This is a genomic window from Pseudomonas sp. MYb2, assembly GCF_002979955.1.
In the GTDB taxonomy this organism is placed as follows: domain Bacteria; phylum Pseudomonadota; class Gammaproteobacteria; order Pseudomonadales; family Pseudomonadaceae; genus Aquipseudomonas.
The window spans coordinates 395,136-451,285 of record NZ_PCQC01000003.1 but is presented as its reverse complement, the minus strand read 5'-3'; the positions used below and the strand labels follow the sequence as shown (position 1 = coordinate 451,285).

The following is a 56,150-nucleotide window of genomic DNA, read 5'->3' as shown; positions in this document are numbered from 1 at the left end:
GCTCTCGTCACGAAAAATTGCCCACGCGGATGCGTCTGGCCTGGTATGCCGGGCCGCCGGTCAACAGCGGTGAGCGCTGGCGGCTGGCGGTCAAACTCAAGCGTGCGAATGGTTTGCTCAACCCGGATGCTTTCGATCATGAAGCGTGGCTGTTGGCGCAACGCATCGGTGCGACGGGCACGATCAAGGATGGGCAGCGCCTCAGCGAAGCCCGGTGGGCCTGGCGCGACGGCATTCGTCAGCGCTTGCTCGCGGTGGACGCGCACGGTCGGGCCGGTGCGCTGGCGGCGTTGGTGCTGGGCGATGGTTCAGCGCTCAGTCGTGAGGATTGGCAGATTCTGCAGGACACCGGCACCGTGCATTTGCTGGTGATTTCCGGTCAGCACATCGGGATGCTGGCGGCGGTGATGTATTTGCTGGTCGCCGGGCTCGCGCGGTACGGGCTGTGGCCGCTGCGTTGGCCATGGCTGCCGTGGGCTTGTGGACTGGCGTTTGCAGCAGCGCTCGGTTACGGCTTGCTCGCCGGTTTCGAGGTGCCCGTGCAGCGCGCCTGCGTGATGGTGGGATTGGTGTTGTTGTGGCGCCTGCGTTTTCGCCATCTGGGGGCATGGTGGCCGCTGTTGCTGGCCTTTAATGGTGTGCTGTTGCTCGATCCGCTCGCCAGTCTGCGTCCGGGTTTGTGGCTGTCGTTTGCAGCAGTGGCGGTGCTGATCTTCTCCTTCGGCGGTCGTTTGGGCGCGTGGCGCTGGTGGCAGGCCTGGACGCGCGCGCAGTGGTTGATCGCCATCGGTTTATGCCCGGTGCTGCTGGCGTTGAACCTGCCGATCAGTCTCAGTGGGCCGCTGGCAAATCTGTTGGCGGTGCCTTGGGTCAGTCTGCTGGTGCTGCCGCCGGCGCTGCTCGGGACTTTACTGCTGTCGGTGCCTTATGTCGGCGAAGGGCTGCTGTGGCTGGCCGGTGGTTTGATCAATTGGCTGTTTCGAGCGCTGGCGCTGATTGCCGGGCTATGGCCGGCATGGGTTGCGCCTTCGATACCCGTTTGGGTCTGGGCCATTGGCAGCCTCGGCGCGATGTTGTTGCTGTTGCCCCGTGGTGTGCCGATGCGGCTGCTGGGCTGGCCGTTGCTGCTGATTCTGGTGGTGCCGCCGCGCGAGCGCTTGAACGAGGGCCTGGCCGATGTCTGGCAACTGGATGTCGGCCAGGGTCTGGCGATCCTGATCAGAACCCGTCACCACACGCTGCTGTACGACGCTGGCCCACGTTTCGGTGATTTCGATCTCGGCGAACGTGTGGTGTTGCCGGCGCTGCGCAAACTCAACGTGGAGAAACTCGATCTGATGCTGCTCAGTCACGCCGATGCCGATCACGCGGGCGGTGCGCTGGCGATTACACGTGGCATGAAGGTCGTCCGGGTACTGAGCGGCGATCCGCCGGGGCTGCCCGCCGAATTGAGCGCTGAAGTCTGCAAAAGTGGCGCGCAATGGCAATGGGACGGCGTGCGCTTTCAGCTCTGGCAATGGGCGGATGCCCACGACAGCAATCAGCGCTCCTGCGTGTTGCAGATCGAAGCCAATGGTGAGCGAATCCTGCTGACCGGCGACATCGATACCCACGCGGAACAAAGCCTGCTCGACAGCCCGATGGCTGTGCCGACGCAATGGCTGCAATCACCCCATCATGGCAGCCGCAGCTCCTCATCCATGGCGCTGCTGCAAACGTTGCGGCCCGAGTCGGTGCTGATCTCCCGAGGCCATGGCAATTCCTTCGGCCATCCGCACCCGACCGTGCTGGCGCGCTATCGCAAACAGGGTTTGCGCATTTACGACAGTGCCGAACTAGGCGCCATTCATCTGCAACTGGGCCGCTTCAAACCGCCCTGGGCGATGCGTCAACAGCGGCGTTTCTGGCGGGATCCGCCGGCAGTCGCCCGTTGATCGGGGCGCAGGCGAACTCGACATTACGGTCGTCGGGGCGGCGGGTCTTAATCGCTGACCGGTATGGTAAAGTGGCGCACTTTTTCGAGGGGACTGTCACTGTGTGGGAATTGGTCAAATCCGGCGGCTGGATGATGTTGCCGATCATTTTGAGTTCCATCGCGGCCATGGCGATTGTCGCCGAGCGTCTGTGGACCCTGCGCGCCAGTCGCGTCACCCCCGAGCATCTGCTGGGTCAGGTCTGGGTCTGGATCAAGGACAAGCAGCTCAATAAAGAAAAACTCAAGGAATTGCGCGCCAATTCGCCGCTGGGGGAAATCCTCGCCGCCGGTCTGGCGAATTCCAAGCATGGTCGCGAGATCATGAAAGAGTGCATTGAAGAGGCCGCCGCCCGGGTCATTCACGAACTCGAGCGCTACGTCAATGCGCTGGGCACCATCGCTGCGATGTCGCCGTTGCTCGGTCTGCTGGGTACGGTGCTGGGCATGATCGATATCTTCAGCGCATTCACTGGCTCAGGCATGACCACCAACGCTTCGGTATTGGCCGGTGGTATTTCCAAAGCGCTGATCACCACTGCGGCAGGCCTGATGGTCGGTATTCCGGCGGTGTTCTTCCACCGGTTCCTGCAACGCCGTATCGATGAGCTGGTGGTGGGTATGGAACAGGAAGCGATCAAGCTGGTTGAAGTGGTGCAGGGCGACCGTGACGTCGATCTGGCCGAGGGCCGCGCGTGAAATTCCGTCGCAAGCCTCGGGAAACCATCGATATCAACCTCGCGTCGCTGATCGACGTGGTGTTCATTCTGCTGCTGTTTTTCGTCGTGACCACCACGTTTACCCGTGAAACCCAGTTGCGCGTCGATCTGCCGGAAGCGGTCAGCGGCTCGCCGGCCGAAGACCAGCAGCTCAAGCAACTGGATGTCGCCATCAGCGCCGAAGGCGTGTTTTCGGTGAACAACAAGATTCTGCCGAAAAACGATCTGGCGACGTTGATGGAAGCCATGCAGAAAGAATCCAACGGTGACACCAACATGCCGTTGTCGATCAGTGCCGACGGCAAGACTCAGCATCAATCAGTGATCACCGCCATGGACGCCGCCGGCAAGCTCGGTTTCAGCCATCTGCGCATGACCACGGTTGAGGCTGCGCCGAAATCCTGATGAGCCTGTCCGATCGTTTGCTCGCTGCGTGGTATCAGGGGCACCCGGCCCTGACGCTGCTGCGGCCGCTGGAAATGTTGTATCGCCGTGTGGTGGTGGGTAAACGCCAGCGCTTTCTCGACGGTGTAGGCGAGATCTACCAGCCACCCGTGCCGTTGATTGTGGTAGGTAACATCACCGTTGGCGGCACCGGCAAGACACCGATGATTCTCTGGCTGATCGAGCATTGCCGGCGCGGTGGTTTGCGCGTTGGCGTGGTCAGCCGTGGTTACGGCGCCAAGCCGCCGCAACTGCCGTGGCGCGTCGAGGCCGATCAAACTGCTGACGTCGCTGGCGACGAGCCATTGCTGATCGTCCAGCGCACCGGCGTGCCGCTGATGATCGACCCGGATCGCAGCGCTGCGGTCAAAGCCTTGCTCGCCAGTGAACCGCTGGATCTGATCCTCTCCGATGACGGCATGCAGCATTATCGTTTGGCGCGGGATCTGGAGCTGGTGCTGATCGATGCCGCCCGTGGTCTCGGCAATAAACGCTGCTTGCCGGCAGGCCCGCTGCGTGAACCGATCGAACGTCTGCAAAGCGTCGACGGCGTGCTGTTCAACGGCGCCACTGCAGATCGCGACGACGGATTTGCCTTCCATCTGCAGCCGACGGCGCTGGTCAACCTGCGCAGCGGCGAGCGCAAGCCGCTCGAACACTTTGCGCCCGGCCAGAGCGTGCACGCGGTCGCCGGGATCGGCAATCCGCAGCGTTTCTTCAATACCCTCGAAGCGCTAGACTGGCGAGCAGTCCCGCACGCGTTTGCCGATCACGCCGAATACAGCGTGCAGGCCTTGAATTTCACACCGTCATTGCCGTTGGTGATGACCGAAAAGGACGCGGTGAAGTGCCGTGCCTTCGCTGCTGCCGACTGGTGGTATCTGGCGGTCGATGCCGTGCCGTCGCCGGCCTTCGTGGCCTGGTTCGACACACAGCTGATGCGCCTGTTACCCGATCGGCTTTTGCCTTAATTCTTTTATCCAGGGAAAGTTCATGGACACCAAATTGCTCGACATCCTCGCGTGCCCGATCTGCAAAGGCCCGCTCAAGCTCAGTGCCGACAAGACCGAGCTGATCAGCAAGGGCGCCGGCCTGGCTTACCCGATCCGCGACGGCATCCCGGTGATGCTCGAAAGCGAAGCCCGCACCCTGACCACCGACGAGCGTCTGGATAAATGACCACCGCCTTCACCGTTGTCATCCCGTCGCGTTACGCCTCGACCCGCCTGCCGGGCAAGCCGCTGCTGGACATCGCCGGCAAGCCGATGATCCAGCACGTCTGGGAACAGGCGAGCAAAAGTAGCGCGACCCGCGTGGTCGTTGCCACTGACGATGCGCGCATCGTCGAGGCCTGCAAAGGCTTTGGCGCCGAAGTGGTGCTGACCCGTGAAGATCACAATTCCGGCACTGATCGTCTGGCCGAAGTCGCTGCGAAACTGGGCCTTGAGCCCGACGCGATCGTGGTCAACGTGCAGGGTGACGAGCCGCTGATCCCGCCAAGCGTGATCGATCAGGTCGCTGCCAACCTCGCTGCCCACACCGAAGCGCGCATGGCCACGCTGGCCGAGCCGATCGAGGACGTCGACACCCTGTTCAACCCGAACGTGGTCAAGGTCGTCAGCGACATCAACGGTCTGGCGCTGACCTTCAGCCGTGCGACGTTGCCTTGGGCGCGCGATGCGTTCGCCAAGAGCCGCGAGCAATTGCCGGTAGGCGTGCCGTACCGTCGCCACATCGGCATCTACGCCTATCGTGCCGGTTTTCTCCAGGATTTCGTGAGCTGGGGCCCGTGCTGGCTGGAAAACACCGAATCCCTCGAGCAATTGCGGGCCCTGTGGCACGGCGTGCGGATTCACGTCGCCGACGCGCTGATTGCGCCGCCAACCGGCGTCGACACCGTTGAAGACCTCGAGCGCGTTCGTCGCCTGCTGGGGGCCTGATGCGCGTTCTGTTTGTGTGCCTGGGCAACATTTGCCGTTCGCCCACGGCCGAGGGTGTGTTGCGCTATAAATTGCGTGAAGCCGGGCTGGCGGATCAGGTCGAAGTGGCCTCCGCCGGCACCGGTGACTGGCACGTCGGCAACCCGCCGGACAAACGCAGCCAGGCCGCCGCCAAGGTGCGCGGTTATGACCTGTCGGCGCAACGTGCGCAGCAGGTCAGCCGTGCTGATTTCGCCAGTTACGACCTGATTCTGGCCATGGACAACAGCAACCTGCGCAACCTCAAAGCCCTGCAACCGTCCACCGGCAAAGCCGAGCTGGATCTGTTCCTGCGCCGCTATGCCGGGTTGGTCGATGAAGTGCCGGACCCGTATTACGACGGCGATCAGGGTTTCGAGCAGGTGCTGGATCTGATTGAAGCGGCGTGTGACCAATTGTTGATCGAAGTGAAGGGCCGGTTATGAGTTTGCAGGTGCAACCGCAGGTTTCCCTGAAACCGTTCAACAGTTTTGGCGTCGATGTTCGCGCGCAACTGTTCGCCGAAGCCCGCAGCGACGCCGATGTCCGTGAGGCATTGGCTTATGCCACGGCGCACGACGTGCCATTGCTGGTGATCGGCGGTGGCAGCAACTTGCTGCTGACCGCAGATATCCCGGCGCTGGTCTTGCGCATGGCGACGCGTGGCATTCGCGTGATCAGCGATGACGGCAGCCGTGTGGTGATCGAAGCTGAAGCCGGCGAACCTTGGCATCCGTTTGTTCAGCACACGCTGGCGCTGGGTTTTTCCGGCCTGGAAAACCTCAGCCTGATCCCGGGCACCGTTGGCGCTGCGCCGATGCAGAACATTGGCGCTTACGGCGTCGAAATCAAGGATGTGTTTGCCGGGCTCACGGCGCTGGATCGCCAGACTGGCGAGCTACGTGATTTCACCCTGGAGGAATGCAACTTCGCCTACCGCGACAGCCTGTTCAAACAGCAACCGGGGCGTTGGCTGATTCTGCGGGTGCGCTTCACGCTCAATCGCGTCGCGCATCTGCATCTGGAATATGGCCCGGTGCGTCAGCGCCTGAGCGAGCAGGGCATCGAGCAACCGACGCCGTCTGACGTCAGCCGCGCCATCTGCAGCATCCGCAGTGAAAAACTGCCGGATCCGGCGGTGCTCGGCAATGCCGGCAGTTTCTTCAAAAATCCGCTGGTGTCGGCGGCCACTGTCGCGCAGATCAAAGCGCAGCACCCGGATGTGGTGGCTTACGCACAACCGGACGGGCAGATGAAGCTTGCGGCGGGTTGGCTGATCGAGCGCGCTGGCTGGAAGGGTTTCCGCGAAGCCGATGCTGGCGTGCATAAATTGCAGGCGCTGGTGCTGGTCAACTACGGCACGGCGACCGGTCTGCAATTGTTCGATCTGGCGCAACGCATTCAGAAAGACATTGCAGAACGTTTCAATGTCGAACTGGAAATGGAGCCCAACCGCTATTGAGGCTACGCTTTCCAGACGCCATCCAAAGCCCTGCACTGATGAAAAAGTGCAGGGCTTTTTTGTTAACGCTGGGTTAACTTAGCGAGCTAACGATAACCGTCATTTGCTCCACCAAAGGCCCGGTGCAGACGTTCGCGTCGGCATAAGAGAGCCTGATTAGCCTGAGTCGATCTGCGTGAACCACCGCCGATTAAACGGCGGCAGATTGCTCGACCCCATAACCATCATAAATATGCGGGCGTGCCCATGATTACCCTGAAACTCAACGGTCAAGACCATCCCCTCGATGTCACGGAAGACATGCCGCTGCTCTGGGCTATCCGCGACGTTGCCGGTTACAACGGCACCAAATTCGGCTGCGGCATGGGCCTGTGTGGCGCGTGTACCATCCACATTGACGGTTTGCCGGCGCGCAGTTGCATCACCCCGATCGGCTCGGTGATCGGCCAGAACGTCACCACCATCGACAACCTGCATGCCGACCCGGTCGGGCAGATCGTCCAGCAAGCCTGGCTCGACACAGCCGTCGCGCAGTGCGGTTTCTGTCAGGGTGGGCAGATCATGTCGGCCACCGCGTTGCTCAAGACCCATCCGAACCCAAGCGACGAGCAGATCGAAGAAGCGATGGTCGGCAACATTTGCCGCTGCGGCACCTACAACCGGATCAAAACCGCTATCCGTCAGGCGTCCACGCATTTGAAGGAGGCAAAAGCATGAGCCGTCTGCCGAATGATTTCGCCCTGAGCAATCTCAGCCGCCGGGGTTTTCTCAAAGGCGTCGGCGCCACCGGTGCGCTGGTGCTGGCGGCGAGTTGGGGCTGGCAGGATGCGTTGGCCGACGAGAAGGAAAAGAAGTTCGGCGCCGACGGCATGCCCAACGGCTGGATCGATGATCCGAAAGTCTATGTCAGCATTGCCGCTGACGGCACGGTGACGGTGGTGTGCAACCGCTCGGAGATGGGCCAGGGCGTACGCACCAGTCTGACCATGGTCGTTGCCGATGAACTGGACGCCGATTGGGCGCACGTCAAAGTGCAGCAGGCGCCGGGCGATGAAGTACGTTTCGGCAATCAGGACACCGACGGTTCGCGCAGCATGCGCCACTGGTATGAGCCGATGCGTCGTTGCGGCGCTGCGGCCCGTACAATGCTCGAGCAAGCGGCGGCTGCGCAGTGGAAAGTACCGGTCGGTGAATGTCATGCGCAGTTGCATAAAGTCATCCATAAACCGTCCGGTCGTGAACTGGGTTATGGCGAACTGGCCGCTGCCGCCAGTGCATTGGCGGTGCCCGCGCGTGACAGTCTGCGCCTCAAGCAGCCATCGGAATTCCGCTACATCGGCAAGGAAGGCACCAAAGCCATCGATGGCGACGACATCGTCAACGGTCGTGCGGTGTACGGCGCCGACGTGCATTTCGACGGCATGCTGTACGCGACCATCGCGCGCCCGGCAGTTTACGGCGGCAAGGTCAAATCGCTGGATGACAGCGCCGCGCTGAAAGTCCCCGGCGTGCTCAAAGTGATTCAGATTGAAGGTCGCCCACTGCCTTCGGAATTTCAGCCGTTGGGCGGCGTGGCCGTCGTGGCCAGCAATACCTGGGCCGCGATCAAGGGCCGCGAAGCGCTGAAAATCGAGTGGGACGATGGCCCGAATGCTAGTTACGACTCGATTGCCTATCGCAAGGAGCTGGAAGCCGCCGCGCTGAAACCCGGCAAAGTGGTGCGCAACACTGGCGATATCGACAAGGCGTTGAGTGGCGCGGCCAGCACCCTTGAAGCGTCTTACTATCTGCCGCATCTGGCGCAGGCGCCGATGGAACCGATGGTCGCCATCGCCCGTTACCAGGGCGGGGTTTGCGAGGCGTGGGCGCCTAGTCAGGCGCCGCAAGTCACCCGCGAGCGCATTGCCGAGCGTCTTGGGCTGCCGTTCGATAATGTCACGTTCAATGTCACCTTGCTTGGCGGTGGTTTCGGTCGCAAGTCGAAACCGGACTTTGTCGTTGAAGCAGCGATTCTCGCCAAAGAGTTTCCCGGCAAAGCCGTGCGCGTGCAGTGGACCCGTGAAGATGACATCCACAACTCGTATTTCCATACCGTGTCCGCCGAATACCTCAAGGCCGGCGTCGGCAAGGACGGCATGCCGTCCGGCTGGTTGCATCGCACCGTCGCGCCGAGCATCACCGCGCTGTTCGCGCCGGGCATGAACCATGAAGCAGCTTTCGAGCTGGGCATGGGTTTTACCAACATGGCTTACGCGATTCCCAATGTGCGTCTGGAAAACCCCGAAGCGACTGTGCATACGCGGGTTGGCTGGTATCGCTCGGTGTCGAACATCCCCCATGGTTTCGCCATCCAGAGTTTTGTCGATGAACTGGCGCACAAGGCCGGCGAGGATCCGCTCAAGTACCAGATCAAGCTGCTCGGCCCTGATCGGCAGATTGACCCGCGCACACTGAGCGAGGAGTGGAACTACGGCGAATCTCCCGAGCGTTATCCGATCGATACCGGACGCATGCGCACCGTGCTGGAAACGGCTGCGAAGGCTGCCGGTTGGGGACGCAAACTACCCAAGGGCCGTGGTCTGGGCCTCGCTGTGCATTACAGCTTCGTCACCTACGTGGCGGCGGTGATTGAAGTCGAAGTCAAGGACGACGGTTCGTTGATCGTGCACAAGGCTGATATTGCCGTGGATTGCGGGCCGCAGATCAACCCTGAGCGCATTCGTTCGCAGTTCGAAGGCGCCTGCGTCATGGGCCTTGGTAATGCGGTGCTGGGTGAAATCAGCTTCAAGGACGGCAAGGTCCAGCAGGACAACTTCCATATGTACGAAGTGGCGCGCATGTCGCTGGCACCGAAGGAAGTCGCGGTGCATCTGGTGACACCACCGGGCGACGCGCCGTTGGGCGGCGTCGGCGAGCCGGGCGTGCCGCCGATTGCGCCGGCGCTGTGTAACGCGATTTTCGCGGCCACCGGCCAGCGGATTCGCAATCTGCCGGTGCGCTATCAGTTGCAGGGCTGGCAGAAGGCAGGCGCCTGATGGACAGCGTCGACCTCAACGTCCTGCGCAGTGTCCTCGAGTGGCGCCGCGCCGGACAGCGAGTGGTGCTGTTCAGCGTGGTGCAGACCTGGGGCACGGCGCCGCGTGCTCCCGGTGCCATGCTCGCCTTGCGTGAGGATGGCGTGGTGATCGGTTCGGTATCGGGCGGGTGTGTCGAGGATGACTTGATTGCCCGCCTGCACGACGGACGAATCACCAGCGATGGGCCGCCGGTGCAGTTGATCACTTACGGCGTTACCCGTGAAGAAGCGGCGCGTTTCGGGTTGCCTTGCGGCGGCACATTACGGCTGACCGAGGAGCGGGTTGGCGATCCGGCATGGGTTGCCGAATTGCTCGCGCGTTGTGAAGCGCACGAGATCGTTGCCCGTGAGCTGAACATTGAAACCGGTGAAGTGCTGCTGTCGGCGGCGAGCAAGTCCGATTCGCTGGCCTTCGACGGCAAAACCCTGCGAGCTATCTACGGCCCGCGCTGGCGATTGTTGTTGATCGGCGCCGGACAGTTGTCGCGCTACGTCGCAGACATGGCGCGGCTGCTGGATTTCGAAGTGCTGATCTGCGATCCGCGCACCGAATTCGTCTACGGCTGGGAAGAGCATCACGGCCGTTTCGTCCCGGGCATGCCGGACGACGCAGTGTTGAGTATCCAGACCGACGAACGCACAGCGATTGTCGCGCTGACTCACGATCCACGTCTGGATGACATGGCACTGCTGACGGCGCTCGATTCGCCTGCCTTTTATGTTGGCGCGCTCGGTTCGCGGGTCAACAGTCAGAAGCGTCGCGAGAATCTGGCTCAGCTAGGCTTGTCGGTACAGGCGATTGATCGCTTGCACGGGCCGATCGGTTTGCACATCGGCAGTCATTCGCCGGCGGAAATCGCCTTGTCGTTGTTGGCGGAGATCGTCGCGATCAAGAACGGTGTCGAGTTGAAGCAGAAAAAAACACTGGAGGGCGCATGAGTCGATCCATTGCAGTGATTGTGCTGGCGGCGGGTGAGGGCAGCCGCTTTCGCCAGGTGGCGGGTGCGGACAAGGACAAGTTGCTCGCCGATTGCGCTGGGCTGGATGGCGCGGTGCGTTCGGTGATCGAGCAGGTGTTGGTGAATTTGCCTTCGAGTCTTGAAAAGCGCGTGTTGGTCACGACCGAAGCACGGCCGCAGGCAATGCGTATGGCGCAGGCGTATGGCTGCGATATTGTTTCGATTGAATCGACCGGGATGGGCGACAGCATTGCCGCCGGCGTTGCGGCTTGCCCAGATGCCGATGGCTGGTTGATTGTGCTGGGGGATATGCCGTTTATCTTGCCGTCGAGTATCGAGCGGGTGGTCGAGGCGATTGCTGATGATGCGGTGAGCGTGCCGGTGCAGGAGGGCGAGTTTGGTCATCCTGTGGGGTTTGGGCGTTCGTTTGGCGCGGGGTTGCAGGCGTTGAGCGGTGATCGTGGGGCGAGGCCATTGTTCAAGCAGGGCAGGGTGGTGGAGATTGCCGTCGATGATCCAGGAGTGCTGTGGGATATCGATGTGCCGGAATCTCTGGTATTTCCTCAACCCCCTGACCCATGCATAGATCCCCTGTAGAAGTGAGCCTGCTCGCGATAGCGGTGGTTCAGATAAATGTGTGTCAACTGACACACCGCTATCGCGAGCAGGCTCACTCCTACAGGGGATAGCGCTAAGGCCTAAATTGCAGGCATAAAAAAAGCCCCGCCTGAATAATCAGGCGGGGCTTTTTAACGGCTTCGGGAATTACACGAGTGGTTTAGGCTCGTGTTCTTTTTCCTCGGCCTCCTGGTGTTGCTCGACCGCGTCCTGAACGGAGCGTGGTGCTTCAGCGATCACCGCGTCAACCACCGCTTCTTCAGCGACCGGGGCAGGAGCTGCCTCGACCACTTCGGCGACCGGAGCAGCAGCGGCAGCCAGTTCGGCTTCCTTCTGCAGACGCTCTTCTTCACGCTTGCGACGACGCACTTCACGCGGATCGTTTGGCGCGCGGCCGCTAGGGGTCAGGGCGCTGACCGGAGCCGGTGCTTCAACCACTGGAGCTGGCGCTTCGGCAACGACAGGTGCTTCGACAACCGGCGCTGGTTCAGCAACGACCACTGGCTCGGCAACTTTGGTCTCTTCAACCACAGGAGCTTCAACCGCAGGCGCTTCAAACACAGGCTTTTCAACAGCCGGTGCTTCAACCACTGGCGCTGGTGTTTCAGCGACAGCCGGCTCGGCAACCCAGTTGAAAGCAGTCTGCTCTTCGCGAACTTCACGCACGGTTTCGGTTACGGTTTCAGCGACGGTTTCAATCACCGGCTCGGCAACCACAACTGGCGCTGGCTCTACCTGAGGCAGGGTTTCCTGAACCGGTGCCACTTCGACTTCTGGAGCAGCAACCACTTCGACTGGAGTCGTCGCTTCAACAACCGGCGCTTCTACTGCAGCAGTTTCCTCAACGGCCGCGGTGGCGCGTTCGGCTTGCTCGTGGGCTTGGGCTTCGGCCGGAGCGCTGATCACGGTGCTGGCAACGGCTGCGGTAACAGCGAGGCCAGCGGCCAGATCGGCAGTGCTAGGCTCTTCAGCGTTTTCGCCGGCTTCGGATTCTTCCGAACCTTCGATCACGTTGCCGTTGGCATCACGCTGACGCTCACGACGGTTGCTGCGACGACGCTGACCGCGCGAACGACGACGTGGGCGATCGCCTTCGGCGTTCTCCGAACCGTCTTCCGGCAGTTGCTCTTCGTTCACGTTCACTTCTTCTTCAGCGACGGCAGCAGCGGCCTGCTCGGCACGCGGTTGACGCTCTTCACGCGGCGGACGCGGTGCGCGCTCTTCGCGTGGCTGACGCGCCGGACGCTCTTCAGCGGTCACGGCAACGGCGGCTGCAGCAGCTGGAACGGCGTCCAGTGGCTCGCGCAGTTCACGCACACGCTCTTCACGCTCGCCGCGAGGCTTGCGATCTTCACGCGGCGCACGTGGTGCACGTTCTTCACGAGGGGCGCGTGGTGCGCGTTCTTCGCGGGCTGCTGGCGCTTCGGTACGAGCTTCGCGTGGCTCACGGGCTTCACGTGGTGCGCGCTCTTCGCGCGGCTCGCGTGGGGCACGTTCTTCACGAGGTGCACGTTCTTCGCGCGGCTTGCGCTCTTCATCGCGGCGACCGTTACGGTTGCGGCTCTGCTGACGACCGTTGCGACGCTCTTCGTTACGGGCCGGACGCTCGGCCGGTTTTTCAACCACGGCCGGGGCAACTGGCTCTTCTTTGGTGGCGAACAGGCTGACCAGCGATTTCACCAGGCCTTTGAACAGGCTCGGTTCTGGCACGGCAACCGGAGCCGGTGCAGCAGCGACTGGTGCGGCGGCTTCGGTCGGCACCGGAGCGTTGGCACGAGCCGGCGCAGTCTTGACTGCAGCTTCCTGGCGAACCAGGGTGCGGGTCGCAGCGGCTGGCTGGACTTCTTCGACTTCGGCAGCGGCAGCAGCGATTTCGTAGCTGGACTGGTTGGTCGCGGCTTCCGGGCTGTCGTCACGCAGACGCTGAACTTCGAAGTGCGGCGTTTCGAGGTGATCGTTCGGCAGAATGACGATACGGGCACGGGTGCGCAGTTCGATCTTGGTGATCGAGTTGCGTTTTTCGTTGAGCAGGAACGCAGCGACCGGGATCGGCACCTGAGCGCGTACTTCGGCAGTGCGGTCTTTCAGGGCTTCTTCTTCGATCAGGCGCAGGATCGCCAGCGACAGCGATTCAACGTCACGGATGATGCCGGTGCCGTTGCAACGCGGGCAGACGATGCCGCTGCTTTCGCCCAGGGATGGACGCAGGCGCTGACGGGACATTTCCAGCAGGCCGAAGCGCGAGATGCGGCCGATCTGCACGCGAGCGCGGTCGGCTTCCAGGCATTCGCGGACTTTCTCTTCCACGGCGCGCTGGTTCTTGGCAGGGGTCATGTCGATGAAGTCGATGACGATCAGGCCGCCGATGTCGCGCAGGCGCAACTGACGGGCGATTTCTTCAGCCGCTTCAAGGTTGGTCTGCAGCGCGGTTTCTTCGATGTCGCTGCCTTTGGTGGCGCGCGCCGAGTTGATGTCGATGGACACCAGGGCTTCGGTCGGATCGATAACGATGGAACCGCCGGAAGGCAGTTCAACGACGCGCTGGAAAGCGGTCTCGATCTGGCTTTCGATCTGGAAACGGTTGAACAGCGGAACGCTGTCTTCGTACAGCTTGATCTTGCTGGCGTACTGCGGCATCACCTGGCGGATGAAGGTCAGGGCTTCGTCCTGGGCTTCAACGCTGTCGATCAGCACTTCGCCGATGTCCTGGCGCAGGTAATCGCGGATGGCGCGGATGATCACGTTGCTTTCCTGGTAGATCAGGAAAGGCGCGGAGCGATCCAGCGAGGCTTCTTTGATGGCGGTCCACAGTTGCAGCAGGTAGTCGAGGTCCCACTGCATTTCTTCGCTGCTGCGGCCCAGGCCGGCAGTGCGCACGATCAGACCCATGTCGGCTGGCGCAACCAGACCGTTCAGCGCTTCACGCAGTTCGTTGCGCTCTTCGCCTTCGATGCGACGGGAGATACCGCCGGCACGCGGGTTGTTCGGCATCAGCACGAGGTAACGACCGGCCAGGCTGATGAAAGTGGTCAGGGCAGCGCCCTTGTTGCCACGTTCTTCTTTTTCGACCTGAACGATGACTTCCTGGCCTTCGCTCAGGACGTCCTTGATGTTGACGCGGCCTTCAGGGGCTTTCTTGAAGTACTCGCGGGAGATTTCTTTGAGGGGCAGGAAGCCGTGGCGCTCGGAGCCGAAATCGACAAAGGCAGCCTCAAGGCTTGGTTCGATGCGAGTGATACGGCCTTTATAGATGTTGGCCTTCTTCTGCTCGCGTGCACCGGATTCGATGTCCAGGTCGTAGAGGCGTTGGCCATCTACCAGTGCAACACGCAACTCTTCGGGTTGAGTTGCGTTAATCAGCATTCTTTTCATGTAGTACCGTCGGTTTCCGGGCTGCCGGAAACGGCGTTCGGCACACACGACTTCTCACGGTCGGTGTCAGGTGCGTCGGGAGTGGTTGGCCATTCCCGTGTCCAGCGATATGCGGCCAATTGGGCCGATATAGCGACGTACGCGTCCTGCTTGCTGTGGCTACTTAAGCACTCAGTCAGGAGGAGGAATCAACCAGCGGCTGTGGACGAGATGAAGCGTCTTGATAAAGCCTATTGCTACACAGTCCGGCGGTTGTGCATCTCCACCCTACACGTATCCCTGATAATTCGGGTGCTGCCGCGCGCAGAATCCGCAGCGGGTTGGCATTTACCGTGAGCTCCGAAAGGGGAAGTCACGCATCATGGCTAATTCAGGCGTTGTTTCCGAAGCATTCGCTCGGGGTCATCTGCAGCTGACTGCACTTTGTGAACTGGCCTTGAATGTGTGCCTGCCAGGCGAGTAAAAACTCTGCTCGGCGGTGTAATTCAGGCCTCATGTCACCTGCGCTTGTTACAACTGCAAACTCCACCGTTACGTAGCGAAAGCCCCGTAGGACGGCCTCGCGTCCTGGTGAATTGCGTTGGTCAGGGCCGGTTTTTGACCGTGGTTCCGCTGTCCAGGCCGCTTTTGGCGGCGTTCGCGACTATAGCAGCAATGATTAAGTGCTTCAATTCCATAAAAATTGTTATCATCCGCGGCATGACAACTACTGCCCCTTCGACTCCAGGCGTTCAATTGCTTGAAGTCTCGCCGGAGTATGCCGGCCAACGAATCGACAACTTTCTCCTCGCCCGGCTCAAAGGCGTGCCCAAGACCTTGATTTACCGCATTTTGCGCAAAGGCGAAGTGCGCGTGAACAAAGGTCGGATCAAGCCCGAATACAAGCTGCAGGCCGGTGATATCGTGCGCGTGCCGCCGGTTCGCGTGCCTGAGCGTGACGAGCCGGTGCCACTGGCTCAAGGCCTGTTGCAGCGCCTGGAAGCCTCGATTGTTTTCGAAGACAAAGCCCTGATCGTGATCAACAAGCCCGCCGGCATTGCGGTTCACGGTGGCAGCGGCCTGAATTTCGGCGTGATCGAAGCCTTTCGTCAGTTGCGTCCCGATACCAAAGAGCTGGAGCTGGTGCACCGTCTCGACCGCGACACCTCCGGCCTGCTGATGATCGCCAAAAAGCGCAGCATGCTGCGCCACTTGCACGAGCAATTGCGCGGCGATGGCGTCGACAAGCGCTACATGGCGCTGGTTCGCGGCAACTGGGCGACTTCGATCAAGAAAGTCAGCGCGCCATTGCTCAAGAGCAATCTGCGTTCCGGCGAGCGCATGGTTGAAGTCAACGAAGAAGGCAAAGAAGCCTTGACCCTGTTCAAAGTGCTGCGCCGCTTCGGCGATTTTGCCACCATGGTCGAGGCTAAACCGGTGACCGGTCGTACCCACCAGATTCGCGTGCACACCTTGCATGCTGGTCATTGCATTGCTGGCGACAGCAAGTACGGCGATGAGGATTTCACCAAGGAAATCCGCGATCTGGGCGGCAAGCGCCTGTTCCTGCACGCTTACATGCTGACCGTGCCGCTGCCCGATGGCGGCAAGCTGACCTTGCAGGCGCCGGTCGATGAAATGTGGGCCAAGACCGTGGAGCGATTGAGTGCGCCCATCTGATTACAAGCTGCTGATTTTCGATTGGGACGGCACGCTGGCTGACTCCATTCACCGGATCGTCGAGGCGATGCACTCGGCGTCCGGGCGTTCCGGTTTCGAGTTGCGCGATGATTTTGCCGTCAAGGGCATCATCGGCCTCGGCTTGCCCGAGGCGATTCGCACGCTGTATCCCGAAATCAGCGACGCCGAAATGACCTTGTTTCGCGAGTATTACGCTGATCACTATATCGCCGCTGAGGCCGTGCCTTCGCCGTTGTTCGAAGGCGTAGTCGAGTCGATGGCGTCGTTTCGTGAGCAGGGCTATCACCTGGCTGTCGCCACCGGCAAGAATCGTCGCGGCCTGGATCGGGTGCTCAAGGCCAATGGCTGGGAAGATTATTTCGATATCACTCGCGCCGCCGATGAAACTGCCAGCAAGCCGCACCCTCTGATGCTTGAGCAGATCCTTGCGCATTGCGGCGTGCGCGCCGAGCAGGCGCTGATGGTTGGCGATTCGTCCTTTGATCTGCTGATGGCGCGTAACGCGGGGATGGATTCGGTGGCGGTCAGTTATGGCGCGCAATCGATCGAATCCCTGCAACAGTTCGAGCCGCGCCTGTCGATCGACCGTTTTTCCGAATTGCATGCCTGGCTGGGGCAGCAGGCTTAATACGTTTTTGCTGGGGTGGATGGCATGACCGACGAATGGAAAGCACCGGCCAAGGCAAGTGCCGAGGGCGGTGACGAGAAAAGCTGGAAGCTATTGGAAAAGACCCTCCTCGCGGGCGTCCAGGAGCAGCGTCGTTCGCGGCGTTGGGGGATTTTCTTCAAGCTCTTGACCTTTGTTTATCTGTTCGTGGCATTGATCCTGTTTACGCCGCTGATGGACATGGAAAAGAGCGCCACGCGCGGTCCGAACTACACCGCGCTGATCGACGTCACCGGCATGATCGCCGACAAAGAGCCGGCCAGCGCCGACAACATTGTTGGTAGCTTGCGGGCGGCGTTCGAGGACAAGAAGGTCAAGGGCGTCATTCTGCGCATCAACAGCCCTGGCGGCAGTCCGGTGCAGTCGGGTTACGTCTACGACGAGATCAAGCGCCTGCGCGGCCTGCACCCCGAGATCAAGCTGTATGCGGTGATTTCCGATCTCGGCGCCTCCGGTGCCTATTACATCGCCAGTGCGGCGGACCAGATCTACGCCGACAAGGCGAGTCTGGTCGGTTCGATTGGTGTGACGGCGGCCGGATACGGCTTTGTTGGCACCATGGAGAAGCTGGGTGTTGAGCGCCGCACCTACACCTCGGGCGAGCACAAGTCGTTCCTCGATCCGTTCCAGCCGCAGAAGCCTGAAGAAACGGCGTTCTGGCAGGGCGTGCTCGACACGACGCACAAGCAGTTCATCAACAGCGTCAAGCAGGGGCGTGGCGATCGTCTGAAGGACAAGGATCATCCGGAACTGTTCTCTGGATTGGTCTGGTCGGGCGAGCAGGCGCTGCCGCTGGGCTTGATCGATGGTCTGGGCAATGCCAGTTCGGTCGCGCGTGATGTGATTGGCGAGAAAGAACTGGTCGACTTCACTGTGCAGGAGTCACCGTTCGATCGCTTCTCGAAGAAGCTGGGTGCCAGCGTGGCTGAGCAATTGGCGATGTGGATGGGTTTCCACGGGCCTTCGTTGCGCTGATTCGTTGTAAAGATCAAAAGATCGCAGCCTGCGGCAGCTCCTACACGTTTCATGTCCGATCGCGTTTTTGTGATGACATGAATCCTGTAGGAGCTGCCGAAGGCTGCGATCTTTTGCTTTTAAGGAATCTGCACGCCTTCCACCAACAGCATGTCAATCAGCCGAATCAATGGCAGGCCGATCAGGCTGGTCGCGTCCGGCCCTTCAGTAGACTGAAACAAGCTTACCCCCAACCCTTCGGCCTTGAAGCTGCCAGCACAGTCATATGGCTGCTCGATGCGCAGATAGCGCTCGATGCGCGCCTGGTCGAGCTGGCGCATGTGCACGGTGAACGGCACGCAATCGACCTGGCATTCGCCGGTCTGGCTGTTGAGCAGCGCCAGACCGGTCAGGAATGTCACGCTGGCGCCACTGGCGGCCATCAGTTGTTCGCGAGCCTTCTCGAAGGTATGCGGCTTGCCGATAATCTGTTCGCCGAGGACGGCTACCTGATCCGAGCCGATAATCAGATGAGCGGGATGGCTGTCGGCCAGTGCCCGGGCTTTTTGCTCGGCGAGGCGCTTGACCAGTTCGCTGGCTGACTCGCCCGGGCGATGACTTTCATCGATATCCGGCGAGCTGCAGACGAACGGCAGGTGCAGGCGGGCGAGCAATTCCCGACGATAGGTCGAGCTTGAAGCGAGTAATAAAGGCAGCATTCGCATCTCCTGAGGCAGGTGCGAATTCTAGCGGAGGCACGCAAGTGACGGACAGGGCACAATTTCCTTTGACATGGGTGGGTGCATCCCTATAATGCTGCGCCTATGTTGAATGACCCGATTCCACCTCACGTTGACCCGCGCAAATTGGCTGATCGTGGCACCACCCTTCAAGGTGAATTGCTGCTAGCCGATTTGAAGAGACTCTGCGACCCGCTTTCCGACGATGTCGGTACGGTGCAGGCGAAATTCGTTTTTGAACGAGATGAACGTAAATCTGTGGTAATCCACAGCTTTATCGACACCGAAGTCAAAATGGTTTGCCAGCGTTGTCTTGAGCTGGTCACCCTGCCGATCCACAGCGAATGCAGTTATGCTGTGGTGAAAGAGGGTGCGAATACCCAGTCGTTGCCGAAAGGTTATGACGTGCTGGAACTGGGCGAAGATCCATTGGATCTGCAGTCACTGATCGAGGAGGAGCTTTTGCTCGCCTTGCCCATTGTGCCTGCTCATCATCCGGAAGAATGCCAGCAGCCGGCGGGTCTCGATGAGCCCGAACCGAGCGAGGACGAGTCAACGCGGTCCAACCCGTTCAGTGTATTGGCGCAGTTAAAGCGTGACCCAAACGTTTAGGAGTTAATCAATTATGGCTGTTCAGCAGAACAAAAAATCCCGCTCTGCCCGTGACATGCGCCGTTCGCACGACGCTCTCGAGGCTAGCACCCTGTCTGTAGAAAAAACCACTGGTGAAGTTCACCTGCGTCACCACGTATCGCCAGAAGGCGTATACCGTGGCCGTAAAGTGATCGACAAGGGCGCTGACGAGTAATCACTTGTCCGCTCAAGTCATCGCGATTGACGCAATGGGCGGGGACTTCGGTCCCCGCAGCATTGTTCAGGCGAGCCTCGCTTGTCTGTCTGCTACACCCTCGCTGCACCTGACCCTCGTCGGTCAACCCTCCCTTCTTGAAGATCTGATCCACGGCCAGTCGGCTGCCGATCGCGCGCGCCTGACGATTGTTGCGGCCAGCGAAGTCATCACCATGGACGAAAAGCCGACCCAGGCCTTGCGTGGCAAGCCGGACTCGTCGATGCGTGTCGCCCTGGAACTGGTGCGTGATGGCAAGGCTCAGGCCTGTGTCAGCGCCGGTAATACCGGTGCGTTGATGGCGCTGTCGCGATTTGTCCTGAAGACGCTGCCGGGCATTGATCGCCCAGCGATGGTGGCTGCGATTCCGACGCAGAAAGGTTTTTGCCAGTTGCTCGATCTGGGCGCCAATGTCGATTGCAGCGCCGAACACTTGCTGCAATTTGCGGTGATGGGCTCGGTGGCAGCGCAGACGCTGGGGATCAATCGTCCGCGCGTGGCGCTGCTGAACATCGGCACCGAAGATATCAAGGGCAATCAGCAGGTCAAACTCGCGGCGACGTTGTTACAGGCTGCTCGCGGTATCAATTACATCGGCTTCATTGAAGGTGATGGCTTGTATCGTGGTGAGGCGGATGTCGTGGTTTGCGACGGTTTTGTCGGCAACATCCTGCTCAAGTCCAGCGAAGGTCTGGCGACGATGATTGCGGCGCGCATCGAGGCCTTGTTCAAAAAGAATTTTGCCTCACGTGCGGTCGGGGCCTTGGCGTTGCCGCTGATGAAGCGCCTGCAAGCTGACCTGGCGCCGGCGCGACATAATGGCGCAAGCTTTCTCGGGTTGCAGGGCATCGTTGTGAAAAGTCACGGTTCGGCCGGGGTTCAGGGCTTTCAGAGCGCGATTCAGCGCGCGCTGATCGAGATCCAGGAGAACTTGCCCGAGCGCCTTCACGGTCGTCTGGAGGATCTGTTGTCTTAGGCGTTTTCGTCGGACAATGCTTAAATGTGACCGCCCGGTTCAAAGGGCCATCCAACTGTCAGTTTCTTGCGTCCCCAAGCGGGGGCGTCATTTTCCGACGACAAGATCATTAGGGGCTTGTTACATGTCTGCTTCCCTCGCATTCGTCTTTCCAGGACAGGGTTCGCAGTCCCTCGGCATGCTGGCCGAGCTGGGCGCGGAATATCCGTTGATCCTCGAAACTTTCAAAGAAGCCTCTGCGGCTCTGGGCTATGACCTGTGGGCATTGACCCAGCAGGGCCCGGAAGAGCTGCTCAATCAAACCGATAAAACCCAACCGGCCATTCTGACCGCATCGATCGCCCTGTGGCGTCTGTGGCTGGCGGAAGGTGGTGCGCGTCCGGCATTCGTTGCCGGTCACAGCCTGGGTGAATACAGCGCACTGGTCGCGGCTGGCAGCCTGACACTGGCTGACGCGGTCAAGCTCGTTGAGCGCCGTGGTCAACTGATGCAGGAAGCGGTTCCGGCCGGGCAGGGCGGCATGGCTGCCATTCTCGGTCTTGAAGATGCTGACGTGCTGGCAGCCTGCGCGGAAGCTGCGCAAGGCGAAGTGGTCAGCGCGGTCAACTTCAACTCGCCGGGCCAAGTGGTCATTGCCGGTGCCAAGGCAGCCGTTGAGCGTGCCATCGAAGGCTGCAAGGCGCGCGGTGCCAAGCGCGCCATGCCGTTGCCAGTGAGCGTGCCGTCGCACTGCGAGCTGATGCGTCCGGCTGCCGAGCGTTTTGCCGAATCCATCGCGGCCATCGACTGGCAGGCGCCGCAGATCCCGGTGGTACAGAACGTCAGCGCACAAGTGCCGGCCGATCTGGAAACCCTCAAGCGTGATCTGCTCGAACAACTGTACAAGCCAGTGCGCTGGGTCGAGTCGGTACAGACTCTGGCCGCCAAAGGCGCGACCAGTCTGGTCGAATGCGGCCCGGGCAAAGTCCTGGCCGGTCTGAACAAACGTTGCGCCGAAGGCGTGGCGACTTCCAACCTCAATACCCCAGACGCTTTCGCTGCCGCTCGTGCAGCGCAAGCCTGAATCAGGAGAAACTTGCATGAGTCTGCAAGGTAAAGTTGCACTGGTCACCGGTGCAAGCCGCGGCATTGGCCAGGCCATCGCACTGGAGCTGGGTCGTCAGGGCGCCATCGTTATCGGCACCGCGACTTCCGCTTCGGGCGCTGAGCGCATTGCTGCGACCCTGAAGGAAAATGGTATTCAGGGCGCAGGTTTCGAACTCAACGTCACCAGCGATGAATCGGTCAGCGCCGTGCTGGCAGGCATCCAGGAGCAGTTTGGTGCGCCAGTGGCGATTCTGGTCAATAATGCCGGCATTACCCGCGACAACCTGATGATGCGCATGAAAGACGACGAGTGGTACGACGTGATCGATACCAACCTGAACAGTCTGTATCGCCTGTCCAAGGGCGTTCTACGTGGCATGACCAAGGCGCGTTGGGGCCGAATTATCAGTATTGGCTCGGTGGTGGGTGCCATGGGCAACGCTGGCCAAGTAAACTATGCAGCCGCCAAGGCCGGTCTGGAAGGTTTCAGCCGTGCAATGGCGCGTGAAGTCGGTTCGCGTTCGATTACGGTCAACTCGGTAACCCCAGGGTTTATCGACACCGATATGACGCGCGAGCTGCCTGAAGCACAGCGTGAAGCCTTGCAGACGCAGATTCCGCTGGGTCGTCTGGGACAAGCTCAAGAGATCGCGTCTGTGGTCGCTTTTCTTGCATCCGACGGTGCGGCATACGTCACTGGGGCTACAATCCCGGTGAACGGTGGGATGTACATGTAAGTAAAATGTGACGGATTGCTTCAAAAAAATGTCATACGAGCTGTCTAAAATCCGTTATAAAGCTGCAATCTATTTATAGGCAGAGGGCCGCAGGGTTTGAGGAGTGAAGCTTTCAGTTGAAAAGCTGAAAAGTCTTTCTATACACTTACCCACTGGCCAGCTGCCTGAATTTGTCCATTAGGAGTGAAAACAAGGTATGAGCACCATCGAAGAGCGCGTCAAGAAAATCGTTGCCGAGCAACTGGGTGTTAAAGAAGAAGAAGTGGTCAACACTGCTTCCTTCGTAGAAGACCTGGGTGCCGACTCCCTTGACACCGTTGAGCTGGTGATGGCTCTGGAAGAGGAATTCGAGACCGAAATCCCTGACGAAGAAGCTGAGAAGATCACTACTGTACAAGCTGCAATCGACTACGTTACTAGCCACCAGGCGTAATAGTTTGTAATCGTTGTTTGCTGTCATGGAAAAACCGCACTGCCATCATGGCGTGCGGTTTTTTCTTTAGGCCTGATGCAAAGTCGTCGTCATTTGAAAAAGGAGAGTGCTGTGTCGCGTAGACGCGTCGTAGTCACCGGTATGGGTATGTTGTCGCCACTGGGCACGGATGTGCCGAGCAGTTGGCAGGGCATTCTGGCTGGCCGCAGTGGCATTGGTCTGATCGAACACACCGACCTTTCTGCCTATTCCACCCGCTTTGGCGGCTCGGTAAAGGGCTTCAATGTCGAGGAATACCTGTCGGTCAAGGAAGCGCGCAAGCTCGACCTGTTCATTCAGTACGGTCTCGCTGCCGGCTTTCAAGCCGTGCGCAATGCAGGGCTCGAAGTAACCGACGCCAACCGTGAACGCATTGGCGTGGCCATGGGTTCGGGTATCGGCGGTCTGACCAACATCGAAGAAACCAGCCGTACTCTGCATGAGACGGGCCCGCGTCGAATCTCTCCATTCTTCGTGCCAGGCTCGATCATCAATATGATTTCCGGTTTCCTGTCCATCCATCTGGGCGCACAGGGACCTAACTACGCCATCGCCACTGCATGCACCACCGGTACGCACTGCATCGGCATGGCGGCGCGCAACATCATGTACGACGAAGCCGACGTGATGATTGCCGGTGGTGCTGAAATGGCCGCGTGCGGTCTGGGCATGGGCGGCTTCGGCGCGTCCCGTGCGCTGTCGACGCGCAACGATGAGCCGACTCGCGCCAGTCGTCCATGGGACAAGGGCCGTGACGGTTTCGTGCTGTCCGACGGTGCCGGTGCACTGGTTCTTGAAGAACTGGAACATGCCAAGGCACGCGGTGCGACCATTTATGCCGAACTGATCGGTTTCGGCACCAGCGGCGATGCGTTCCACATGACCTCGCCACCGGCCGACGGCGCCGGTGCAGCGCGCTGCATCACCAACGCGCTGCGCGACGCGAAGATCAACGTCGATCAAGTGCAGTACATCAATGCCCACGGTACCTCGACCCCGGCCGGCGACCTTGCCGAAGCCAATGCGATCAAGTCGGTGTTCGGTGAACACGCCTACAAACTGGCAGTCAGCTCGACCAAGTCGATGACCGGTCACCTGCTGGGCGCGGCGGGCGCGGTGGAAGCAATCTTCAGCGTGCTGGCGATCAACAGCCAGGTGGCGCCACCGACCATCAACCTCGAAGAGCCGGACGAAGGCTGCGATCTCGATTTTGTGCCGCACACCGCGCGCAACATGGACATCGATGTCGTGCTGTCCAACTCCTTCGGTTTTGGCGGCACCAACGGCACCCTGGCGTTCCGTCGGTTCGCAGGCTGATGGACTGCTGGGTCGACGGTCAACCGGCTGACAGTCTGTCGCTGAAAGATCGCGGCCTGGCTTACGGCGATGGTCTGTTCGAGACCATCGCTGTGCGCAATGGTCAGCCGATCCTGCTGGATCGACACCTGAGGCGATTGGCCGATGGTTGTTCACGTCTGGCCATCGCGGCCGATATCGAGCTGATTCGCCAAGAGCTGCTGAGTTATGCGGCAGCGATGGGCGAGGGCGTGCTCAAGCTTATCCTCACCCGTGGCGACGGCTTGCGCGGTTATGCGCCCGACCCTGCCGCACCGGGTCGACGCATTCTGCAAGGCAATCCTCCTGCTGCTTATCCTGCTGTTCATGCCGAGCAGGGCGTGCGCCTGTTCCCGTGCAGCACGCGCCTGGCCAAACAGCCGTTACTCGCCGGACTCAAACACCTCAATCGCCTTGAACAGGTGCTCGCCCGCGCCGAATGGCAGGACAGCGAGCACGCCGAAGGCTTGATGCTTGATCAGGCCGGTCGAGTCATCGAAGGAGTGTTCAGCAATGTGTTTCTGGTGCGCGACGGTGTGTTGATCACGCCGGACTTGAAGCGCTGCGGCGTTGCCGGCGTGATGCGTGCCGAAATATTGTTTCAGGCCGAGTCTTTGGCCATCCCCATACAAATCGCCGACATCAGCCTCGAACAGCTGCAATGGGCCGATGAAGTGTTTCTCTGCAACAGCGTTTATGGCGTCTGGCCTGTACGCGCCTACGCTGCACTGAGCTGGCCGGTTGGCCCGCTCACCCGTAAACTGCAAACCATTGCCCGCGCCCTACTGGATGCCTGATTAGTGAGACGTAAACTTTTGCTGCTGCTGGAAACCGGACTGGTTCTGGCAGGGCTGTTGCTGGGCGCCAGCGCCTGGATGATTCACTCCGCGCTGGAACAGCCCCTGAACATCACGCAGGAAGAACTGCTGGACGTGCCGAAAGGCTCGACACCGACCCGTACTTTTCTTGGACTCGAAACCGATGGCGTCATCAAGGACGCGTTCTGGTTGCGGGTCTATTGGCGCTTCAATCTCGCGGGTACACCGATCCACAGCGGCGAATACCGCATGCAGCCGGGCATGACCGTCAACGGTCTGATCGACTCGTGGAAACGTGGCGACGTGGTTCAGTACAGCCTGACCCTGGTGGAAGGCTGGAACTTCCATCAAGTGCGCGCCGCATTGGCCAAGGACGAGAAAATCGAACAGACCCTGAACGGTTTGAGCGACAGCGACGTCATGGCGAAGATTGGCCATAAAGGTCTGTTCCCGGAAGGCCGTTTCTTCCCCGATACCTACCGCTTCGTGCGTGGCATGTCTGATGCCGAGTTGCTGAAGAAAGCCTTTGATCGCCTCGACGAAGTCCTGGCGAAAGAGTGGGCAAGCCGTTCTGCCGATGTGCCGTACACCGAGCCTTATCAAGCGCTGATCATGGCCTCGCTGGTCGAGAAAGAGACCGGCGTACCCCAGGAGCGCGGGCAGATTGCTGGCGTCTTCGTGCGTCGAATGGCCTTGGGCATGCAGTTGCAGACCGATCCGACAGTCATCTATGGCCTGGGCGATCGCTACACCGGCAAGTTGACCCGTGCGCACTTGAAAGAGCCGACGGCGTATAACACATATGTGATTCCCGGCCTGCCGCCGACACCGATTGCGATGGTCGGGCGTGAAGCGATTCATGCGGCGCTGAATCCGGTCGAAGGTACCAGCCTGTATTTCGTTGCCCGTGGCGACGGCAGCCATGTCTTCTCTGACGATCTGGATGCGCATAACAATGCGGTGCGTGAGTATCAGCTCAAGCGCCGCGCGGATTATCGTTCCAGCCCGGCGCCTGCGGTGACGCCTGAAGCGGCCCCGGCGACGGAAGAAGCGCTTCCAGGTGCATCACCGGATACGGCGCCGGAAGCGTTGCCGCAGGTTCCAGCTCAGGAGCCTGCGCCGACCCCGGCACCGGAAGCCGCCGCCCCACAAAACACGCAATGACTTTGATTAAGGACTGCCTGTGACTGGCTTGTTTATTACGCTGGAAGGCCCGGAAGGCGCCGGCAAAAGCACCAACCGCGAATACCTCGCCGAGCGCCTGCGCGCCGCCGGTATCGAGGTGGTGTTGACCCGTGAGCCCGGCGGTACGCCACTGGCCGAGCGAATTCGCGAGGTGTTGTTGGCGCCAGCTGACGAAGTCATGACCCCGGATGCCGAATTGTTGCTGGTATTCGCCGCACGCGCCCAGCACCTGGCCGAGGTGATCCGCCCGGCACTGGTGCGTGGTGCCGTGGTGCTGTGCGATCGCTTCACCGATTCGACTTACGCCTATCAGGGCGGCGGTCGCGGCTTGTCGCTCGAGCGCATCGCCACGCTGGAAACCTTTGTGCAAGGCGATCTGCGCCCGGACCTGACGCTGATTTTCGATCTGCCGGTGGAAATCGGCCTGGCCCGCGCCAGTGCCCGTGGTCGTCTGGATCGTTTCGAGCTGGAAGGCCGGGCGTTTTTCGAGGCAGTGCGCAATGCGTTTCTCAAACGCGCTGAAGCCGATCCTGCGCGCTATGTGCGCATTGACGCCGGTCAGCCGTTGGCCAAGGTACAGCAATCGCTGGATACCCTGATTCCGAATCTGCTGGAGCTGGCCCGTGGCTGAGGCCTATCCATGGCAGGACAGTCTCTGGCAGCAACTGGCCGGGCGTAAGCAGCACGCGCACGCCTATCTGCTGCACGGCCCGGCAGGCATCGGCAAGCGTGCGCTGGCCGAACGTTTGATGGCGAGCCTGCTTTGCCAGCGGCCGACGCCGGAAGCCTGCGGCGAGTGCAAATCCTGCCTGCTGCTCAAGGCTGGCAGTCACCCTGACAATTACATCCTCGAACCGGAAGAAGCCGACAAGGCCATCAAGGTCGATCAGGTGCGTGATCTGGTCAGCTTCGTGGTGCAGACCGCGCAACTGGGCGGGCGCAAAGTGGTGCTGATCGAGCCGGTCGAGTCGATGAATATCAACGCCGCCAACGCCTTGCTGAAAAGCCTTGAAGAGCCGTCCGGCGATACGGTTTTGCTGTTGGTCAGCCATCAGACCAGCCGTTTGCTGCCGACGATCAAGAGCCGCTGCGTACAGCAGGCCTGTCCGTTGCCGGGCGAGGCGATGAGCTTGCAATGGCTGGCTCAGGCTTTGCCGGATTGCTCCGAAGACGAACGTGTCGAACTGCTGACGCTGGCCGCCGGATCGCCGCTGATGGCGGTCAGTCTGCAGTCGCAGGGTGTGCGCGAACAGCGCGCGCAAGTGGTCGAGGGCGTGAAGAAGTTGCTCAAGCAACAGCAATCGCCGACACAACTGGCCGAAGAATGGAAAAGCATTCCGATGCTGCGGCTGTTCGACTGGTTCTGTGATTGGTCGAGCCTGATCCTGCGCTATCAATTGACGCAGGATGAAGCGGGTCTCGGTCTGACCGATATGCGTAAAGTCGTGCAGTATCTGGCGCAGAAAAGCGCGCAGGGCAAAGTTCTCGAGATTCAGGACTGGATTCTCGCCCAGCGCCAGAAAGTCATGAGCAAGGCCAACCTCAATCCGGCACTGTTGCTTGAAGCATTGTTGGTGCAATGGGCGGGATTGCCTGGTCAAAGATAAGAATGTGTACCTAGACTCTGAGCATCAGCAGTGGAGGTCAACATGAATGAATCTGTCAGCCCGGGCCCGCGCAACGGCATTTTGTCTCTGACCATCAAGGACAAGTCGGTGCTTTACGCCGCTTACATGCCGTTCATCAAGAACGGTGGCTTGTTCATCCCGACCAACAAGAGCTACAGGTTGGGCGACGAGGTGTTCATGCTGCTCAATCTGATGGACGAGGCCGAGAAAATTCCGGTTGCCGGCAAAGTCACCTGGATCACTCCCAAAGGTGCACAAGGTAACCGCGCCGCCGGTGTCGGCGTGCAGTTCAACGATGGCGACAATACCGCGCGCAGTCGCATCGAAACCCATCTGGCCGGAGCGCTTAAATCCGACCGTCCCACTCATACGATGTAAGTAGCCGTCCTTTTTATGCTCGTAGATTCCCATTGTCACCTTGATCGCCTCGACCTCGCTGCCCATGACGGCTCGCTGGATGCCGCACTTGATGCGGCACGCGAGCGCGGAGTAGGGCACTTTCTGTGCATCGGTGTGAGTGCCGATAACGCCGCCGACGTCAAAGCGCTGGCTGAGCGTTACGACGACGTTGATTGTTCGGTTGGCGTGCATCCGCTGGATGTACAGCCGGGCGCGGCGCCTGCGCTGGACTGGTTGCTGCACGAACTTAATCACCCGAAAGTGGTGGCGATCGGCGAAACCGGTCTGGACTATCACTACGAGCCGGAAGCCGCCGAATTGCAGCAGGAGTCTTTCCGCCTGCACCTGCAAGCCGCGCAGCAGACCGGCAAACCGGTGATCATCCATACCCGTGGCGCTCGCGCCGATACCCTTGAACTGCTGCGCGAAGCGGCGTTGCCCCAGGCCGGTGTGCTGCATTGCTTCACCGAAGACTGGGACATGGCCAAGGCTGCGCTGGACATGGGTTATTACATTTCCTTGTCGGGTATCGTCACGTTCCGCAATGCCGATGCGTTGCGTGATGTCGCGAGCAAAGTCCCGGCGGATCGCCTGCTGGTGGAAACCGACTCGCCGTATCTGGCGCCGATCCCTTATCGCGGCAAGCCGAATCTGCCGCAATACGTGCGTGAAGTGGCGGAATTCCTGGCGATGTTGCGCGGTGAGAACTACGAGCGGTTTGCCGAACAGACCACCGAGAACTTCAAGCGCCTGTTTCCGCTGGCCGCCGTTAAATCGGCCGTGTAGGAGCTGCCGAAGGCTGCGATCTTTTGATCTTGATTTTGACAGGCAAAGGCCACAGATCGAAGCCTGCGGCAGCCCTTACAGTTGTGATGTGCAGGTAGCTGGGCCACGCGTTAAATCGCAGGCAAAAAAAACCCGGGTTCTGGGGGGTGAATCCGGGTTAAGACCATTAGGAGTAAAACAAAGGCACGCGGTCCCTTGGTACCTTTATCGGCGCGACACTTGGGGGAGATGTCGCCCGACAGTTCAAGTATTGATCAGTCTGGCGCGCAGTCCAGTTAGCTGGTCGGGGTTTTTAAACAAATTTGGAATACGTTCGCTTCAGTTGAGTTCTCATTGCGCCCAAAACGTTCTCAAAACGAACAAGAAACACAGATATGGTCGGATGATCCGTGCATTTTTGCGCAAGTTAGGCATAATACGCGGCTTCGAATTTTGACCCTTCAGACCTTTTCTTATGCACAAAGAACCTCGTAAGGTCCGTGAGTTTCGTCGCCGCGAGCAAGAAATTCTCGATACCGCGCTCAAGCTGTTCCTCGATCAAGGTGAAGACAGTGTCACCGTCGAGATGATTGCTGATGCCGTGGGTATCGGCAAAGGCACGATCTACAAGCACTTCAAATCCAAGGCCGAGATCTATCTGCGCCTGATGCTCGACTACGAGCGTGATTTGAACGAGCTGCTGCATTCGGCTGATGTCGACAAGGACAAGGAAGCGCTGTCCCGCGCCTACTTCGAATTCCGCATGCGCGACCCGCAGCGCTATCGCCTGTTCGACCGCCTCGAAGAAAAGGTGGTCAAGGGCAATCAGGTGCCAGAAATGGTCGAGGAGCTGCACAAGATCCGTGCCTCGAACTTTGAACGCCTGACCCTGCTGATCAAGGGCCGCATCAGCGAAGGCAAGCTCGAAGACGTGCCGCCTTACTTCCACTACTGCGCGGCCTGGGCCCTGGTGCACGGCGCTGTCGCGCTGTATCACTCGCCGTTCTGGAGCAATGTGCTGGAAGATCAGGAAGGTTTCTTCCAGTTCCTGATGGACATCGGCGTGCGTATGGGCAACAAGCGCAAGCGCGATCCGGAAACCCCAAGCAGCTGAACCATTCAGTTGCCTTATTGCGCCATGATTTCGCTACATGACGCAGTACCGCAGGAATATACTCAGGCATAGGGCTTGCTAAAACTTGATTTGTGAGTCAAGTTTTAGCGGCTCGAAATTCTATCGCCGGAGTGATCATGATCGTTGACCGTCAAGGCAGGCGTTTTCGCAATTTGCGCATCAGCCTGACCTCAGCCTGCAATTACGCGTGTACCTATTGCGTGCCTAACGGCAAGCGGTTGGTAGCTGCGCAGGATGAACTGTCGGCCGAAGCCATGGCACGTGGCGTGGCGTATCTCATCGAAGCCGCTGGCATCGAGCGCTTGCGCATTACTGGCGGTGAGCCGCTGGTCAGCCCCAAACTCGAATCGTTCATGACGGCTGTCGGCAAGATGGGCCTGGACGACATCAGCCTGACGACCAACGGTCAACTCCTCGCGAAAAAACTCCCGCTGCTGGTGGATGCCGGTCTGCGTCGGATTAATGTGTCCCTCGATACTCTCGACGCCGGCGCGTTCCGCAGCATTGCCCGTGGCGGTGACCTGGCCACCGTGCTCGATGGCATGGATCAGGCGAGCGCCGCTGGGATGAAGATCAAGGTCAACATGGTGCCATTGCGCGGGCAGAACCTTGATCAGGTGATGCCGCTGCTCGATTACTGCCTGGCGCGCGGATACGAACTGCGTTTCATCGAGTTGATGCGCATGGGCCATCTGGCCAAGGACAACAATGCGTTCCTGCAACAGTTCGTCAGCCTGCAACAGTTGCTGGAGCTGATTGGCGAGCGCTACGAGTATGCGCAAACCGATGCGCCTGTGGACGCCACGGCCGTGCGTTATGCGATCCCTGGGCTGGGCAACTTTGGCGTGATCGCCAACGAAAGCGTGCCGTTCTGCCGGACCTGCTCGCGTTTGCGCCTGTCGTCGACCGGTTGGCTGCACGGTTGCCTGTCGTCGAGTAACCGCCACTATGTCGGCGATCTGCTCGACAAACCGCGTCATCAAGCCTTGCCGGCGCTGCAGCGTTTGCTGGTCAAAGCGTTGGGGGACAAGCAGGAAGTGGCGTTCTCTGGCGGCGCAACAGTCATGAAGATTATCGGCGGCTGATACCTCTTTTTCCCGAGCAGGCTCGCTCCCACAGCGTTTTTCGTAATCCTGTGGGAGCGAGCCTGCTCGCGAAAGCCATCCTTCATTCGACAAAGATCCCGAGCTGGCGCAAAAGCTGCATCCAACGGCCATTCGCCGGTTTTCCGTCACCGGCCTCTGGAGGAATAGGATGCGTAGCCTGGTTTTGCTGCTGGCCGTTTTGGCGCTTGGCGGCTGTATGACTGTCAGCGATATGGCCGAAGGCACTCGCTACCAGATGAGCGATGCAGGATTGCTGGACCACAGCGACAGCCGTCGGGTGAACAACTTCCGTATTCAACCGGACTCGTTCATCTACATCGCCCAAGGTGCGTTCGCCCCGCCGGGTGGTTCATATCCACGCCCCAATGTGGTGGCCGAAGAAGCCTTCAAGGGTTTCGTCGAATACTTCCCGATGGTTCGTCGCGCGCGTGCGCCGGAAGGCCTCGATCAGGCAATGGGCGAAGCTCGTGACGCTGGCGCGCATTATCTGCTGTACACGCGTTTTGCCAAGGCTGACGACCGCATCGGCAACTCTGACGAGTGGCTCGATCAGGAAGCCGTGGATCGTCTCGGCATTGACGGCGGCGTGATTCAGATCATGTTGATCGAGACCAGCACCCAGTATTTGATTGATACTGCACGGATCAAGAGTCGTGGCGGTTTACTGACGTTCCACGACAGCAAGCCCGAAGACCTGATCGGCCCGCCGCTGGCACAGTACGCGCGCAGTCTGTTGGGAGTCGGCGACCAATAATTCAAGGAGAACGCCATGAGTGGCCCGCAAAAAGCCAATGACCTGTTGGGACAGATCCCGAAAACCAAAGGCTTGCCGCCGGTGCACTTGTGGAACCCGGACTTTTGCGGCGACATCGATATGCGCATCGCCCGCGACGGCACCTGGTATTACCTGGGCACGCCGATCGGGCGCAAGCCGATGGTCAAGTTGTTCTCCACGATCATGCGCCGCGATGGTGATGATTATTTCCTGATCACGCCGGTCGAGAAGGTCGGGATCAAGGTCGACGATGCGCCGTTTGTGGCGATTGCGGTCGAGGTTGAGGGCGAAGGGGAGGCGCAATTGTTGCGCTTCACCACCAACGTTGAAGAAACCGCCGAGGCCGGGTCGGAGCATCCGATCCGCGTCGAGATCGATCCGACAACGCAAGAGCCGGCGCCTTACGTGCATGTGCGTACCAACCTTGAAGCGCTGATTCATCGCAATGTGTTCTACCAACTGGTGGAACTGGCAGTGAGTCGCGAAATCGACGGTCAGCGCTGGCTGGGTGTGTGGAGCTGCGGCGAGTTCTTCCGCATCGGCCTCGAACCTTAAAAGATCGCAGCCTTCGGCAGCTCCTACATGGCGTACACCTGTAGGAGCTGCCGAAGGCTGCGATCTTTTTTGTCGTTGACAGCTAATCATATGATGATTAGCTTGATCACCCATCGCGATCCGCTTTGAGGTGTTCATGTCCAGCAGCTATCACGCATCCACGGTCGACTGGCTGGGCAGTTGGATCGCCGCAGGTCAGGTCAAACCGGGGCAGACCATCAAGGTCGAGGCCGATCTGGGCGAACAGCTCGGGGTCAGCCGCACGGTAATTCGCGAAGCAATCAAAACCCTCGTCGCCAAAGGCATGCTCGAAGTCGGGCCGAAAGTCGGCACGCGCGTGCTGCCGGTGCGGCGCTGGAACCTGTTCGATCCGCAAGTGGTCGGTTGGCTGTCGCGCAACGGGCTGCCGGAAAACTTTGTCGATGACTTGCTCGACCTGCGCCGCACCATCGAACCGATGGCCGTGCGCTGGGCCTGTGAGCGCGCGACGCTTGAGCAGATCGAAGCGGTGCAACTGGCCTACAATGCCCTTGAGCGTGCGGTCGACAGCGGCACCGATTACAACCGCGCCGATCAGTCCTTCCACGAATGCATTCTTGCGGCGAGCCACAACCAATTCATCGAACAAATGGTCCCGGCGCTCGGCGCGTTGCTCGCGGTGTCATTTGAAGTTTCTGCGGCCGATCCGGATGAACTGCGCCGCACTTTGCCGATCCACAAGGACATGGCCGATGCCATCGCCGCCCGCGATTCTGCGCGCGGTGTGTGGGCGTGCATGACCCTGATTGATAACGCCGATCTGGCGATCAAACGTTTTTACCCGAAAGTCATGGCTGACAGAAAAGCGGGCTGACACAAAAATCCCCTGTAGGAGTGAGCCTGCTCGCGATAGCGTCGTATCAGGCAAAGTAGCTTCGACTGGTCTACCGCGATCGCGAGCAGGCTCACTCCTACAGTAAAAACAAGAACAATGGAGACCGTTATATGCCGTGGACCGCCCTGACCCAACACCGCGCCCAGCTCGGCGAAGGCCCATTCTGGGACGCACCGACGCAGGCGTTGTACTGGGTCGACATCGCTGGCAAACAGGCCCTGCGCCTAATTGGCCAGAACGTGCAGATCTGGCAAATGCCCGAACACGTTTCCGCGTTCATCCCCTGTGCCAGCGGCGATGCACTGGTGACCCTGAGCAGCGGCGTCTACCGTCTCGACCTCGATTCTCCCGGCCTCGAGCCACGCCTGACGTTGTTCTGCGTCGCCGATCCGCAGCCAGGCAATCGCCCCAACGAAGCGCGTTGCGATGGTCAAGGTCGCCTGTGGCTCGGCACCATGCAAAACAACATCGGCGAGCAGGGGGAAGATTTGCCGATCATTCGGCGCTCCGGAGGTTTGTTCCGCATCGATCCGGATAAACGCGTTACACCCTTACTGCGTAATCTGGGGATTCCCAACACGCTGCTGTGGAGCGATGACGGCACAACAGTGCTGTTCGGCGACAGCCTCGACAGCACGCTGCACCGCTATTTCATTCACACCGACGGCAACCTCGGTGCGGCTGAAACCTGGTACGGCCCTGACCAGCAGGGCGGGCCGGACGGTTCGGCGATGGACGCCGAAGGCTATGTATGGAATGCCCGCTGGGACGGCAGTTGCCTGCTGCGGCTGACACCGGATGGCAAAGTCGAGCGCAAAATCGACCTGCCGATCAGCCGCCCAACCAGTTGTGTGTTCGGCGGTGAAGACCTGAAAACCCTGTTCATCACCAGCGCCCAGAGTCCGCACAGCCATCCATTGGATGGCGCGGTGCTGTCGATGCGCGTTGATGTTGCAGGAAAACTCTGTACACGGTTTGCAAACTAAATCCCAAAATATGGGATGCAAAATTATATATTGAGATTATTTGGCAGTCGGGTTTATAGTCGGCTCCAGCAGTAACACGCACTCACACTTAAAAAGAACAAAACAGGTGAAGTGATGCAGCGAATGTCTATCGCACTCCCGTGTGGAGTCCGCGTCTCGCAACGGCTCGATGCCGTCAGCCGCGCCTGCCTGTTTCGTTCCAACCGCCTTCCAGACCGGACATCGGCAGATGCCCGGTTTTTTTGTGCTCGCGAAACAGGAGTCCTGTTCCATGGCTGAACCTCTTTCCCTGCCGCCGGTGCCCGCACCGCCGAAGGGCGAGCGTCTGAAAAACAAGGTCGTGCTGCTGACCGGTGCTGCGCAAGGCATCGGCGAAGCCATCGTCGCTGCGTTTGCCTCGCAGCAAGCGAAACTGCTGATCAGCGATATTCAGGCCGAAAAGGTCGAGCAGGTGGCCGCGCACTGGCGCGACCAGGGCTCTGATGTGCAGGCGCTGAAGGCGGATGTCTCGCGTCAGCACGATCTGCACGCCATGGCCAAACGCGCCGTTGAGTTGCACGGGCGCATCGACGTGCTGGTCAACTGCGCCGGGGTCAACGTCTTCCGTGATCCTTTGGAAATGACCGAAGAAGACTGGCATCGCTGCTTCGCCATCGACCTCGATGGCGCCTGGTTCGGTTGCAAAGCGGTGCTGCCGCAGATGATCGAGCAGGGCGTCGGCAGCATCATCAACATTGCCTCGACCCATTCCAGCCACATCATTCCCGGCTGCTTCCCGTACCCGGTGGCCAAACACGGTTTGCTCGGCCTGACCCGTGCCCTCGGCATCGAGTACGCCGCGAAGGGCATCCGCGTGAACGCCATCGCACCCGGCTATATCGAAACGCAACTGAACGTCGATTACTGGAACGGTTTCGCCGATCCGCACGCTGAACGTCAGCGCGCGTTTGATCTGCACCCGCCGAAACGTATCGGCCAGCCGCTTGAAGTGGCGATGACCGCGGTGTTCCTGGCCAGCGACGAAGCGCCGTTCATCAACGCGTCATGCATCACCATCGATGGTGGGCGCTCGGTGATGTACCACGACTGATTGATCGGGTTTTATGCGGATGAGTCCGCTTGAAATTCAATCATCATACGATATGACTATTTTCAACAGGCTTTGCAGGAACACGCTTTAACGCTTTTCAAAATTTGCTCAAAAAAATAACAAGGAGTCAGCTTATGAAACGTCGTTTCGGGATTCGTACCCTGTGCAGTACCGCCCTGGCGGTTACCGCGTTCAGCCTGAGCAGTGCGCTGCTCGCTGCCGACACCGTGAAAATCGGTTTCCTGGTCAAACAGGCGGAAGAACCATGGTTCCAGACCGAGTGGGCATTCGCCGAGAAAGCCGCCAAGGACAAGGGTTTTGAACTGATCAAGATCGCCGTGCCGGATGGCGAGAAAACCCTCTCGGCCATCGACAGCCTCGCCGCCAACGGCGCCAAGGGCTTTGTGATTTGCCCGCCGGATGTATCGCTCGGCCCGGCGATCATGGCCAAAGCCAAACTCAATGACCTGAAAGTGATTGCCGTCGACGACCGTTTCGTCGACGCCAACGGCAAGTTCATGGAAGACGTGCCGTACCTCGGCATGGCGGCATTCGAAGTCGGCCAGAAGCAGGGCAACGCGATGGTTGCCGAAGCGAAAAAACGCAACTGGGACTGGAAGGACACCTATGCGGTGGTCAACACCTACAACGAACTCGACACCGGCAAGAAGCGCACCGACGGTTCGGTGAAATCCCTTGAAGACGCTGGGATGCCGAAAGACCACATTCTGTTTGCCGCGCTGAAAACCCTCGATGTGCCGGGCAGTATGGACGCCACCAATTCGGCGCTGGTGAAACTGCCGAGCGCGGCGAAAAACCTGATCATCGGCGGCATGAACGACAACACTGTGCTCGGCGGCGTGCGCGCCACCGAAGCCGCCGGGTTTGCTGCGGCCAACGTGATCGGCATCGGCATCAACGGTACCGACGCCATCGGCGAACTGAAAAAGCCCAACAGTGGCTTCTTCGGTTCGATGCTGCCAAGCCCGCACATCGAAGGCTACAAAACCGCCGAGATGATGTACGAGTGGGTCACCACCGGTAAAGAGCCACCGAAGTACACCGCGATGGACGACGTCACCCTGATCACCCGCGAGAACTTCAAGCAAGAGCTGGAAAAAATCGGCTTGTGGAACTGACGTAGCGACGGCCCGGGCAGCCGGGCCGTTTTTCGGTGTGAAGAGGTGGCTTTATGCACGCGCAAGTACAGACACAAGCACAACACAGCGCCAGCGGCAGCCTGCGTTTCAGCGGGATCGGCAAAACCTTTCCCGGCGTGAAAGCGCTGGACGCTATCAGTTTCGTCGCGCATCCGGGGCAGGTTCATGCCTTGATGGGCGAGAACGGCGCCGGCAAATCGACCCTGCTGAAAATCCTCGGCGGCGCTTACATCCCGAGCAGCGGCGAGTTGCAGATCGGCGAACAGACCATGGCGTTCAAGTCGACCGCCGACAGCATCGGCAGTGGCGTCGCGGTGATTCACCAGGAATTGCATCTGGTGCCGGAAATGACTGTCGCCGAGAACCTGTTTCTTGGCCATCTTCCGGCCAGTTTCGGTTTGATCAATCGCGGCACGCTGCGCCAACAAGCCTTGAATTGCCTGAAAGGCCTGGCCGACGAAATCGATCCGCAGACCAAGGTCGGACGCCTGTCCCTCGGCCAGCGGCAATTGGTGGAAATCGCCAAAGCGTTGTCACGCGGCGCCCATGTGATTGCCTTCGACGAACCGACCAGCAGCCTCTCGGCCCGCGAGATCGACCGTTTGATGGCGATCATCGGCCGTCTGCGTGACGAGGGCAAAGTCGTGCTCTACGTCTCGCACCGCATGGAAGAAGTGTTCCGCATTTGCGACGCGGTGACGGTGTTCAAGGACGGTCGCTACGTGCGCACCTTCGACGACATGAGCCAGTTGAGCCACGATCAACTGGTGACCTGCATGGTCGGGCGCGACATTCAGGACATCTACGATTACCGCCATCGTCCGCGCGGCGCCGTCGCGCTGAAGGTCGACGGCTTGCTCGGCCCGGGCCTGCGCGAGCCGATCAGTTTCGACGCGCACAAAGGCGAAATTCTTGGCCTGTTCGGACTGGTCGGGGCAGGGCGCACCGAACTGTTCCGCCTGCTCAGTGGTCTTGAGCGCAACACCGCCGGACGCCTCGAACTGCGCGGTCACGAACTGAAGTTGCGCTCACCGCGTGATGCGATTGCGGCGGGCATTTTGCTCTGTCCGGAGGATCGCAAGAAGGAAGGCATCATCCCGCTGGCCAGCGTCGCCGAGAACATCAACATCAGCGCACGTGGTGCTCATTCGGGGCTCGGTTGCCTGATTCGCGGTCTGTGGGAAAAGGGCAATGCCGACAAACAGATCAAAGCCCTGAAAGTGAAAACCCCGCATGCCGGCCAGCAGATCAAATTCCTTTCCGGCGGCAATCAGCAGAAGGCCATTCTCGGTCGCTGGCTGTCGATGCCGATGAAGGTCTTGCTGCTCGACGAGCCGACGCGCGGTATCGACATCGGCGCCAAGGCCGAGATCTACCAGATCATCCATAACCTCGCCGCCGACGGCATTTCGGTGATCGTGGTGTCCAGCGATCTGATGGAAGTGATGGGCATTTCCGACCGCATTCTGGTGCTCTGCGAAGGCGCCCTGCGCGGCGAAATCAGCCGCGACCAGGCCAATGAATCCAACCTGCTGCAACTGGCTTTGCCGCGCCACCGCGCTGACGGCGTGGCGAACTGAGAGGTGACTATGATGACAACCCAAAACGAAACCCTGCCCAAAGAACGCAAACCTCTGGACATGCGTCGCTTCCTCGATGACTGGGTCATGCTGCTGGCGGCTGTGGGCATTTTCGTTGCCTGTACGCTGCTGATCGACAACTTCCTTTCGCCGCTGAACATGCGTGGTCTGGGTCTGGCGATTTCCACCACCGGGATTGCCGCGTGCACCATGTTGTACTGCCTGGCATCGGGGCACTTCGACTTGTCGGTGGGCTCGGTGATTGCCTGCGCCGGCGTGGTCGCGGCGGTGGTGATGCGTGACACCAACAGCGTGTTTCTCGGTGTCAGTGCAGCGTTGGTGATGGGCCTGATTGTCGGGCTGATCAACGGGATTGTGATTGCCAAGTTGCGCGTCAACGCGCTGATCACCACGTTGGCGACCATGCAGATTGTTCGCGGTCTGGCGTACATTTTTGCCAACGGCAAAGCGGTGGGCGTGTCGCAGGAATCGTTCTTCGTTTTCGGCAATGGCCAGTTGTTCGGCGTGCCGGTGCCGATTCTGATCACCATCGTCTGCTTTCTGTTTTTTGGCTGGCTGCTGAATTACACCACCTACGGGCGTAACACCATGGCCATCGGTGGCAACCAGGAAGCGGCGTTGCTCGCGGGCGTCAACGTTGACCGGACCAAGATCATTATCTTTGCCGTGCACGGTGTGATCGGTGCGCTGGCGGGGGTGATTCTGGCGTCGCGGATGACCTCCGGGCAGCCGATGATTGGTCAGGGTTTTGAACTGACGGTGATCTCGGCTTGCGTGCTGGGCGGGGTGTCGTTGAGCGGCGGGATCGGCATGATTCGGCATGTGATTGCCGGGGTGTTGATTTTGGCGATCATTGAGAATGCGATGAACCTGAAGAATATTGATACCTTCTACCAGTACGTGATTCGCGGGTCGATTCTGCTGCTGGCCGTCGTGATCGACCGTCTGAAACAACGCTGAGTCAAAGGCTACCCTCATCGGAACGCCGCCCGCCCAGCCCTCTCCCGGAGGGAGAGGGGGCCGACCAAGGTGTCTGGCGTGATACATCGACCTGAAAGATTGTGTCGATTATGGATTCAGCAAGGCACTTTCAGGTCGGCGAACCTCCTGAGCATCCCCCATTCAGTCCCCTCTCCCTCCGAGAGAGGGCTAGGGTGAGGGGAAGGGTCGACCGAGGTGATTCGTCGACTGAAAGACCTCGTCGATTATGGATTCGGTAAAGCACTTTCAGGTCGACGTATCTCCCAAATATCCCCCATTCAGTCCCCTCTCCCTCCGGGAGAGCGCTAGGGTGAGGGGCTTTTGATTCTCCCGCCTTTCGTCACTATCCCCAAATATTCCTTGCTCGGCCACGCCCGTTTCGGTTATCACTTTGTACATGATTAGACAGGTACGATTTGACAAGAAACAACGGGTGGTCGACGAACTCGTCCGGCGCATCGAAAGCGGCCTCATGGAGGACGGCTTTCTGTTGCCCGGCGAGCATCAGTTGGCTCAAGAATTCCAGGTCAGCCGAGGCACGCTGCGCGAAGCGCTGGCCGAACTGAAACGGCGGAACTACATCGCCACGCAAAGCGGCGTCGGCTCGATCGTCACCTTCGATGGTGTCGCCCTCGACCAACGCAGTGGCTGGGCGCAGGCGCTGGCCGACAGCGGCGCGATGATCAATACCGAAGTGTTGCGTCTGGAAGCCGTGACCCGGCCCGATCTCATGGCGCGTTTCGGCACCGATCAATTCATCACCCTCGACCGTCGTCGCCGTTCCACCGAAGGCACGCTGGTGTCCCTTGAACGTTCTTTGATGCCGGCTACCGGCGGCCTGGAGAGCCTGCCGCGCGTCGGTCTGATCGACAATTCCCTGACCATCACCCTGGCCGCTTACGGCTACATCGGCGAGCGCGGTGATCAATGGATCGGCGCCGAACCGTTGAACGCCGTCGACGCTGAACTGCTCGGACGCCCGGAAGGCACGGTGTTCCTCAAAGCCCTGCGCACCACCTACGACCGCCAGAACCGTTTCATGGAGCTGGTCGAAAGCCTGCTCGACCCGGTGCATTTTCGTCTGCACCTGCAATTTGGAGAATCGAAATGACCGCGCTCAACCGTGCCCTCGGTGCGTTTTATGGCCTGGCCCTCGGTGATGCGCTGGGCATGCCGACGCAATCGCTGAACCGCGAAACCGTCCAGACCCGCTTCGGCAAGATCACTGATTTGCAGGACGCCGGTCCGTTGCAACCGATTGCCGCGAACATGCCCAAAGGCTCGATCACCGATGACACCGAACAGGCAATCCTGGTCGGCGAGTTGCTGGTCGAAGGCAAGGGTCGCATCGAGCCGGCGATCCTCGCGCAACGTTTGATCGAGTGGGAAGCCGAGATGCAGGCCAAGGGCTCGCAGGATTTGCTTGGGCCGTCGACCAAGCGCGCGATCGAAATGATCCTTGCCGGGCATTCGCCGGAAGAGGCCGGACGCTATGGCACCACCAACGGCGCGGCGATGCGTATTACCCCGGTGGGAATTGCGTCAGACGTGACCGACTCTGAGCGTTTTATTGCGGCGGTAGTGCAGGCCTGCCAAGTGACTCACAACACCACGCTGGGGATTTCCAGCGCGGCGGCGGTGGCGGCGGTGGTGTCTGCGGGCATCAATGGCATGGATCTGGGCGAGGCGTTGAACCTCGGTCAGCAAATCGCTCAGCAAGCGGAAAAGCACGGCCACTGGGTTGCCGGTGGACGTATCGCGTCACGCATCAGTTGGGCACGCAGCATCAGCGTCGATAGCGACAAGGCCCTGCTCGCCGATTTGCTTTACGACGTGATCGGCACCTCGGTGGCGTCGCAGGAATCGGTGGTGGTCTCGTTTGCACTGGCGCAGCAAGTCGCGGTCGGTGAAATGAGCGCGTTTGATGCGCTGTGCATGGCTGCCAGTCTGGGCGGCGACACTGACACCATCGCGGCGATTCTTGGCGCGATGCTGGGGGCCTGCCTGGGCCTTGAGTGTTGGCCTGCCGAGATGATTGATACGGTGAAGGCCGTTAATCATCTGCAGCTTGAGCCGTTGGTGCAGGGGCTGTTGGCTTTGCGCTGAGTGAACTGACGCCATCGCTGGCAAGCCAGCTCCCACAGGTTTTTGCTGTGAACACACATTTGTGTACACCCTGATCCCTGTGGGAGCTGGCTTGCCAGCGATAGGCGCACCGCATAATCGAATATTCACCCGCAATGGATCGCACAGACAGGCCGAGGACGGCCGCGATGTCTTGTCGTTTTGCATCAATTGCCACAACCACAAAAAAGGCAAACAGGAGCACCTTCATGAGTTCATCAAACGCCGGGCAAAGCGCCGGGCAACTGGAAACCCGCGGCATCGAACCGGTGCCGGAAGCCGAGTGCAACGGCCACCCGCTGCAGCTGTTCTGGGTCTGGTTCGCCGCCAACATTTCCATCCTCGGTCTGCCATTGGGCGCCACGCTGGTGGCGTTTCGCGGGCTGGCGATCTGGCAGGCAATCATCGTCGCGATCATCGGCGCTGCCGGTTCGTTTGCGGTGGTCGGGATCATCTCGATTGCCGGTCGCCGTGGTCGTGCGCCGAGCCTGACCTTGTCGCGAGCGATCTTCGGCGTGCGCGGCAATATCGGCCCGACGCTGGTCTCGCTGATGTCGCGTCTCGGTTGGGAAACCGTCAATACCACCACCGCCGCGTTCGTGCTGCTGTCGTTGTGTTCGATCCTGTTCGGCTCGCCGGTCGAAGCGAAAAGCGCACCGGTATTGACGCTGATCTTCATCGCGATTTTTGTGCTGCTGACCCTGTCGGTGTCCGGCCTCGGCCACGCGACCTTGCTGGTGATCCAGAAGTGGGCGACCTACGTGTTCGGCGCGCTGAACATCCTTGTTGGTGGCTTCCTCTGCGCAACCATCGACTGGAGCGCGGTGTTCAACGCCACGCCCGCACCGATGAGCGCAATGATCATCGGCATCGGCACCATGGCCGCCGGTACCGGTATCGGTTGGGCCAACGCTGGCGCCGACATGTCGCGCTACCAGCATCGCAGCGTCAAGGCTGTGCGTCTGGTCGCGTCTGCCGCGTTTGGTGCGGGTATTCCGCTGGTGCTGTTGATCACCCTCGGCGGTTTGCTCTCGGTGGGCAACAACGACCTAGCGTCGGCGACTGACCCGATCGTGGCGATCCGCGACATGCTGCCAACCTGGATGGCGGTGCCTTATCTGATCACCGCATTCGGTGGCCTGCTGCTGTCGAACAACCTGTCGGTGTACTCCGCCGGTCTGACCACGCTGACCCTCGGCCTGAAGGTCAAGCGCGTCTACGCGGTAGTGGTCGATATCGTCGCGATCTTCGCCGGCTCGATCTACTTCATGCTGATTGCGGACAGCTTCTACGGGCCGTTCATTACTTTCATTTCGCTGCTGGCGGTGCCGATCACCGCATGGGTCGGGATCTTTGTGGTCGACCTGATTCACCGTCACTACTACAGCCCGACAGACCTGCTCGACGTCAGCCCGAGCAGTGCCTACTGGTATCGCGGCGGCATCGAATGGCGCGCATTCGGCGCGTGGGCGATTGCCATCGTCCTCGGCTTCAGTTTCACCACCATCGGCACCACTGCCGAGAACGTCTGGTTCAAGGGCTTCCTGTCCGACTCGTGGCTGGGCCACAACGGCCTCGGCTGGATCGTGACCTTCGTCGTCGCTGGTGGCATTTACTTCGTCCTCGGCGGGGCGAAAGATCGCCGCGCCGCGCAAACCGAGAATGCTCATGCCTAAGATGTTGCACACCGGCCAGGTCATCATCGACCTGGTCATGGCCGTGGATAAGCTGCCGCAGATTGGCGGTGACGTGCTGGCGCAGTCGGCCGGTTTTGAAGCGGGCGGCGGGTTCAATGTGATGGCGGCGGCGGTGCGTAATGGTTTGCCGGTGGTTTATCTTGGCCGGCATGGCACCGGACGTTTCGGCGATCTGGCGCGCCAGGCGATGAACGCCGAGGGGATTCACATCGGCATCACCGAACCCGCGCAGAAAGACACCGGTTTGTGTGTGGCGCTGACCGATGCGTCGGCGGAGCGCAGTTTCATTTCCTATATCGGCGCTGAAGGTGAGGTGACCGAAGAGGATCTGAACAGCGTTGCGGTTGTGGCGGGCGATTATGTTTATCTCAGCGGCTACAGCCTGTTGCACGAGGGTAAAGCGCAAGCGTTGCTCGACTGGACGCTGGCGTTACCGGACGCGATCAACGTGGTTTTCGATCCGGGCCCGTTGGTGGAATCGCCCGACTCGCCGATGATGCAAGCGCTGCTGCCACGCATTGATGTGTGGACCAGCAACAGTGTTGAAGCGCTGCGGTTTACCGGTGCTGAAGACATCGCGGTCGCGCTTGATCGTCTCGCTGAGCATCTGCCCAGCGACGTGCTGATGGTTGTGCGTGACGGGCCGCAAGGCTGCTGGATTCAACAGGCCAACGAGCGTCGGCATGTGCCGGGGTTTGCCGTGAAAGCCGTGGACAGCAATGGCGCCGGTGATGCCCATGCCGGGGTGTTTATTGCCGGATTGGCGCAGGGTTTGTCTGCCCATGAAGCGGCGCGGCGGGCGAATGCGGCAGCGGCTATTGCGGTGACGCGCTGGGGGCCGGCGACTTCGCCGGGAGCGGCTGAGGTGGATGCGTTTATCCTCGATTCCGGCGGCGCCTGATCTACCGCTTTCGCGAGCAGGCTCGCTCCCACAGGGGATTTATGTTCGCCTCAGATCCAATGTAGGAGCTGCCGAAGGCTGCGATCTTTTGATCTTCTAAAAGCAAAGATCGCAGCCAATTGCAGCTCCTGCATGATTAGCGATCACACGATCACACGATCACACGATCACACGATCACACGATCATATCGCTCAGCTATCCAGCTTGCGTGCCGCTTCAACGCCAGCAGCACTGAGCTTGATCGGCAGGTTCAACGAATGTTCGCCAGCCTCGTTGCAGGTCACATGCCCGTGGTGAATCAGTCCACGATCCTGCAAAGCGGCGAGGGCGCTGGCCACAACCTTCTCGCCCCGGTAATTGTCCAGCACCTCCTTGCCCAGACCACTCGGATGAGCATGCAGCAGGCGGGTGAGGACTTCTTTTTCCAGGTTTTTATCGACGTTCATGGTTACCTCTTCGTGGATGTGAACAGGACGCTCGCGTCGGCGAACTACTGACCGGATCCTTCGGAACCGGAGCCACCAGTGGTGGTTTTCGAGCCGACGCCGGGGCCCGCGTTGTCTGGCGTGGCGGGGGCATCGGGAGTGTTCATGCCGCCCTGACGACCCGGGTCACTGCCCTGAGTGCGCGGATCGGTGCCGGTGGCGGGAGGCTGATTGATCAGGGGTACACCGGAACCATCGGTATTCATGCCGGGGGCACTGTTGATGGCGGGCGCGCGTGGCGGGGTCGGATCGGTAGGGCCGGTGCCCGCAGCGGTGGCGGATGCGGCGAAAACCGCAGGGCAGAGCAGGGCGCTGAATACGAAAGCGGTCAACCTTGACGGGATCATAGGGCTTCTCCAGTGATTGGAATCCTTACCTGTCGTTGGTCTGCCCTCGGATTGGATTGGTGCCTGATGAACGACGAACGGTCTAGATCGTCGCTGCGGTTTTGGCGTTGATTCGGCGCCAGAGCAAGCGACCAAGGGTGATCAGCCAGTTGGCCAACGCCACCGCCAACACCGTGAGCAGCAACGTTGCCATCCCCTGTTCGACGATGATTTTTCCGGCCAGCAACGGAAAGCCGAACACACCAATAAAGTACGAAAGACTGAACAGCAGCAACGCCTGCGATGTGGTGCCGGCCGGTGCTTCGTTGGCGGCGAGGCCATTGATTACCGAATACGTCAGGCCATAACCGACGCCGAGCATCAGCGCCGCCAACAGATAGCTGAATCCGCTGTGCACACCGAACGCGAACAGCACAATCGAACCCAGCATCAGTCCCGACAGCAGGCACGATGCGCGTAATGGATCACGCTTGACGACATATCCCGAGATCAGCATCCGACTGCTGATCGCGGCACTCATGAAGCCGAGAAAGAACAACGAATAATCCAGCGAAAGGGCGGCGGCATAACTTGTCTGAAAACTCGACAGGCCACCGAATACGCAGCCGCCGAGACCGACCATGATGATCGGAAACAGGGCGCGTGAACCGAGCACTTGAGTGGTCGTCTGCCAGGTGATTCTTGCAGCGGTTGTGGCTTGGGTACTTTTCAGTTTTGCGCCAAGCTGCCAGAACAGCAGCACCCCGATCAGGCTTGCCAGCGCCGCCAGATAAAATGCCGAGGTCACCGGCAACCCCAATGCACTCGCCGCACGACCCAGTAATGGCCCGCTGCCGATGCCGGTCATCATGCTGCCGGACAGCAAGGCGAAATATTTGGCCCGCTGCGCCGGCGTCACCAGACTGGCAACGATAATCGGCCCCAAGGTGTAAAAAACGCCCCAGCCCAATCCCAACAACAAACCGAAAAACAGCAGTAAATGACCGAACCCCGGCGTCAGCGCAAAACCTAGGCTCGCCACCACCAGCAACAGCCCGAACACTGCAATCGAACGCGCCGCCCCGAGCCAGTCCGACAAATGCCCGGACACCAGCACCGCGACAAACGTACTGACCATCGCCGCCGAAATCACACTGCCGGCATCGTGTTCATTGCCACCGCGCGAACCGATCAGCAGCGACAGCAAAAACGTCGAACCATACGACAACGACAACAGATAACTGGCGAGGCAGAACAGGCCGAACAGCTTGCTCGATACCGTGGGTGTTGCTTGCGACATGACGCGGTTCCTTGACCGGAAAAAATTAAGCGTCATCTGTTTACCACGCCAAGTGAGCGGATTAAGTCTGAGCTTGGCGACGTCAGGATCGCTGTGCGCCGGAGTAACCCTCAGGCGATGCCGATCTCTTCCTTGAATTGTTCCATGAAACCTTTCAGGCGTTGATGACGGACCTGCGCCAGACGCCGGCCGGCTGCGGTCTGGAAACCGTTGGCGAGGTGCAGCAGTTTGGTCTGGAAGTGATCGAGGCAAAAACGTTTGTCGTCGTAGTCGCGCTGTTTCGCTTCGGGATCCTGCGGGTCGTACAGCGCCGAGCCCATGCGTCCGGCAATGTAGAAGGTACGGGCGACGCCGAGCATGCCCAGCGAGTCGAGACGGTCGGCGTCCTGGACGATTTTCGCTTCGAGGGTGCGCGGAGTGATGTTGGCGGAGAAACTGTGGGCTTCGATGGCGTGGGCGACGGCCGTGATTTTTTCGCTGGGCCAATTCATTTCGGCGAGCACCGATGAAGCCTTTTCTGCCGCCAGACGCGAGGCTTGCGCGCGCAGTGGCGAGTTTTTCTCGACAGCCACGCAATCGTGCAGGAGCACCGCAGCGAGCAGAACCTCCAGATCACCGCCTTCTTCTGTATGCAGCGTACGCACGTTGTGCCAGACCCGCTGAAGGTGCGCGAGGTCGTGAGCGCCATCGTCGGACGGTTCCAGAGCGTGGGGCAGCAACTCTGCTGCCAATGCCTCCACGGGCGTAAAACTATCTAGGTTCATAAGCATCCTTTCAGATTGTCGAAGTCCCTGTGGGAGCGAGCTTGCTCGCGAAGGCGCCCTTACAGTCACCTGCATTGTTGAATGACAGAATGTATTCGCGAGCAAGCTCGCTCCCACAGGGAGTGGCGGCGTTTGAAGCATCGCGAGAGGGTATCCGCCGTTTTGCCATGTGACGAGCGCCGCTTACCGCCTTAGTATGGCGTTTTCCTTTTCCGACAAGGCCCGTCAATGACGATCGAAATCCGCCCGGCGACCCCCAGCGATGCCCCGCAAATCCTCGCCTTCATCACTGAACTCGCCGATTTCGAAAAGGCCCGCCACGAAGTCATCGCCAGCGTTGCCGACATCGAACGCAGCCTGTTCGGCGAAGGCGCCACCGCCCACGGTTTGATCTGCCTGCGCGATGGTCTGCCCATCGGTTTCGCGGTGTTCTTCTTCAGCTACTCGACCTGGCTCGGCAGCAACTGCCTGTATCTCGAAGACCTCTACATCACCCCCGAACAACGTGGCGGCGGCGCCGGCAAAACCTTGCTGCGGCACTTGGCGAAAATCGCCTGCGACAACGACTGCGGCCGCTTCGAATGGAGCGTGCTCGACTGGAACACGCCGGCCATCGAATTCTACAAATCCCTCGGCGCGCAACCGCAGGAAGAGTGGGTGCGCTACCGTATGGATGGCCAGGTCCTGCGCGAGTTTGCCGAGGGCTGAAAACAATGATGGCAATCCAGTACTAATTCGATTGTCGCCAGCGCTCTAGTCCGGCATTCTACGCGCCATTTTTGCGCGCTCACGGACGACACCTGCAATGCCTCTGGCACAACTTCTCCACGCCCGTGGAGCCTTCGCTGCGTCAACGAGTGACCGGCGATGAGCGGACTACGGGCGACAATGCGTCTGTATGGCCTGGTGAAAAACTCAGGCTCGAGCGACAACCCCCAGCGCCAACCGGTCGACATTCTCTGTACGACGAACAGCACGGGCGGCACTGCCATTCGTGCGTTCGTGTCACGCCTTGATGCCGAGTTGATGACGCGCAGTGCCGGGCTCGCCGATTACCGCGTGATAGCGCTGCGCACCTTCGATCCGACGGCGTTTATCGATGCCCATCAAGGCTGGCTGACACTACATGTCTGTTGCGGTTTTGTCGCCCCCGCCGGGCATTCGCTGCTCAAGGACGGCGGGTTGATGCCGATGGGCTGGTACGTCTATTCCGAGATCGGCCAGTGGACGGCCCAGCATCATCTCGACCTCGGCGCACAAATGGCCGATCTGCTGCAATCGACTTACGAGCGCAATCACTTGCGCCACTACAACGCCTGGCTCAACGAACTCGACGATGCGACGCCTGCCGAGCTGGCATGGCAGGTCGACGAAGCCTGGCAGCATCTGCAATTCGCTAGACCCCCCGACAGCCGTGAGCATTGCCACGCCCTGTTCGACCCCGTCGACAACCGCTGGCGCTTCGCCGCGACCGACATCGATATTCATCAGCCGCACCCGGAACCCCTGAAGCAAGGAGCTTTGAATTGAGTGGTAAACCCGCTGCACGCGTCACCGACCCGACCGCCTGCCCACTGCCAGGGCATGGCACCAACCCGATTGTTTCCGGCTCGCCCGACGTCTTTTTCGACGGCCTCGCCGCTGCGCGCATGACCGATAAATCGGCGTGTGGCAGCCCGATTACCGGAGCCGTTTCCGGCACCGTTTTCATCAACGGCTTGAATGCCGCGACGCTCGACAGCACCGGCGGCCACGGCAATGTCGTGGTGGGTGGTTCGGGGACGGTGATCATTGGCCAGAGTGGTGGAGGGGCGGCGTTTAGCGGGTTGTTGCCGATGCCGGTGCATTTTACGGACAGGTTGCAAGTAGTGAATGAGGCAACTGGAGAGCCTGTGCCTTATCACCCCTACACGATTCAGCGCGGTAACGGCAGTGAAGAACATGGCGTTACCGATGCGTCGGGATTTACCCATACCGTCAGCTCGCATTTACCTGAAACTATTAAATTATTTGTTGAGTGACTGATATGGCAGGAGAGAATGCGGCGAGCCTGGAACCTTTGGCTAAAAGAGACGCGGGGAGCGTTGAATTAACCAAGCCAGAAGATAAGTGCGCCAAAATCATTGCGATCAGCATGAAGAAAGTCTTCATTTTGTTTGTCGGTGGTGCGGGAGACCAGGAAAGTTACTACCTCAGTGGGCCGAACTGGAACGTGAGTCATGTTCGAACTAAAGTAGAGGCTGATGCTGCAGCGCTGTGCTATTTGTCGAAGTGCGACATGAAAGCACTGGCTTATAATAAATTCCTGACCGATGAGGACCTGGCCAAAAATGTATTGGTTGAAGTTCCTGAAAAATCCACGCCTGTTTATATCATAGGACACAGTTTGGGCGGTTGGAACGGCGCACACCTCTCCAGTGTTTTGACCGATAAGGGTTATAAGGTCAAAATGCTGATAACGATAGATCCCGTGGGGCAGGGAAAGATCGTATATGGTATTTCAACCATTTACAGGCGAAAACCTGAACCAAAGGCGGGGTTCTGGGTAAATATCCGTGCGGATAAAATCAAGAATCGAGACATATCTGATACTGTCGCGGACTTTGGTGAGCAATGGGAAATAACTTCAGGTCCTGATGTCAGTGGCCGAGTTGATGTCAATCACGCAGATGCGGATGTCATGTTCGATAAAAAACTGGATGGGGGTAAGTCCGCTCGCCAGCTGTTGGCAGACTCTATACTTGGCTATCTAAGGGAGAAATAGACTTTGAATAGATTTTTGTTGACGCTTGCCCTATTGTTTTGTTGCTCATGTTCCTCGAATCATGGCAGGCCAATTGCCGCTCTTGATTACAGAGCGGTTTCACTTAGCTCGAGTGGAAGTTCGTTCTTCATTGGTTTCTCAAGTCATACCGATTTGTTGGGGTTGTTCCAGTCTAAAATTGGCGAGGAACTGGTTTGCACCTTGGGTGCTGATCTGGATTTTTCTATAGGCCATTATCAGAAGCTCTACGGCAACGGTATCGTTGAGGTGAGTGAAAACCCGTCGAAAGGAAAGTATATCGCCAGAGTTATTTTTAAAGAGACCGGCGAAGTGCAGGGTAAGGAGCGTATTCTTGATGGTAATGGGTTGCGCGGAGCTTTAATGGCGAATGATTTCGTTGTGTGTACATTCAGAGTGCATACAACAAAATATAAAACCTACTTTTCGGAATTTATGCGTATTCCTTCCAAAGATTTTTTAAAAAAAATCGATGGCTTGGAGTGATGAGTCAGTTGTTTTGTGCTTTGGATAAATAAGCCGAATTATTGTTTCGGGATCAAACTTTGTATTCGGCGGGTGATCTTGAATATTCATTTCAACAGTTGCAACCGTGTGTGATTCAGGAGGAACACCGCTAATGAATCGAAAAATCTACAAGGTTTTATTGATTGCCGGTTTTTTATTGTGTTCATCTTGCCTGCACCTCAATGTCCCACCCGCCAGGCTTGAATTTGTCTCGATCAATCACAAGATATCTTCCTCTTACGACCTGCGTTTCACCTCAGACCGAAACCTCATTGACCTGTATGAGGATCATGGGCGACGAGGGCAGATTGGTACCTGGATCCATTGCTCGTTGAATGGCGATGCGGATTTTTCCATCGAACATGAAATCGTTCTGGAAGCCTCGGGAATCGTCAGCGGCATGCGCGTGATCGAAGGCGATCGTCGCTATGAGATGTTCGCGAATATCAGTGTCGAGAATCACGCTGTCAATGACGGCCGAAACCACATCCGACCGGTTGAGTTGGTGCAGATCCTCAAACCGCAGGAATACATTCCGTGCAAGGTGGTGATCACCGCGTTCCCGTTCGTGGCGTATTACTCGAAAGTCATGTACATGCCCACGTCGCGGTTCATTGCCGCAATAGAACATCCGCGCGTGGCACCCGCGCGTATTTCGCTCAAACAGCCCGACCAACCAAGGTCGTTGCTGCCTTTTGCCTCAGTGTGCATCGTGCGCTGGCGCTATGACCTGACGCTCGGCTATGACCAGATTGACAGCCTCGGACTCTGTAGCGACGTGCCCTATGCCGGCATGCTGGCCTCGTTTGCGCCGAACAACACGAAGCTGAAGGTAGTTTCAGGTTCAGAGGAAAACCCGGCACCCTTCGCGGCGTACACCATTATTCGCGCTGACGGACGCCGGGAGCCCGGAGTAACTGACGACAAGGGCCACACGCATGAGGTGGGATCCAGCGAGTACGAAACAGTGAGGATCCTGATCAACAATGATCTGGATGTCGTTCAGCGCTGGACAAAATGGACTGATTCCGTCCCATAATATGGGATGCAAAATTACATATTGAGATTTCAGGCCTGGGAGGTCTATAGTCCGTCGCACTCACTGCCAAAAACAAAACAGGTGAAGCGATGCTGGCGCAATTGATCGCGCTCGACTGGGGGACGACCTCATTACGTGCTTACAAACTCGCGGCGGGTGGTGTGGTGCTGGAGCAGCGCGCGCTGTCGTCCGGGATCATGCAGTTGCCCAAGACCCCGCAAATCATCAACGGTCGCGAATGCACCGATGGTTTTGAATTGGCCTTTGACGAGGCGTGCGGCGACTGGCTCGATGCGCAGCCGGATCTGCCGGTGATTGCCTGCGGCATGGTTGGCAGCGCACAGGGCTGGCGTGAAGCGGCCTACTGCGAGACGCCGGCGAACGTCGCCAATCTCGGAAACTCCCTACAAACAGTTGTCAGTCTGCGCGGCACTCTCGTGCATATCGTGCCGGGTGTGATTCAGCGTTCGCGTCTGCCGAATGTGATGCGTGGCGAAGAAACCCAAGTGCTCGGTGTGCTGCAGAATCTGCCGATTGAGGCGGGTGCCGATCTGTTGATCGGCCTGCCGGGCAGCCACTCGAAATGGGTCGACGTGGTCGATGGCTGCATCACTCATTTCGACACGTTCATGACTGGCGAAGTGTTCGCTGTGCTCAGCGAGCACAGCATTCTCGGCCGGACCCTGAAGCAAGGCGCGGCGTTCGATGCTCAGGCGTTTGACCGTGGTGTGCAGATTGCTCTGTCGGCGGACGGCGAACTCGGCGTGCTGTCGACGTTGTTCAGCGCCCGTACCCTGGGTCTGACCGGCGAACTCAGCCCGACCGCGCAGGCGGATTATCTGTCCGGCCTGATGATCGGCCATGAACTGGCGGCGCTGGCCACGATTCAGCGGCGTCGCCGCAACAATCCGAATCTCCCTTCGATCATCCTCATCGGTAACGCGCAACTCTGTGCGCGCTACAGCCGCGCGCTGGATGCCTGTGGCTTCGCCAACGTGACGCTGGCCGAGCAGGCCACCGAGCGTGGTTTGTGGCAACTGGCGCTGGCCGCCGGACTGATCGATTCCTCATCCCGTTAACCCTGACTGGAGGCCTGACATGCTCAAGCAAGCATTGGCGCAAAACGGTCTGATCGCGATTCTGCGTGGCCTGCATCCGCAGGAAGCCGCCGCTGTCGGAGAAGTCCTTTATACAGCCGGATTTCGCGTTATCGAAGTACCGCTCAATTCCCCTTCGCCGTACGAAAGTATCCGCATCCTGCGCAATACCTTGCCCGCCGATTGCCTGATCGGTGCCGGCACGGTGTTGACGCCGGAACAGGTCGGTTTGGTGAAGGAAGCCGGTGGCCAAGTGATCGTCATGCCGCACAGCGACGCCAAGGTCTTGCGCGCAGCGAAAGCGGCGGGGCTGTTTCTGTCGCCGGGTGTCGCCACGCCCACGGAAGCGTTCGCGGCGCTGGAGGAGGGCGCGGACATTCTCAAGCTGTTCCCGGCCGAGCAGATGGGCCCGGCCGTCGTCAAAGCCTGGCTCGCGGTGTTGCCGGCCGGGACGGTGCTGGCGCCGGTCGGCGGCATCACTCCGGACAACATGCAGGCGTTTATCGACGCTGGCGTGAAAGGTTTCGGTCTCGGTTCCGGCCTGTTCAAACCGGGCATGACGCCGCAGCAAGTGGCGTTGAATGCCAAGGCCTACGTGGCCGCGTGGAAGGCCCTTCGCTAAGACTTTTTGGCGCTGCGTGCGCTGCATCTATAAGAGAGACAAAAAGATGAAAATCACCAAACTCACCACCTTCATCGTCCCGCCGCGCTGGTGCTTCCTCAAGGTCGAAACCGACGAGGGCGTGACCGGTTGGGGCGAGCCTGTGGTTGAAGGGCGCGCGCACACCGTTGCCGCTGCCGTCGAAGAATTGTCCGACTACCTGATCGGCAAAGACCCACGCAACATCGAGGACATCTGGACGGTGCTGTATCGCGGCGGTTTCTACCGTGGCGGCGCGATCCACATGAGCGCGCTGGCCGGTATCGATCAGGCACTGTGGGACATCAAGGGCAAGGCCCTCGGGGTGTCGGTGAGCGATCTGCTCGGTGGTCAGGTGCGCGACAAGATTCGCGTGTATTCGTGGATCGGCGGCGACCGTCCGGCCGACACTGCGCGTGCGGCGCAAGAGGCGGTGAGCCGTGGCTTCACCGCGGTGAAAATGAACGGCACCGAAGAGCTGCAATTCCTCGATACCTTTGAAAAAGTCGATCTGGCGCTGGCCAACGTTGCCGCCGTGCGTGATGCGGTTGGGCCGAACGTCGGCATCGGCGTCGACTTCCATGGCCGCGTGCACAAGCCGATGGCCAAGGTGCTGATGAAGGAGCTCGACCCGTACAAACTGATGTTCATCGAAGAACCGGTGTTGAGCGAAAACTACGAAGCGTTGAAAGAGTTGGCGCCGTTGACCAGCACGCCGATTGCCCTCGGCGAGCGACTGTTTTCGCGTTGGGACTTTAAACGGGTGTTGAGCGAAGGCTACGTCGACATCATTCAGCCGGACGCTTCCCACGCCGGTGGTATCACCGAAACCCGCAAGATCGCCAACATGGCCGAAGCCTACGACGTCGCGCTGGCGCTGCATTGCCCGCTGGGGCCGATTGCGCTGGCGGCGTGTTTGCAACTGGACGCCGTTTGCTACAACGCGTTTATCCAGGAGCAAAGCCTGGGCATCCATTACAACGAGAGCAACGACTTGCTCGATTACGTGAAAGATCCACGGGTGTTCGATTACGACAAAGGCTTCGTGAAGATTCCGAACGGGCCGGGCCTGGGCATCGAGATCAACGAGGAATACGTGATCGAGCGTGCGGCAGTCGGGCATCGCTGGCGCAACCCGATCTGGCGCCACGCCGATGGCAGCTTTGCCGAGTGGTGAGTCCTGCCTGACACACCCGATGAGATCGTTCCCACGCTCTGCGTGGGAACGCCTCAATGGACGCTCTGCGTCCGCTTTTGGGACGCGGAGCGTCCTTGGCTGCATTCCCACGCGGAGCGTGGGAACGATCAGGCCTCAGGCCGACCTCAATAAACATAAAAAGAGGCTCTCCCCATGCAACCGCAAACCCTCACCGGGCAGGCGTCTTTAGTCACGCCCAGCCGCAAGCGGTTTTTCATCATGGTGTTGCTGTTTATCACCGTGGTCATCAACTACCTCGACCGCAGCAACCTGTCGATTGCCGCGCCAGCGCTGACCAGTGAGCTGGGCATCGATCCGATTCACGTCGGCCTGATTTTCTCTGCGTTCGGCTGGACCTACGCCGCCATGCAGATCCCCGGTGGCTGGCTGGTCGACCGCGTGCCGCCGCGCATTCTATATAGCGTCGCTTTGTTGTTGTGGTCTGTGGCCACGGTGATGCTCGGTTTCGCTGCCAGTTTCATCGCGTTGTTTGTGCTGCGGATGGCGGTCGGTGCGCTGGAAGCCCCGGCTTACCCGATCAACAGCCGCGTGGTGACAACCTGGTTTCCCGAGCGCGAGCGCGCCACGGCCATCGGTTTCTACACGTCAGGGCAGTTCGTCGGTCTGGCATTCCTCACCCCGGTTCTGGCTTGGCTGCAACACGAATTCGGCTGGCACATGGTGTTCGTCGCGACCGGCGCGGTAGGCATCATCTGGGCGGCGATCTGGTACGCGGTGTATCGCGAGCCACGGGATTTCAAAGGCGCCAACGAAGCGGAAATCGATCTGATCCGCGAGGGCGGTGGTCTGGTTGATATTCAGCAGGAAACGGCCAAGGTCAAAGCCAAATTCAGCTGGACCGACTTGGGCATCGTGCTGACCAAACGCAAGTTGTGGGGCATCTACCTCGGCCAGTTCTGCCTGAACTCGACGCTGTGGTTTTTCCTCACGTGGTTCCCGACGTATCTGGTGAAATATCGTGGCATGGACTTCATCAAGTCCGGCCTGCTGGCGTCGCTGCCGTTCCTCGCCGCGTTCGTCGGCGTGCTGTGTTCGGGGTTCTTTTCAGACTTCCTGATTCGGCGCGGCTACACGGTAGGTTTTGCGCGCAAGTTGCCGATCATTGGCGGACTGCTGATTTCCACCTCGATCATCGGCGCCAACTTCGTTGAGTCGACGCCGCTGGTGATTGCCTTTCTGGCGCTGGCGTTTTTCGGCAACGGGCTGGCTTCGATCACTTGGTCGCTGGTCTCGACGTTGGCGCCGGCACGCTTGCTTGGCCTGACCGGCGGGGTGTTCAACTTCATCGGCAACCTTTCGGCAATTGCCACGCCGATCGTGATCGGTTTCCTTGCCAGCGGCGATTCGTTCGCGCCGGCGATCACCTATATTGCGGTGCTCGCCTTGATCGGTGCACTGTCCTACGTGCTGCTGGTCGGCAAGGTCGAGCGTATCGAGTTGTAGTGGTCTGCGTCGGGCGACCATAATGCCGCCCGTTCCTTCGCTCAACGGTAAAAGGCTGGATATGCAGGAAGACGCCCCGGAAAAAACCAAGGACGCCGCACCCACCGGCACGCAGACGCTGTTGCGTGGCTTGGGTGTGGTGCAAGCGGTGGCCAGTGGCGCCCGTGATCTCAAGGAGATTGCCCGGCTGATCGGCACCACTCGCAGCACCACCCATCGTCTGGCCAGTTGTCTGGTCGATGAACGCTACCTGCGCGTGGTGCCGCAAGTCGGTTACCTGCTCGGGCCGAAGCTGATCGAACTGGGTTTCCAGGCGCGCGAAGAGTTGCCGCTGGTGACCCTGGCCGGGCCGTATCTGGACGAATTGTCGGCATTGACCGGCGACACCGTGCACTTAGGGATTCGTGAAGGCGATGAAGTGCTGTATCTGCTGAAGAACCCGGGGCGCAATGGCCCGGAAATGCGCTCGCGGGTCGGCCATCGCATGCCGTTGGCGCGCACCGGGATCGGTAAGGCGTTGATGCTCGATGACTCGCCGAAAGATTGGCAGCGTCTGTACGACATCAGTCTGCCGGCCGGTGGGAAAAGTCAGTTCTGGCCGCAGCATCCCCAGCAATCGTGGGAACAGCTTGAGCAGCGCATGACCGAATACGTCGCAGGTGGCTACGCCTTCGATCTGGAAGACAACGAACC

At 59.6% G+C, this 56,150-nt stretch carries 59 protein-coding genes (2 of these 59 cut by a window edge); 53 read left to right on the top strand and 6 right to left on the bottom strand.

Features of this window, described 5'->3' with window-relative positions; translation table 11 throughout:
- The 12 genes from CQ009_RS07300 to CQ009_RS07245 form a co-directional block, all read left to right on the top strand.
- Positions 1 to 1,934, top strand: the 3' portion of a protein-coding gene (locus tag CQ009_RS07300; RefSeq protein WP_105705323.1) for a DNA internalization-related competence protein ComEC/Rec2. 301 nt of this gene lie to the left of the window's left edge; 1,934 of the gene's 2,235 nt are visible here — the last part of the coding sequence; its start codon lies beyond the left edge, outside the window; it ends in the stop codon at positions 1,932 to 1,934.
- A 101-nt stretch (positions 1,935 to 2,035) separates the two neighbouring features.
- Positions 2,036 to 2,671, top strand: a complete 636-nt coding sequence (locus tag CQ009_RS07295) for a MotA/TolQ/ExbB proton channel family protein (protein ID WP_007908216.1) — start codon at positions 2,036 to 2,038, stop codon at positions 2,669 to 2,671.
- Entirely contained in the window at positions 2,668 to 3,096 is a 429-nt protein-coding gene (locus CQ009_RS07290) for a biopolymer transporter ExbD (protein WP_105705320.1), read from the top strand. The genes CQ009_RS07295 and CQ009_RS07290 overlap by 4 nt, the downstream gene beginning before the upstream one ends.
- Positions 3,096 to 4,106 carry a tetraacyldisaccharide 4'-kinase gene (lpxK, locus tag CQ009_RS07285; protein WP_105705317.1) on the top strand — a complete coding sequence of 337 codons (1,011 nt, stop codon included), beginning with the start codon at positions 3,096 to 3,098 and terminating at the stop codon, positions 4,104 to 4,106. Before CQ009_RS07290 ends, lpxK begins: the two co-directional genes overlap by 1 nt.
- A gap of 22 nt (positions 4,107 to 4,128) precedes the next feature.
- Positions 4,129 to 4,314 carry a Trm112 family protein gene (locus tag CQ009_RS07280; RefSeq protein ID WP_003174668.1) on the top strand — a complete coding sequence of 62 codons (186 nt, stop codon included), beginning with the start codon at positions 4,129 to 4,131 and terminating at the stop codon, positions 4,312 to 4,314.
- Positions 4,311 to 5,075: a 3-deoxy-manno-octulosonate cytidylyltransferase gene (kdsB, locus tag CQ009_RS07275; protein WP_105705315.1), complete on the top strand. Its 765-nt coding sequence runs from the start codon at positions 4,311 to 4,313 to the stop codon at positions 5,073 to 5,075. The genes CQ009_RS07280 and kdsB overlap by 4 nt, the downstream gene beginning before the upstream one ends.
- On the top strand, positions 5,075 to 5,539 hold the full coding sequence (locus CQ009_RS07270) for a low molecular weight protein-tyrosine-phosphatase (protein WP_064391519.1): 465 nt from the start codon (positions 5,075 to 5,077) through the stop codon (positions 5,537 to 5,539). The genes kdsB and CQ009_RS07270 overlap by 1 nt, the downstream gene beginning before the upstream one ends.
- Positions 5,536 to 6,555: a UDP-N-acetylmuramate dehydrogenase gene (gene murB, locus CQ009_RS07265; protein WP_105705312.1), complete on the top strand. Its 1,020-nt coding sequence runs from the start codon at positions 5,536 to 5,538 to the stop codon at positions 6,553 to 6,555. The genes CQ009_RS07270 and murB overlap by 4 nt, the downstream gene beginning before the upstream one ends.
- A gap of 246 nt (positions 6,556 to 6,801) precedes the next feature.
- Complete coding sequence (locus CQ009_RS07260) at positions 6,802 to 7,272, top strand: (2Fe-2S)-binding protein (RefSeq protein ID WP_064391517.1); 471 nt, start codon at positions 6,802 to 6,804, stop codon at positions 7,270 to 7,272.
- Positions 7,269 to 9,590, top strand: coding sequence for a xanthine dehydrogenase family protein molybdopterin-binding subunit (locus tag CQ009_RS07255; RefSeq protein WP_105705309.1), 2,322 nt, complete (start codon positions 7,269 to 7,271; stop codon positions 9,588 to 9,590). The genes CQ009_RS07260 and CQ009_RS07255 overlap by 4 nt, the downstream gene beginning before the upstream one ends.
- Positions 9,590 to 10,570: an XdhC family protein gene (locus tag CQ009_RS07250; protein WP_105705307.1), complete on the top strand. Its 981-nt coding sequence runs from the start codon at positions 9,590 to 9,592 to the stop codon at positions 10,568 to 10,570. Before CQ009_RS07255 ends, CQ009_RS07250 begins: the two co-directional genes overlap by 1 nt.
- On the top strand, positions 10,567 to 11,187 hold the full coding sequence (locus CQ009_RS07245) for a nucleotidyltransferase family protein (RefSeq protein ID WP_105705305.1): 621 nt from the start codon (positions 10,567 to 10,569) through the stop codon (positions 11,185 to 11,187). Before CQ009_RS07250 ends, CQ009_RS07245 begins: the two co-directional genes overlap by 4 nt.
- A 168-nt stretch (positions 11,188 to 11,355) precedes the next feature.
- Here CQ009_RS07245 and rne read toward each other — a convergent pair whose 3' ends face one another.
- Complete coding sequence (gene rne / locus CQ009_RS07235) at positions 11,356 to 14,580, bottom strand: ribonuclease E (RefSeq protein ID WP_105705303.1); 3,225 nt, start codon at positions 14,578 to 14,580, stop codon at positions 11,356 to 11,358.
- A 699-nt stretch (positions 14,581 to 15,279) separates the two neighbouring features.
- On the opposite strand from rne, the gene rluC reads away from it, so the two are divergent.
- The 3 genes from rluC to CQ009_RS07215 are packed head-to-tail and all read left to right on the top strand — an operon-like array spanning position 15,280 to position 17,902.
- Entirely contained in the window at positions 15,280 to 16,239 is a 960-nt protein-coding gene (gene rluC / locus CQ009_RS07225; protein ID WP_064391512.1) for a 23S rRNA pseudouridine(955/2504/2580) synthase RluC, read from the top strand.
- The gene (locus CQ009_RS07220) at positions 16,226 to 16,888 is read left to right on the top strand and encodes an HAD-IA family hydrolase (protein WP_064391511.1); all 663 of its coding nucleotides are present in this window, start codon (positions 16,226 to 16,228) and stop codon (positions 16,886 to 16,888) included. Before rluC ends, CQ009_RS07220 begins: the two co-directional genes overlap by 14 nt.
- Before the next feature lie 24 nt (positions 16,889 to 16,912).
- Positions 16,913 to 17,902: a S49 family peptidase gene (locus tag CQ009_RS07215; protein ID WP_064391510.1), complete on the top strand. Its 990-nt coding sequence runs from the start codon at positions 16,913 to 16,915 to the stop codon at positions 17,900 to 17,902.
- A 119-nt stretch (positions 17,903 to 18,021) separates the two neighbouring features.
- Here the strand turns inward: CQ009_RS07215 and CQ009_RS07210 are convergent, their stop codons facing one another.
- Entirely contained in the window at positions 18,022 to 18,600 is a 579-nt protein-coding gene (locus tag CQ009_RS07210) for a nucleoside triphosphate pyrophosphatase (RefSeq protein WP_105705301.1), read from the bottom strand.
- Positions 18,601 to 18,705: 105 nt separating this feature from the next.
- Between CQ009_RS07210 and CQ009_RS07205 the strand changes: the two genes are divergently transcribed.
- The 27 genes from CQ009_RS07205 to CQ009_RS07065 all read left to right on the top strand — a co-directional run bounded on the left by CQ009_RS07205 (position 18,706) and on the right by CQ009_RS07065 (position 43,854).
- The gene (locus CQ009_RS07205; protein WP_008086273.1) at positions 18,706 to 19,233 is read left to right on the top strand and encodes a YceD family protein; all 528 of its coding nucleotides are present in this window, start codon (positions 18,706 to 18,708) and stop codon (positions 19,231 to 19,233) included.
- Between the two features lie 13 nt (positions 19,234 to 19,246).
- Positions 19,247 to 19,429: a 50S ribosomal protein L32 gene (gene rpmF, locus CQ009_RS07200; protein WP_003179396.1), complete on the top strand. Its 183-nt coding sequence runs from the start codon at positions 19,247 to 19,249 to the stop codon at positions 19,427 to 19,429.
- Positions 19,430 to 19,433: 4 nt separating this feature from the next.
- Positions 19,434 to 20,444 carry a phosphate acyltransferase PlsX gene (gene plsX, locus CQ009_RS07195; protein ID WP_105705299.1) on the top strand — a complete coding sequence of 337 codons (1,011 nt, stop codon included), beginning with the start codon at positions 19,434 to 19,436 and terminating at the stop codon, positions 20,442 to 20,444.
- Between the two features lie 124 nt (positions 20,445 to 20,568).
- Positions 20,569 to 21,507, top strand: a complete 939-nt coding sequence (fabD, locus tag CQ009_RS07190) for an ACP S-malonyltransferase (protein WP_105705297.1) — start codon at positions 20,569 to 20,571, stop codon at positions 21,505 to 21,507.
- A gap of 16 nt (positions 21,508 to 21,523) precedes the next feature.
- Positions 21,524 to 22,267 (top strand): 3-oxoacyl-ACP reductase FabG, encoded by a 744-nt coding sequence (gene fabG / locus CQ009_RS07185; RefSeq protein WP_034155354.1) that lies wholly within the window; start codon positions 21,524 to 21,526, stop codon positions 22,265 to 22,267.
- A gap of 196 nt (positions 22,268 to 22,463) precedes the next feature.
- On the top strand, positions 22,464 to 22,700 hold the full coding sequence (acpP, locus tag CQ009_RS07180) for an acyl carrier protein (protein ID WP_003175607.1): 237 nt from the start codon (positions 22,464 to 22,466) through the stop codon (positions 22,698 to 22,700).
- Between the two features lie 111 nt (positions 22,701 to 22,811).
- Positions 22,812 to 24,056 carry a beta-ketoacyl-ACP synthase II gene (gene fabF, locus CQ009_RS07175; RefSeq protein WP_064391507.1) on the top strand — a complete coding sequence of 415 codons (1,245 nt, stop codon included), beginning with the start codon at positions 22,812 to 22,814 and terminating at the stop codon, positions 24,054 to 24,056.
- Complete coding sequence (gene pabC, locus CQ009_RS07170; RefSeq protein WP_105705294.1) at positions 24,056 to 24,871, top strand: aminodeoxychorismate lyase; 816 nt, start codon at positions 24,056 to 24,058, stop codon at positions 24,869 to 24,871. Before fabF ends, pabC begins: the two co-directional genes overlap by 1 nt.
- Positions 24,872 to 24,874: 3 nt before the next feature.
- Positions 24,875 to 26,056: an endolytic transglycosylase MltG gene (mltG, locus tag CQ009_RS07165; RefSeq protein ID WP_105705292.1), complete on the top strand. Its 1,182-nt coding sequence runs from the start codon at positions 24,875 to 24,877 to the stop codon at positions 26,054 to 26,056.
- A 19-nt stretch (positions 26,057 to 26,075) separates the two neighbouring features.
- The gene (gene tmk / locus CQ009_RS07160) at positions 26,076 to 26,708 is read left to right on the top strand and encodes a dTMP kinase (RefSeq protein ID WP_064391504.1); all 633 of its coding nucleotides are present in this window, start codon (positions 26,076 to 26,078) and stop codon (positions 26,706 to 26,708) included.
- Positions 26,701 to 27,684, top strand: a complete 984-nt coding sequence (locus CQ009_RS07155; protein ID WP_095048608.1) for a DNA polymerase III subunit delta' — start codon at positions 26,701 to 26,703, stop codon at positions 27,682 to 27,684. Before tmk ends, CQ009_RS07155 begins: the two co-directional genes overlap by 8 nt.
- Before the next feature lie 42 nt (positions 27,685 to 27,726).
- Positions 27,727 to 28,083 carry a PilZ domain-containing protein gene (locus CQ009_RS07150; protein WP_064391502.1) on the top strand — a complete coding sequence of 119 codons (357 nt, stop codon included), beginning with the start codon at positions 27,727 to 27,729 and terminating at the stop codon, positions 28,081 to 28,083.
- A 15-nt stretch (positions 28,084 to 28,098) separates the two neighbouring features.
- Positions 28,099 to 28,890 carry a TatD family hydrolase gene (locus CQ009_RS07145; RefSeq protein ID WP_105705290.1) on the top strand — a complete coding sequence of 264 codons (792 nt, stop codon included), beginning with the start codon at positions 28,099 to 28,101 and terminating at the stop codon, positions 28,888 to 28,890.
- Between the two features lie 454 nt (positions 28,891 to 29,344).
- A complete protein-coding gene (locus CQ009_RS07140; RefSeq protein WP_016986022.1) occupies positions 29,345 to 29,983 on the top strand; it encodes a TetR/AcrR family transcriptional regulator in 639 nt (212 codons plus the stop codon).
- Between the two features lie 137 nt (positions 29,984 to 30,120).
- Positions 30,121 to 31,089 (top strand): GTP 3',8-cyclase MoaA, encoded by a 969-nt coding sequence (locus CQ009_RS07135; protein ID WP_064391500.1) that lies wholly within the window; start codon positions 30,121 to 30,123, stop codon positions 31,087 to 31,089.
- A 169-nt stretch (positions 31,090 to 31,258) separates the two neighbouring features.
- Positions 31,259 to 31,864 carry a DUF4823 domain-containing protein gene (locus CQ009_RS07130; RefSeq protein WP_064120365.1) on the top strand — a complete coding sequence of 202 codons (606 nt, stop codon included), beginning with the start codon at positions 31,259 to 31,261 and terminating at the stop codon, positions 31,862 to 31,864.
- Between the two features lie 15 nt (positions 31,865 to 31,879).
- Entirely contained in the window at positions 31,880 to 32,440 is a 561-nt protein-coding gene (locus tag CQ009_RS07125; protein ID WP_105705288.1) for a DUF1285 domain-containing protein, read from the top strand.
- Between the two features lie 136 nt (positions 32,441 to 32,576).
- The gene (locus CQ009_RS07120; RefSeq protein WP_064391498.1) at positions 32,577 to 33,293 is read left to right on the top strand and encodes a FadR/GntR family transcriptional regulator; all 717 of its coding nucleotides are present in this window, start codon (positions 32,577 to 32,579) and stop codon (positions 33,291 to 33,293) included.
- 131 nt (positions 33,294 to 33,424) lie between these two features.
- Positions 33,425 to 34,300: an SMP-30/gluconolactonase/LRE family protein gene (locus CQ009_RS07110; protein WP_105705286.1), complete on the top strand. Its 876-nt coding sequence runs from the start codon at positions 33,425 to 33,427 to the stop codon at positions 34,298 to 34,300.
- A gap of 271 nt (positions 34,301 to 34,571) precedes the next feature.
- On the top strand, positions 34,572 to 35,390 hold the full coding sequence (locus CQ009_RS07100) for an SDR family oxidoreductase (RefSeq protein WP_105705284.1): 819 nt from the start codon (positions 34,572 to 34,574) through the stop codon (positions 35,388 to 35,390).
- A 134-nt stretch (positions 35,391 to 35,524) separates the two neighbouring features.
- Positions 35,525 to 36,529, top strand: coding sequence for a substrate-binding domain-containing protein (locus CQ009_RS07095; protein ID WP_064120360.1), 1,005 nt, complete (start codon positions 35,525 to 35,527; stop codon positions 36,527 to 36,529).
- A 53-nt stretch (positions 36,530 to 36,582) separates the two neighbouring features.
- Positions 36,583 to 38,130: an L-arabinose ABC transporter ATP-binding protein AraG gene (gene araG, locus CQ009_RS07090; protein ID WP_105705282.1), complete on the top strand. Its 1,548-nt coding sequence runs from the start codon at positions 36,583 to 36,585 to the stop codon at positions 38,128 to 38,130.
- A 12-nt stretch (positions 38,131 to 38,142) separates the two neighbouring features.
- The gene (gene araH, locus CQ009_RS07085) at positions 38,143 to 39,111 is read left to right on the top strand and encodes an L-arabinose ABC transporter permease AraH (RefSeq protein WP_026000669.1); all 969 of its coding nucleotides are present in this window, start codon (positions 38,143 to 38,145) and stop codon (positions 39,109 to 39,111) included.
- A 418-nt stretch (positions 39,112 to 39,529) separates the two neighbouring features.
- Positions 39,530 to 40,243 (top strand): GntR family transcriptional regulator, encoded by a 714-nt coding sequence (locus tag CQ009_RS07080; protein WP_064391493.1) that lies wholly within the window; start codon positions 39,530 to 39,532, stop codon positions 40,241 to 40,243.
- Positions 40,240 to 41,238 (top strand): ADP-ribosylglycohydrolase family protein, encoded by a 999-nt coding sequence (locus tag CQ009_RS07075; protein ID WP_105705280.1) that lies wholly within the window; start codon positions 40,240 to 40,242, stop codon positions 41,236 to 41,238. Before CQ009_RS07080 ends, CQ009_RS07075 begins: the two co-directional genes overlap by 4 nt.
- A 227-nt stretch (positions 41,239 to 41,465) precedes the next feature.
- Complete coding sequence (locus CQ009_RS07070) at positions 41,466 to 42,932, top strand: cytosine permease (RefSeq protein WP_038364464.1); 1,467 nt, start codon at positions 41,466 to 41,468, stop codon at positions 42,930 to 42,932.
- Complete coding sequence (locus CQ009_RS07065) at positions 42,925 to 43,854, top strand: PfkB family carbohydrate kinase (RefSeq protein WP_105705278.1); 930 nt, start codon at positions 42,925 to 42,927, stop codon at positions 43,852 to 43,854. Before CQ009_RS07070 ends, CQ009_RS07065 begins: the two co-directional genes overlap by 8 nt.
- 192 nt (positions 43,855 to 44,046) lie before the next feature.
- Here CQ009_RS07065 and CQ009_RS07060 read toward each other — a convergent pair whose 3' ends face one another.
- The 4 genes from CQ009_RS07060 to CQ009_RS07045 all read right to left on the bottom strand — a co-directional run bounded on the left by CQ009_RS07060 (position 44,047) and on the right by CQ009_RS07045 (position 46,730).
- On the bottom strand, positions 44,047 to 44,301 hold the full coding sequence (locus CQ009_RS07060) for a hypothetical protein (RefSeq protein WP_092279308.1): 255 nt from the start codon (positions 44,299 to 44,301) through the stop codon (positions 44,047 to 44,049).
- A 44-nt stretch (positions 44,302 to 44,345) separates the two neighbouring features.
- On the bottom strand, positions 44,346 to 44,687 hold the full coding sequence (locus tag CQ009_RS07055) for a hypothetical protein (protein ID WP_007908306.1): 342 nt from the start codon (positions 44,685 to 44,687) through the stop codon (positions 44,346 to 44,348).
- An 82-nt stretch (positions 44,688 to 44,769) separates the two neighbouring features.
- Entirely contained in the window at positions 44,770 to 45,966 is a 1,197-nt protein-coding gene (locus CQ009_RS07050; protein ID WP_105705276.1) for an MFS transporter, read from the bottom strand.
- 110 nt (positions 45,967 to 46,076) lie between these two features.
- The gene (locus tag CQ009_RS07045; protein WP_105705275.1) at positions 46,077 to 46,730 is read right to left on the bottom strand and encodes an HD domain-containing protein; all 654 of its coding nucleotides are present in this window, start codon (positions 46,728 to 46,730) and stop codon (positions 46,077 to 46,079) included.
- Positions 46,731 to 46,958: 228 nt separating this feature from the next.
- On the opposite strand from CQ009_RS07045, the gene CQ009_RS07040 reads away from it, so the two are divergent.
- From CQ009_RS07040 to CQ009_RS06990, 11 genes are all read left to right on the top strand, one after another.
- The gene (locus tag CQ009_RS07040) at positions 46,959 to 47,438 is read left to right on the top strand and encodes a GNAT family N-acetyltransferase (protein WP_007908312.1); all 480 of its coding nucleotides are present in this window, start codon (positions 46,959 to 46,961) and stop codon (positions 47,436 to 47,438) included.
- A 159-nt stretch (positions 47,439 to 47,597) separates the two neighbouring features.
- On the top strand, positions 47,598 to 48,260 hold the full coding sequence (locus CQ009_RS07035; protein ID WP_105705274.1) for a hypothetical protein: 663 nt from the start codon (positions 47,598 to 47,600) through the stop codon (positions 48,258 to 48,260).
- A complete protein-coding gene (locus CQ009_RS07030) occupies positions 48,257 to 48,751 on the top strand; it encodes a PAAR domain-containing protein (protein ID WP_064391485.1) in 495 nt (164 codons plus the stop codon). Before CQ009_RS07035 ends, CQ009_RS07030 begins: the two co-directional genes overlap by 4 nt.
- A gap of 5 nt (positions 48,752 to 48,756) precedes the next feature.
- Entirely contained in the window at positions 48,757 to 49,494 is a 738-nt protein-coding gene (locus CQ009_RS07025) for an alpha/beta hydrolase (RefSeq protein WP_064391484.1), read from the top strand.
- 3 nt (positions 49,495 to 49,497) lie between these two features.
- The gene (locus tag CQ009_RS07020; protein WP_105705273.1) at positions 49,498 to 49,998 is read left to right on the top strand and encodes a hypothetical protein; all 501 of its coding nucleotides are present in this window, start codon (positions 49,498 to 49,500) and stop codon (positions 49,996 to 49,998) included.
- Between the two features lie 133 nt (positions 49,999 to 50,131).
- Complete coding sequence (locus tag CQ009_RS07015) at positions 50,132 to 51,058, top strand: hypothetical protein (protein ID WP_146117528.1); 927 nt, start codon at positions 50,132 to 50,134, stop codon at positions 51,056 to 51,058.
- Between the two features lie 89 nt (positions 51,059 to 51,147).
- A complete protein-coding gene (locus tag CQ009_RS07010) occupies positions 51,148 to 52,137 on the top strand; it encodes a 2-dehydro-3-deoxygalactonokinase (protein ID WP_105705271.1) in 990 nt (329 codons plus the stop codon).
- 19 nt (positions 52,138 to 52,156) lie between these two features.
- Positions 52,157 to 52,777 (top strand): 2-dehydro-3-deoxy-6-phosphogalactonate aldolase, encoded by a 621-nt coding sequence (locus tag CQ009_RS07005; RefSeq protein WP_105705270.1) that lies wholly within the window; start codon positions 52,157 to 52,159, stop codon positions 52,775 to 52,777.
- Between the two features lie 46 nt (positions 52,778 to 52,823).
- Entirely contained in the window at positions 52,824 to 53,972 is a 1,149-nt protein-coding gene (gene dgoD, locus CQ009_RS07000) for a galactonate dehydratase (RefSeq protein WP_064391479.1), read from the top strand.
- A gap of 174 nt (positions 53,973 to 54,146) precedes the next feature.
- Entirely contained in the window at positions 54,147 to 55,457 is a 1,311-nt protein-coding gene (locus CQ009_RS06995; RefSeq protein ID WP_064391478.1) for an MFS transporter, read from the top strand.
- Positions 55,458 to 55,518: 61 nt separating this feature from the next.
- A protein-coding gene (locus CQ009_RS06990) for an IclR family transcriptional regulator (protein WP_007908330.1) crosses the window boundary here: on the top strand, positions 55,519 to 56,150 show its 5' portion. 172 nt of this gene lie beyond the right edge of the window; only the first 632 of its 804 coding nucleotides appear in the window; its start codon is at positions 55,519 to 55,521; its stop codon lies beyond the right edge, outside the window.

Bases quoted from the DNA above. Each gene is read 5' to 3' on its own strand.
- lpxK (WP_105705317.1), top strand. From the start codon at position 3,096: ATGAGCCTGTCCGATCGTTTGCTCGCTGCGTGGTATCAGGGGCACCCG.
- CQ009_RS07280 (WP_003174668.1), top strand. From the start codon at position 4,129: ATGGACACCAAATTGCTCGACATCCTCGCGTGCCCGATCTGCAAAGGC.
- kdsB (WP_105705315.1), top strand. From the start codon at position 4,311: ATGACCACCGCCTTCACCGTTGTCATCCCGTCGCGTTACGCCTCGACC.
- CQ009_RS07270 (WP_064391519.1), top strand. From the start codon at position 5,075: ATGCGCGTTCTGTTTGTGTGCCTGGGCAACATTTGCCGTTCGCCCACG.
- murB (WP_105705312.1), top strand. From the start codon at position 5,536: ATGAGTTTGCAGGTGCAACCGCAGGTTTCCCTGAAACCGTTCAACAGT.
- CQ009_RS07260 (WP_064391517.1), top strand. From the start codon at position 6,802: ATGATTACCCTGAAACTCAACGGTCAAGACCATCCCCTCGATGTCACG.
- CQ009_RS07255 (WP_105705309.1), top strand. From the start codon at position 7,269: ATGAGCCGTCTGCCGAATGATTTCGCCCTGAGCAATCTCAGCCGCCGG.
- CQ009_RS07250 (WP_105705307.1), top strand. From the start codon at position 9,590: ATGGACAGCGTCGACCTCAACGTCCTGCGCAGTGTCCTCGAGTGGCGC.
- CQ009_RS07245 (WP_105705305.1), top strand. From the start codon at position 10,567: ATGAGTCGATCCATTGCAGTGATTGTGCTGGCGGCGGGTGAGGGCAGC.
- rne (WP_105705303.1), bottom strand. From the start codon at position 14,580: ATGAAAAGAATGCTGATTAACGCAACTCAACCCGAAGAGTTGCGTGTT.
- rluC (WP_064391512.1), top strand. From the start codon at position 15,280: ATGACAACTACTGCCCCTTCGACTCCAGGCGTTCAATTGCTTGAAGTC.
- CQ009_RS07215 (WP_064391510.1), top strand. From the start codon at position 16,913: ATGACCGACGAATGGAAAGCACCGGCCAAGGCAAGTGCCGAGGGCGGT.
- CQ009_RS07210 (WP_105705301.1), bottom strand. From the start codon at position 18,600: ATGCTGCCTTTATTACTCGCTTCAAGCTCGACCTATCGTCGGGAATTG.
- CQ009_RS07205 (WP_008086273.1), top strand. From the start codon at position 18,706: ATGTTGAATGACCCGATTCCACCTCACGTTGACCCGCGCAAATTGGCT.
- rpmF (WP_003179396.1), top strand. From the start codon at position 19,247: ATGGCTGTTCAGCAGAACAAAAAATCCCGCTCTGCCCGTGACATGCGC.
- fabD (WP_105705297.1), top strand. From the start codon at position 20,569: ATGTCTGCTTCCCTCGCATTCGTCTTTCCAGGACAGGGTTCGCAGTCC.
- fabG (WP_034155354.1), top strand. From the start codon at position 21,524: ATGAGTCTGCAAGGTAAAGTTGCACTGGTCACCGGTGCAAGCCGCGGC.
- acpP (WP_003175607.1), top strand. From the start codon at position 22,464: ATGAGCACCATCGAAGAGCGCGTCAAGAAAATCGTTGCCGAGCAACTG.
- pabC (WP_105705294.1), top strand. From the start codon at position 24,056: ATGGACTGCTGGGTCGACGGTCAACCGGCTGACAGTCTGTCGCTGAAA.
- CQ009_RS07150 (WP_064391502.1), top strand. From the start codon at position 27,727: ATGAATGAATCTGTCAGCCCGGGCCCGCGCAACGGCATTTTGTCTCTG.
- CQ009_RS07145 (WP_105705290.1), top strand. From the start codon at position 28,099: ATGCTCGTAGATTCCCATTGTCACCTTGATCGCCTCGACCTCGCTGCC.
- CQ009_RS07140 (WP_016986022.1), top strand. From the start codon at position 29,345: ATGCACAAAGAACCTCGTAAGGTCCGTGAGTTTCGTCGCCGCGAGCAA.
- CQ009_RS07135 (WP_064391500.1), top strand. From the start codon at position 30,121: ATGATCGTTGACCGTCAAGGCAGGCGTTTTCGCAATTTGCGCATCAGC.
- CQ009_RS07130 (WP_064120365.1), top strand. From the start codon at position 31,259: ATGCGTAGCCTGGTTTTGCTGCTGGCCGTTTTGGCGCTTGGCGGCTGT.
- CQ009_RS07125 (WP_105705288.1), top strand. From the start codon at position 31,880: ATGAGTGGCCCGCAAAAAGCCAATGACCTGTTGGGACAGATCCCGAAA.
- CQ009_RS07120 (WP_064391498.1), top strand. From the start codon at position 32,577: ATGTCCAGCAGCTATCACGCATCCACGGTCGACTGGCTGGGCAGTTGG.
- CQ009_RS07110 (WP_105705286.1), top strand. From the start codon at position 33,425: ATGCCGTGGACCGCCCTGACCCAACACCGCGCCCAGCTCGGCGAAGGC.
- CQ009_RS07100 (WP_105705284.1), top strand. From the start codon at position 34,572: ATGGCTGAACCTCTTTCCCTGCCGCCGGTGCCCGCACCGCCGAAGGGC.
- CQ009_RS07095 (WP_064120360.1), top strand. From the start codon at position 35,525: ATGAAACGTCGTTTCGGGATTCGTACCCTGTGCAGTACCGCCCTGGCG.
- araG (WP_105705282.1), top strand. From the start codon at position 36,583: ATGCACGCGCAAGTACAGACACAAGCACAACACAGCGCCAGCGGCAGC.
- araH (WP_026000669.1), top strand. From the start codon at position 38,143: ATGACAACCCAAAACGAAACCCTGCCCAAAGAACGCAAACCTCTGGAC.
- CQ009_RS07080 (WP_064391493.1), top strand. From the start codon at position 39,530: ATGATTAGACAGGTACGATTTGACAAGAAACAACGGGTGGTCGACGAA.
- CQ009_RS07075 (WP_105705280.1), top strand. From the start codon at position 40,240: ATGACCGCGCTCAACCGTGCCCTCGGTGCGTTTTATGGCCTGGCCCTC.
- CQ009_RS07070 (WP_038364464.1), top strand. From the start codon at position 41,466: ATGAGTTCATCAAACGCCGGGCAAAGCGCCGGGCAACTGGAAACCCGC.
- CQ009_RS07065 (WP_105705278.1), top strand. From the start codon at position 42,925: ATGCCTAAGATGTTGCACACCGGCCAGGTCATCATCGACCTGGTCATG.
- CQ009_RS07060 (WP_092279308.1), bottom strand. From the start codon at position 44,301: ATGAACGTCGATAAAAACCTGGAAAAAGAAGTCCTCACCCGCCTGCTG.
- CQ009_RS07055 (WP_007908306.1), bottom strand. From the start codon at position 44,687: ATGATCCCGTCAAGGTTGACCGCTTTCGTATTCAGCGCCCTGCTCTGC.
- CQ009_RS07050 (WP_105705276.1), bottom strand. From the start codon at position 45,966: ATGTCGCAAGCAACACCCACGGTATCGAGCAAGCTGTTCGGCCTGTTC.
- CQ009_RS07045 (WP_105705275.1), bottom strand. From the start codon at position 46,730: ATGAACCTAGATAGTTTTACGCCCGTGGAGGCATTGGCAGCAGAGTTG.
- CQ009_RS07040 (WP_007908312.1), top strand. From the start codon at position 46,959: ATGACGATCGAAATCCGCCCGGCGACCCCCAGCGATGCCCCGCAAATC.
- CQ009_RS07035 (WP_105705274.1), top strand. From the start codon at position 47,598: ATGAGCGGACTACGGGCGACAATGCGTCTGTATGGCCTGGTGAAAAAC.
- CQ009_RS07025 (WP_064391484.1), top strand. From the start codon at position 48,757: ATGGCAGGAGAGAATGCGGCGAGCCTGGAACCTTTGGCTAAAAGAGAC.
- CQ009_RS07015 (WP_146117528.1), top strand. From the start codon at position 50,132: ATGAATCGAAAAATCTACAAGGTTTTATTGATTGCCGGTTTTTTATTG.
- CQ009_RS07010 (WP_105705271.1), top strand. From the start codon at position 51,148: ATGCTGGCGCAATTGATCGCGCTCGACTGGGGGACGACCTCATTACGT.
- CQ009_RS07005 (WP_105705270.1), top strand. From the start codon at position 52,157: ATGCTCAAGCAAGCATTGGCGCAAAACGGTCTGATCGCGATTCTGCGT.
- dgoD (WP_064391479.1), top strand. From the start codon at position 52,824: ATGAAAATCACCAAACTCACCACCTTCATCGTCCCGCCGCGCTGGTGC.
- CQ009_RS06995 (WP_064391478.1), top strand. From the start codon at position 54,147: ATGCAACCGCAAACCCTCACCGGGCAGGCGTCTTTAGTCACGCCCAGC.